Origin of the sequence: Micrococcoides hystricis, from assembly GCF_042434215.1 — a bacterium.
Classification (GTDB): Bacteria; Actinomycetota; Actinomycetes; order Actinomycetales; family Micrococcaceae; genus Micrococcoides; species Micrococcoides hystricis.
Window position 1 is genome coordinate 230,687 of record NZ_JBHLUB010000001.1, and the last position, 57,482, is coordinate 288,168.

The window sequence follows — 57,482 nt, forward strand, 5'->3', positions numbered from 1 at the left end:
CATGGGGGAGGACTACGCCCTCAAACTCAACCGGGATGCCCAGCTGGAAATGGCCAAGGCCGCCGCCGAAGTCATGTCGGACGGCGGACAACTGGTGTTCATCACCTCCCACCAAGCCCACTTCATCAACGAAGTGGACACCATGGACGCGTACGAGCCGGTCGCTCGCTCCAAACGCGCCGGGGAAGACGCACTGCGAGAATTCATCCCTGAACTGGATGCCAAGGGCATCAAACTCGTCGTGGTTTCCGGTGACATGATCGAAGGCACGATCACCGCGACTCTCTTGAACCGACTCGAGCCAGGTGCGATCGAAGCCCGCCGTGAAGAAGCCGGCAAACTCTACTCGGTAGAAGAATTCGCTGCGGAAATCGCTGCGCTAGTCGGCCGAACCGACCTAGAACAAGGCCACACCGAACTTGTCGGCGGGGCACAAGGCTTCATTAAGAACTAAACCTCTCAACAGAGACAAAAGCTGGCGGGTTCAGAACTAATATGTTCTGAACCCGCCAGCTTCTTTACGTGCTGAAAAGAGCTCTACAGCCCGGTCACCAACGCGGCTAAGTCGAGTCGACGGTCGCGCAGCACAACATCAGCTGCTTCCTTCAATGCTGGCTTGGCGCAAAATGCCACCCCAAGACCGGCTGCGGCCAGCATATCTAGATCGTTGGCCCCGTCGCCGATGGCCATCACATGTGTTGGAGAAATATTGAACTCTTCGGCCCACTGCTGCAACATCTTGGCTTTGGTAGCCCGGCCCACCACGTCGCCGATGACACGCCCGGTGAGCTGTTCACCGTTGCGATCACGTTCGGTCTCAAGCACGTTCGCTTCGTAGCGATCAAGTTCCAACGCCTCAGCGATGGGTTTGAGAACTTGCACAAAACCACCGGAGACCACACAGACCGGCCAGCCACGGTCCTGGTAAGAACGAACAAGTTCGGTAGCGCCCGGGGTGAGACTGACTCGGTTTTGCTGCACGTCTTCAATAACACCCAACGGCAACCCTGCCAAGGTCAGACAACGAGCGTGCAAGGATTCTTCGAAATCGAGTTCGCCGCGCATCGCAGCTTCAGTGACGGCTGCAACCTCTGCTTCTTTGCCCGCGTGGGCAGCCAACTGCTCGATGACTTCTTCGTTAATCAGGGTGGAGTCCACGTCCATGATGAGCATGCGCCGCTCAGCGGTAATGTGCTCGGAGGAAACCACGGCGATACGCAGGTTGGAGGCCTGTTGTCCGCTGAGGGCTGTCTCCAACAAGGTCAACAATTCCTTGGTGTTGACTTTCTCCGTGGTGCCCACCCAAAAACGGTGCGCGACCCAATGCTCGTGGGGAGCCGTGGGGTGCTCTTGCCAGTTGCAGCTGACGGCGGAGAGCGACTTCGTGACGATTTCGACCGCGGCGTCCAGCTGCTCCTGTGCGGCACGACGTTGCTTCTCATCGGACAAGACGTGGTAGATCGTAACCAACGTGGTCGCGGGGCAGGCTGCTGAGAACTCCTCCGGTAGCGACACCGGAGCGTGGAAGGACGATTCAGACATGGTTCAACCGTACCTAAATGCAGCAGGGCACCGAGAATTTGAGACTGCCGAGCCGGAGTGTTTTCCTGAGGTTCGCCTTTCGTGGCATAGTCTTAAGGCCATGAGTACTGTCTTGGAGTTTTCTGACGTTGATGTGCTGCGGGGACGAAAATATCTGCTGAAGAACATTAACTGGTCTGTGCAAGAGTCGGACCGCTGGGTTGTTGTTGGCCCAAACGGGGCGGGGAAGACCACCCTATTGCAGCTGGCCGCGGCACGGATGCACCCCACCAAAGGTCAGGTCGACATCCTTGACGAGACGATGGGCAAAGTCGACGTTTTCGAGTTACGCCCACGCATTGGACTCTCCTCGGCAGCGCTGAACACACTGATCCCAGAATTTGAAAAAGTCATCAACGTAGTGGTGACCGCATCCTACGGGGTGACCGGACGCTGGCGTGAAGAGTACGACAAGATGGATTTGCGTCGAGCCTACGAGCTGCTTGATGAGTGGGGCATGGGTGCTCTCATGAATCGCAAGTACGCCACCCTCTCTGAGGGTGAGCGCAAACGAGCGCAGATCGCTCGTGCGCTGATGACCGACCCGGAGCTGCTGCTGCTGGACGAACCGGGCGCCGGATTAGATCTTGCCGGCCGCGAAGACTTGGTGAAAAAACTCAGCGAGCTCGCCGCAGATGAATACGCACCCACCACCATTGTGGTGACGCACCACCTCGAAGAGATCCCGCCCGGATTCACCCACGCACTCTTGATCAAAGAAGCAGAAATCGTCGCCGCTGGACCGATCAAGGAAACCCTCACCGAGGACAACCTCAGCGAAACCTTCAGCCGCGATCTGAAAGTGACGGAAGCCTCCGGCCGGTACACCGCGATCGCGCGCTAAACAAGAGTGCGCTGAGTCCTGTGGACCTCCTTTCGATCGTTCTCATCGCGCTAGCCGGATTGTGGGCCGGAACCATCAACGCTGTGGTGGGATCCGGCACCTTGGTCACCTTCCCGGTGCTCGTCGCGTTGGGGTACCCGCCCGTCACCGCGACGATTTCCAACGCCATGGGGTTGATTGCCGGAAACATCTCCTCCTCGTGGGGATACCGGCGAGAAATCTTCCAGGTGCGGCACACTCTGGCCAAGTTGTTACCGGCCTCCCTGATCGGTGGTATTGCCGGGGCTAGCTTGCTTTTGCATCTACCGGAGACGGTGTTCTCCTATGTCGCCCCGGTACTGATTGTGGTGGCGCTGCTGTTAGTCGCCTTTCAGCCCAAGCTCGCCGAACTGGTTCGCTCCCGCAAGCCCGCCACTCCCAACACTCCGAAAGTCCCCGCGGTCTCGTTCGGGTTGCTGGCAGCGGTCTTCTTCACCGGGATCTATGGAGGCTATTTCGTAGCGGCCCAAGGTGTGCTGCTCATGGGCATTCTGGGTGTTTTGCTCAACGGTACCCTGCAGCAAGCTAACGCCCTGAAAAACATTCTGGTACTCGGCGTGAATGTCATCGCAGCCATTTCGTACCTGCTCTTCGCGTTCGACCGGATCGAATGGTTCGTGGTGGCTGTCATCGCCGTGTCTTCCTTCTTGGGCGGACATTTGGGGGCGCGGATCGGTCGGAAATTGTCACCGCTGGCCTTGCGCAGTGTGATCATCATCTTGGGCTTGGTGGCTCTCGGCGTCATGGTCGCACGGTTGGTCACGGGTTCGGCCTAAAAATTTCTGCGCGTCGATTTCCACTGCGGCCAAAACAGGCGTAAAGTTATTAGCTGGTTCAAAACCCACAATCTGTGATGTGGATGTGCGAACCACCGATAATCTTTTGCCTTGGTTGCTGGCAAAATCCAGTGGCCCATACAAGGAAGAAAACATGAAAGCTGAAATCCATCCAGAATACGGACCGGTCATTTTCCACGACCTGGCTTCCGGCGAAAAGTTCCTGACCCGTTCCACCGTGACCACTGCAGAAAAGACTGAACAGTGGGAAGACGGTAACACCTACCCGGTCATCGACGTTGAAATCTCTGCTGCTTCCCACCCGTTCTACACCGGCAAGCAGCGCATCCTCGACTCCGCTGGTCGCGTCGAGCGCTTCAACGCTCGCTTCAAGGGTTTCGGCGGCAAGAAGTAAACGCCACCCATCTTTAGCACTGAGGCTCCCCACCGAATCTGGTGGGGAGCCTCAGTCGTTAACGCAATTTCGTGCCGCAGTGCCGCAGTGGGCGGACCCTAGCGCATGTCCTGTTCAGATGGTTGGTCAGCAGGGTCTCGTCCGACCATCCATGGAGCCTGAATCATGAGGTCCTCATCGTCTTCATCGCGGTGCTGCTGAGCTGGCACTGCGGCGTAAGAAACTTTTCCGGCAGAGTCACGGAGGGCAAAGCCCACTGCCAGAGCGGCAAAGAAGAGTGAGCCGATGCCGAAAGGATTGGCGATGGCTGCGGCCATGCCCGCATACTCCGGCCCACCAAAGTGTTCCAACATGCTCTTGGCTTCCGGAGTGCCGAAATCTGGGCAGAGAAAACCGAATACGGTTGCCGCAAGCAGTGAAAGAAGGAAGAAAATCGCGGCCCGATTGCTCAACCCGTGGCCGTCCTTGGACCGTCGCACCCAGGGGACCCACACGATGAGCAAGTAGACAACGAGCAGTACCGGTAAAGCGGTAAAGCTGAAGATCATTGTCATGGTGCCGTCAATGCCGAACAGTTTTCGACCCGCTGTGGCCCAAAGGGGAACCACGATAGACAGAACCATGCCGACAGCTGTCATGGCTCGTGAGAATCCTGAAGAGTGCATACTAAATACCCTATAGGATTGGCTACGTGATGGATCATAAACATGGTGAGTACAAGGTTCCTGGCGGCAAACTGGTCATCGCTGATTTACAGATCAGCGACGGGAGAATCCATACCGCCAACCTCAATGGAGACTTCTTCCTCGAACCGGATGATGTGTTGCAGGACTTGAACTCCGCACTGCAGGGACTGTCAGTGGAGTGCTCTTCTAAGGCGATTGTCGAGTCCATCGATCGCGCCTTGAAGGCTCGTGACGACGAACCAGTGTTGTTCGGAGTCGACCCAGACTCTATTGCGATTGCGGTGCGTCGGGCACTAGGCAAAGCCAGCACCTGGGACAGCCACGAATGGGAAGTGATCCCAGCGACACCGCTGCCCATCACCACCCAAGTCGCACTGGATCAGGTATTGACCGAACGTGTCGGCGCCGGGCTGCGGAAACCTGCCATGCGGCTGTGGCAGTGGACTGAACCCGCAGTGGTGATCGGCTCCTTCCAGTCACTGCAAAACGAGGTGGATGCAGAGCAGGCCGAACGGCACGGGGTGAAAATCGTCCGCCGGATCTCCGGTGGGGGAGCGATGTTCATGGAAGCTGAAAACGCTGCCACCTATTCGCTCTACGCCCCGCAGTCGCTGGTAGACGGGTTGTCCTTCACAGACTCGTACCCATTCCTTGATCAATGGGTCATGGAAGCCTTAGCCGGCATCGGGGTGGAAGCCTTCTACAAGCCGCTGAACGACATTGCGACCCCTGAGGGCAAGATTGGTGGTGCGGCCCAAAAGCGTTTGGCCAACGGCGGGCTCCTGCATCACGTCACCATGAGCTATGACATCGACGCGGAGAAGATGACCCAAGTGTTGCGGATCGGTCGGGAGAAAATCTCCGATAAGGGCATTGCTTCGGCCAAGAAACGCGTCGACCCCTTGCGCCGCCAGACGGGTTTGAGCCGTGCAGAGATCTACGACAGTCTCATCGAGACTTTCGCCACCAAATATGGAGCTCAGCGAGGAGAGATCTCCGCTGAGGAACTTGCTGCAGCCGAGAAGCTCGCCGCAGAAAAGTTCAGCTCCCACGAGTGGACCGCCCGAGTCCCCTAAAACCACTCAGATTGAATAGGGTCCCGGGTATGGAGCAGCAACGCGCAACACCCGGAGCGTGCGTCGGGCCTGGTCCAGCTCCTCGGTAACGATGCGTCGCAAAGCTTGCGGCGCATCAGGGTGCTCTTCCAACCAGGCTTGGGTCTTGAGCACGACCGGATTGACGTGGTCATCTCCTAGGCGGGAGTCCAGCGTGCGTGGGAACAAACCTGCGACCATGCGGGTGGCGATCCCGATCGAGTGCTGTTCCCAGGCGGGGCCAATCCAGCTCAGGTACTGATCGTGATAGGCCTGCAGTAATTCTGGTTCGGCACACTGAAAACCGGTAATCGTTGCGCTCAAAAGTTCGTTCGATAACGTGCCCGAGAAAATCCGTTGCCACGCCGCTTCTTTGGCTTCGGGGGTTGGGATAGCCGCACATGCCATTGCGAAACCGACCTCAGTGGCCGTGTTTGGACGTTGTGCCCGAAAACTGGCCAACTCCTCTTCGGTTGCGGCTCCTTGCCGGGCAAAAGCGGTGAGGGCCGACCAGCGCAACCCATCGGTGCTGGTGACCGAACCGAGTTTCTCACCGACCGGGGTTTGTAGCAGTTCTTCAAGCCATTGGTCGGCAAGGTCAGTGCATTGGGCGGCAGCGACAATAGTCTTTGCTGCCGTCATTTGTTCTTCCTGGCTCAAAGCGGGCAGCATCTGGAGCAGGTTCTGGGCGACGGCACTGGAGGCATTCCCGCGATCACAGGGCACCACATAGCGTTCCAACGCCGTGATGATGTTGTTGTTGACGGCAGTGAAAAGGGTGATCGGTTGTAGCTGGGGCAGCAATTCCAAAGCGGTCTTGATGTAAGAGACCGCAGGCAGCTCGGCATCCCGGACCATGTTCCACAATCCCGCCCAGATGGTCGCATTAGCCAACTCGTCTTCTGTGACGCCGGTCAGTACGCTTGATAACTCCGTATCGGCAAAACTGATCTTGGCGTACGTTAGGTCTTCATCGTTCGGTAGCGTCAACACGGACGCGCGAGAGCTGAAACCAGGTATCGCTGTCTTGGCGGACTCCAGCGTCACCTCGTGAGTGCCCACGCGCAAATACGGGCTAGTGCCGGTATCGAATACGCCAACTTTGAGCGTGTGCGGACGAAGACTCTGAGCGCCGCTGCATGGATCCGTGCCGGATTGTTCAACATGCCCATCCCGAATGGCCAAAGATTGGACACCGCAGGTGGTGAGCCAATCTTGCGCCCACTGGCTCATGTTGCGACCGGAAGCCGAACTGAGCTCTGTCAAGAAATTACGCAAGGTTGTATTGCCCCAAGCGTGTTTCTTGAAGTACTGCCTGGAGGCCTCTTGGAACGCCGCAGGACCGACGTAGGCGACCAGTTGCTTCAGGACGGAGGCGCCCTTGGCATAGGTGATGCCGTCGAAGTTCTGTTTGGCCGCTTCAAGGTCGGGGATATCGGCAACGATGGGGTGCGTTGTGGGCAGCTGGTCCTGTTCGTACGCCCAAGCTTTGCGGCGCACAGCGAAAGATACCCAAGCACTGGCAAATTCAGGGACGGCCTCCACAACTGCCAAGGTGCCCATGTAGTCGGCGAAGGATTCTTTCAGCCACAAATCATCCCACCAACGCATTGTGACCAAGTCACCGAACCACATGTGGGACATTTCGTGCATCAAGACTGTTGCCAGCGATTCCCACTCGGTGTGGGTCGCGCCTGGTTCGAACACGAGCCGGTCGTTAAAGGTAACCAGACCCGGGTTTTCCATCGCCCCGAGGTTGTATTCAGGTACGAACGCCTGATCGTATTTACCCCACGGGTAGGGGTAGTCGAAGTACTCTTCAAAGAAATCCAGGCCCAGTTTGGTCCAGCGGAAGAGGCGTTCGTGATCGAAACGATCCCGCAGTGATTGGCGGCAGTACAGTGCCAATGGGATGGAGCCGTGGGAGTCGGTGAATTCGGCGTAAGGTCCAGCCAGCAACGTGGTGATGTAGCTGGACATGAGTGCAGTGGTGCCGAATTTTACTTCCACTGATCCGGCGGTTGATTGCGAGCGGCGCACCGGTTCCATATTGGAGGCGAGCACCCAATCATCAGGCCCGATCAGCGTGAAATCGAATTTAGCTTTCAGATCCGGTTGTTCGAAGCAGGCGATCACTCTGCGCGCATCGGCCGGTTCATACTGCGTGTACAGGTAGATCTGCTGATCAGCCGGGTCCTGATACCGGTGCATGCCTTCGCCACTGCTGGAGTAGCGTGCGTGGCCGGTGATGACCACGGTGTTATGGGCTTTTAACTCCGGCAACCGGATGCGGGCAGGCCCGACGTGCTCAGCCAGATCCAAGGCAGTGCCGTTTAACACAACTTCGTCGACGCCGGCGTTTATGAAATCTACGAAGGTTTCGGCGCCGGGCGTTGAGCAGGCAAAAGTGATGGTGGTTGTCACCGGGAAGGTGCTTGTCTGCAGGTCCTTGGCATCACGAAGATCGATCACAGCGGCAATCGTGATTGGCTCGGCTCCTGCAGGGCTGAGGAGGCCAGCGCGAACGCTGGCCTCCTCTCGAGTCAGATTTTCTCGCGCCAGAAAACTCGCCATTGAGTCACCGGCGCTACCAAGATATGAAACAGGACTTTCAGACATGTTTCATACTGTACTGCCTAACTTACTTACGGGGAACCTTTTGCCCCTTCGCCAAGACGGTTAGGCCTGATTCGGTCACGGTGAAACCGTTTGCCGCATCTTCTTCGCGATCAAAGCCAATGCGGGCTCCCGGTGGGATCACCACGTTCTTGTCAATGATCGCGCGCTGCACCACGGCGCCTTCTGCAATGACAGCACTATCCAGAATCACCGAGTCCTTGACCGTGGCGCCCTTTTCGACCCGAACATCGGTCGACAGAACCGACTCCATGACAGTGCCCCCGGTGATCACCACACCCTGGGAGAGCAAGGAATCGTAGGCCGAACCCGCGGTGCCATCAGCAGCGCGGACGATCTTCGCCGGTGGTGAGTGCTGTTGGCGCGTAAAGATAGGCCAGTCCTGGTTGTACAGGTTGAACTCCGGCAACGGTTTGATCAAGTCAATGTTCGCATCGTAGTAGGAGTCCAAGGTTCCGACATCACGCCAGTAGTGAGACGTCGGGCTATCAGAGAGTGGTTCACCTTGGATGGAGTTGGTGGTGAAGTCGTAGACACCGCATTCACCCTTGGAGACAAAGTAGGGGATGATGTCTCCACCCATGTCGTGGTCGGTGTCCTCTTGCTGGGCATCATGTTCCAGCGCAGAAATCAGGGCGTTGGTGTCAAACACATAGTTACCCATAGAAGCGAGGAACTGCGTGGGGTCATCTTCCAAGCCTTCAGTGATATCCGGTTTTTCCACGAACTGTTTTACCTTGCGTGGGTCCGCAGGATCGGTCTCGATGACGCCAAAGGACGAACACAGTTCCATGGGCTGGCGGACGGCGGCAACGGTGGCTGCCGCTCCGGACTCAATGTGGGACTGGACCATCTGAGAGAAGTCCATCCGGTACACGTGGTCGGCACCGATGACCACAACGATGTCGGGGCGAGCGTCATAAATGAGGTTCAACGACTGGTAGATCGCGTTTGCGGAACCGAGGAACCATTCTTTGCCACGACGCTGCTGGGCTGGAACCGAGGCCACATAGTTCTGCAGGTGGGTGGACAGTCGCCATGTTTCAGAAATGTGACGGTCCAAGGAATGGGACTTGTACTGGGTGAGCACCACGACCTTTAGGTACCCGGAATTAACCAGATTCGACAATGCGAAGTCGATTAATCGATAACTGCCGCCGAACGGTACCGCAGGCTTGGCGCGGTCTACCGTCAATGGCATCAGTCGCTTACCTTCCCCACCGGCTAGAACGACTGCTAATACACGTTTGCCGTGCATACGTACCCCAATTCTTGTTTAGTTGTATCGAATGTGGTCGTGACACCTTCCCTTTCACAGTAGTCGTTTTTGTCCGGCTTGGACTAGGTTAGAGGTGTGCGTGTAGACATTGTGACTAAAGAATTTCCGCCAAATATCTACGGAGGAGCCGGCGTTCACGTCGCTGAGCTATCCCGTTCGCTTGCGCGTCATCTGACGTTAAAAGTGCATGCATTTGGCACAAACGTTGAACCGAACTATCACGGCGCCGAGGTTTTCGGTTATGCCGACCCCACGGACCTGGCTGAGGCCAACGCCGCAGTACAAACATTGGGCACGGATCTGAAAATGCTTTCCGGACTCGCCGGAACCGACCTGATCCACACCCACACTTGGTACGCGAACATGGCCGGGCACCTAGGGGGACTGCTCCACGGCGTACCCCATGTCCTCTCAGCTCACTCACTCGAGCCGTTGCGCCCGTGGAAAGCTGAGCAACTCGGCGGTGGCTACCGTGTCTCCTCATGGGCAGAAAGCACCGCCTACCACTCAGCCGCCGGCGTGATCGCCGTGTCGGCGGGCATGCGCGAGGACATCCTGCGGTGCTACCCGGACATCGACCCGGACAAGGTCACCGTCATCCATAACGGCATCGACACCGAATTCTGGACACCAGACCACGGCACCGACGCGCTGAGCAAGTACGGCATTGATCCTGCACGACCGATCGTGTCTTTCGTCGGCCGGATCACTCGGCAAAAGGGCGTTCCCTACCTGCTTCGTGCCGCTGCAGAGCTGCCTGCCGAAGTCCAACTGGTGCTCTGCGTCGGCGCGCCGGACACCCCAGAACTAGCTGCTGAAGTTAACGGGTTGATTGACGAACTCAAAGCGACCCGTTCGGGCATCGTCGTGGTCGAAGGGATGATCCCGCGAAACGAAGTCATTCAAATTCTCACGGCCTCGACCGTCTTCGCCTGCCCGTCGATCTACGAACCGCTGGGCATCGTCAACCTGGAAGCCATGGCCTGTGAGACGGCGGTCGTCGCCTCCGCTGTAGGCGGCATTCCGGAGGTCGTGGCTCCTGGCGAAACCGGTGAACTGGTCCATGTCGAACAAGTCCAAGACGGCACCGGGACACCGGTGGATGAAGACAAGTTCGTGGCTGATTTCGCGGCAGCCCTCAATAAGGTTCTCGCCGATGAAAAACTGGCCGAAAACTATGGCAAGGCTGGCCGGCGCCGAGCCCAAGAACATTTCTCTTGGGATGCCATTGCCGAGCAGACCATTGAGTTCTACCAGCACGTGTTGAACAGAAGCTAGAACTTCGTTTTCTTAGCTACGACAAAGCCCCGAGATCTGCCATGCAAACCTCGGGGCTTTGCGTTGTTTAAGGACGGTCTACTTCTTCTTTAGTGACTTCTCCGCAACCGGGGCATCGGCGCTTGCTCGCAACTGCCGGTAGTATTCGGCAGCTTCTTGCTGACGGACTGATTCAGCGTTGGTGGCTACTGTGGAACGCAGGTGACGATCTTCCAGACCGAAGCTGTCAACCAGCTCCTGGGTGAAGGGCCGGATCCGGTGCAGCAATCGATTGATGTAGCTGCCCAAGGTCCGGGCACGGTTCACCGAGATGCGGCCATTCATCAAGTACCAGTCTAGATTCTCTTCAATGACGGTCAACGCGTATAGGTCCCGAACCCAGCGCAACACTTGGACGGTTTCCTCACCGGCGCTCTGTGGCAGCCTCTCGAGTGCCCGAGTGAACGCTTCCCACGTGATGAGATCGGCATGGGCCTTGGCCATTTCGATCAGTTCGACCTGATTCTGGTTGAAGGTGCGTGCCTGGGTGGCCGGATCCGCTTTGGCCACGGTCATGAGTTTGCTGCCGACAGCATTGACCATGGTTTCAACGCGGCTGGACAGCAACCCGTGTTGGACATCGTCATTCTTGAACCAGTTGGCGGATTTGCGTTCTGATCCGGTGTCCGCGACCGCCTGCATCCAGCGGGACAAACCACTGCGGTAGTAGACGGCTTCACGTGCGTGACCGGCCACGAACTTCGAGATGGTCCCGAAATTGAAGGTCTTGAACTCGTCGGCAAAGTCTCCCAGCAGACGTTTGGCGACCAGCTGCAAGAGCACGTTGTTATCGCCTTCGAAGGTCACGTAGATGTCAAGATCGGCCCGCAGGGAAGCAAACCGGTTCTCGGCCATGAACCCGGCACCGCCGCAGGCTTCGCGCGCTTCTTGCAGCGTATCTAGGGCATGCCAGGTCGACTGTGGCTTCAGCGCAGCCGCCATCGTCTCGAGGTCTTGGCGGTTCTCATCGGTGTCGTTTTCGCCAGAGAAGACTTCGTGGAACTTGGTGAGCAGCTCCTCGTGCGCAAAGCCCATGGCGATCGTTTTGGCCAGCCGCGGTAGCAACCGTTTCTGATGTAGCTGGTAATCCAGCAGCAGCTGCTCTTCGATGTCAGAGTCCGTGGTGAATTGGCGGCGCTGTTCCGCGTACCGCAGCGCGGCGGCCAATCCAATCTTTGCGGCGACCACAGAGGAACCGTCCAACGAAACGCGGCCTTGCACCAAGGTGCCCAGCATCGTGAAGAAACGGCGGCCCGGGGAGGCGATGTCAGAGGAGTAAGTGCCGTCTTCAGCGACGTCCGCATACCGGTTGAGCAGGTAGTCCCGGGGAATCCGGACCTGATCAAAAGCCAGTCGGCCATTATCAATGCCGTTCAGGCCGCCTTTGAGCCCGTCATCTTCACTGCGGACCCCGGGCAGCATATTGCCTTGGTCATCACGCAAATGCGCGTAGAAGCAGTGCACGCCGTGGTTGACACCTTGGGTGATGAGCTGGGCGAAGACCACGGCGTCTTTGCCGTGAAGGGCTGCGTTGCCCAAGTATTCCTTGGTCGCCGCACGGAATGGGGTGTGCAGAACGAATTCTTGTGTTTGTGGATCATAGGTGGCGGTGGTGCCAATAGCGGAGACATCCGAGCCGTGCCCGATTTCCGTCATGGCGAACGCGCCGGGCACGGACAGGTCCATGATCCCGGGCAGGAAACGCCGGTGGTGGCTTTCGGTGCCCAGGTGCAAGACTGCTGCGCCGAAGAGTCCCCATTGTACGCCGGCTTTAATCTGTAGGGACGGGTCTGCGATGACAAGCTCGGTGAAACCGGCAATGTTGCCGCCAGGATCATTGTTTCCGCCAAGCTCACTGGGGAAGGCCCGGTGCACGGCATTGGCATCAACGAGAATCTGCAATTGTTGCAGTACCCGCTCACGGTGTTCTGCCATGGGCAGGCCCTCAATCTTGATGAGCTCCTCTTGGGCGGCCAGCTCGCGGGCTTCCTGGCGGATCTCGGCCCAGCGCCCCAGTTGCCACTGTTTGAGTGCTTCCACATCAAGCTGCGCACTACTGAGTTCTACATCTTCTGCCGGTTCGGCTAGGAGGTGTTCGTCGTCCGGTTCAATGACGTCGGTGGGGTGGTGTGTCGTCATGGTTACTTCACTTCTTTCGGTGCGCGTTGCTGGCGGGATAGACCCAGCAGGAGCCATTCGGTGATGCGATCTGTCATCGCGGTGAGATCTGGTGTTTGATCGGTTTTCGGTTCAGCCAACCATGCCTCGCCCGTAGCCCGGACCAGACCAATGGCGGCTTTCGGCCACAGCCACGACAGTTCGTCCGGGGTGAAGTCGGGTGCTACGGCACTGAGGTGTCTGCGGTAGTGGATGGAAAATTGTTCTTCCAAGGTGGCGAAAAGACCGGCGAAGGAATCTGTGGAGTCGGTGACCCCGGAGATCCGCTCCGTGACGAAGAAATACACATTGGGTGAGGCAGCAGCCATCGCGAGATAGCTGTGCACCATGGAGCGCATTCCTTCGGCGGGGCTGGTGCCTACGGTTTCGTCAGTGGTGAACATCGGAACCATCTCGTCGCTGATGAGTTCAGCGAGCGCAGCCTGAAGTCCGGACTTGTCGCCGAAATACCGGTAGAAGACGCTCTTGGAGGTCCCTGCGGTTTCTGCGATGTCATCCATAGATACGTTCGGGCCACGACGGTGGACAGCCTTGCGTGCCTGATGCAGCAATTCGACCCGTCGGGCCTGCCGGTGAGATTCCCAGCGCGCAGTGCGTCCGTCGGGAGGATCTGCGCGAAAATTCGTCGCCTTGGTATTCACGATACTGAGAGTATCAGGTACTGTTGGAGTTGGTAAGACCTTTTCGTGGCACCGATCACATCGGAAACCTTCAAGGAGTTGTACGTGTCAGAAGCACAACCTACGCTGCACAATGTCGTTATTGTTGGCGGCAACCGTATCCCGTTTGCCCGCTCCAACACTGCTTACACCCACGTCACCGAACAGCAAATGATGACGGCTGCACTCGATGGCCTCATTGCCCGTTACGGTCTTCAAGGTGAACGGATCGGTACCGTCGCCGGTGGCGCGGTCATGAAACACCCCAAAGACTTCAACTTGATGCGCGAGTCGGTTCTCGGTTCTGCACTGGATCCGCAGACCCCGGCCGTTGACGTTCAGATGGCGTGCGCGACCGGTATGGAAGCTATTGGTTCGCTGGCCAACAAGATTCGTTTGGGCCAGATCGCCTCCGGGATCGGCGGCGGTGTGGATTCAGCCTCCGATGCTCCGATCGTGGTTTCCGAACAGTTGCGCACCGCGCTGCTGGAACTCAACCGCGCCAAGACATGGCAGCAGAAACTCAAAGCCGTCACCAAAATCAGCCCAGCCGCATTGCTCCCACAGGCACCGGGTATCGGTGAACCGCGGACCGGATTGTCCATGGGTGAGCACATGGCCCGCACCGCAGCGCACTGGAAGATCACCCGGCAAGAGCAGGACGAGATTGCGGTTGCCTCGCACCACAATCTGGCTGCCGCTTACGAACGTGGCTTCTTCGACGACCTGATGACCCCATTCCACGGTCTGACTGCGGACAACAATTTGCGCGCCGACACCTCCATGGAGAAACTGGCCAAACTTTCTCCGGTCTTCGGTAAATCCCTCCCGCAAGAGGCCACCATGACCGCTGGTAATTCAACCGCACTGACTGATGGCGCCTCCTCGGTCCTGTTGGGCTCAGAAGAGTGGGCCGCAAGTAAGAACCTGCCAATGCTGGCGAACTTCGTGGACTTCGAACTGGCTGCCGTGGACTTTGTTGACGGCGCCGAAGGCCTGCTGATGGCTCCAGCTCATGCGGTGGCACGGTTGCTGCAGCGCAACAACCTGACCTTTGCCGACTTTGACTTCTTTGAGATCCACGAAGCTTTCGCCGCAACAGTCGCGGCCCTGATGAAGGCGTGGGAGTCGGCCGAGTACTGCAAGCAGGAATTGGGTCTTGAAATGCCGCTGGGCTCCATTGACCGGAGTAAATTGAACGTCAATGGCTCATCCTTGGCGACCGGCCACCCGTTTGCCGCTACCGGTGGCCGCTTGATCGCCTCCACCGCCAAGCTGGTCGCCGAGCGTGGCGGACGTGCCTTGATCAGCGTCTGTGCAGCAGGCGGACAAGCCGTCGCCGCCATTGTTGAAAGCCGATAGGAACGTAAGGGTCTAACACCAGTGACAGATCGTTATTCTGATTTCATCAACACCCCCATCGGTAAGAAACTTGCCGGGGCGTTAGGGCTTCCGGCACCCGTGCCGCTGGAGCGCTACAACCCAGCCGAACCACAGGTGCCAGGCATGATCATGGCCATTGGGGAGTCGGCTGCCTTCGAACAGGTCGTCGCAGATCTTGTGGCCGAGCACGTGGATGTGCGGCGCAATCTCGCTCCACGGGACCGGCCCCATGCCGTCCTGATCGGGGTGGATCACGCCACCACGGTGGAGGAACTCGAACACGGACTCATGCAGGCGCAGGCTGCCGTGAAGTCCGTCGCCCGTAACGGCCGGGTCATCGTGATCAGCAAGCACCCAGAGCTCGCGACCGGTATCGAGGAACATGCCGTCGCAGTTGGGGTGACCGGGTTCGTGCGCTCGCTCGCCCACGAACTGCGCGCCGGCGCTACCGCTAACGGAGTCCAATTGACGGCGCAGCCCAGCAGCGGTGAGCTGACCGCGTTGACGCAGGCGGTGCGGTTCTTCCTATCGAAGCGGTCAGTGTTCGTCTCCGGACAGTTTTTGCCCGTGGACCCGAACCAGACTGGCGCCACTGTCGACCGGGTTCACCCTCTTGCCGGCAAGGTTGCCTTGGTCACGGGTGCCGCTCGCGGTATCGGTGCGGAAATCGCCCGCACGCTCTCCCGTGATGGAGCCACGGTCGTTGGGATCGACATTCCTGCCGCTGGCGATGCGCTGGCATCGGTGTGCAACGAAATTGGCGGGTTGGCCGTCCAAGTGGACATCACCGCCATGGATGCACCCGAGAAGATCTTCGCCGCCCTGAAGCAGCGCGGACTGAAAGCGGACATCGTGGTGCACAACGCCGGAATCACCCGGGACAAGTTGTTTGTCAACATGGACGCCATGCAATTCAACTCCGTGCTGGAAGTGAATTTGGCGGCCCAGCTGCGTTTCAACAAGGCTTTTCTCGGCTCCGATGTTCAGGGCGATGCACCCCGTATGGTCACCTTGTCCTCTACCTCCGGGATCGCCGGCAACCGGGGCCAAACCAACTACGCGGTCTCCAAGGCCGGGGTCATTGGCTTGGTGGAGTCCTCCGCGGCTGACTTTGCCGCTGCCGGTGGCAGTATCAACGCAGTCGCACCAGGTTTCATCGAAACCGAGATGACCTCGCGGATACCTTTTGCCACCCGAGAGGTGGCACGCCGATTGAACTCCCTGCAACAGGGCGGCAAGCCTGAGGACGTGGCCGAAGTGATTGCTTTCCTCGTCTCCGATGCAGCCGCCGGCGTCAACGGTCAAACGTTGCGGGTCTGTGGCCAGAATTTGGTAGGTGCATAAATGACAGTCCTCCAAACGATGCCGACGCTGGCCGCCTCGTACGGCCACGTGTTGGCCCAGTTTGCTAAGAAGAACTCGGCCAAAGCTATTGGTCGGGCACAGCAGCCCACGCTACAAGAGCTGCACTACGAAGTGCCGACTGTGGTGATCGAACCGGAAAAGCTAACAGATTATGCCAAAGTCTTCGGTACCGACCTCTCGGACCAAGTCCCCGCAGTGCTAGCGCACATCACCGGTTTTCCGCTCCAATTGCAGGCCATGGCTGATGATGCGTTTCCGCTGAACACATTGGGGATGATTCATCTCAGCCAAGACACCCGCTACCTGCGCCCGATCGCAGCAGGGGTGGCCTACCGATACCAGTGCACCGTCTCTGGTTACCGTCAGCACAAGCACGGCACCACGGTTGAGGTCACGCTGAACATCAGTGACGATCAGGGCGAGCTATACGCGGCAACTTCCGTCTACTTGGCCAAGGGCGCCCAGCTGGGAGCAGAGCCAGTTGAAGAGCGTGGCCAGACCCGCGACGTTTCGAGCCTGGTTCCACAGCAACAGTGGCGTCTGCTCGCGGACGCGGGCCGCCAATACGCTCGCCTCAGCGGTGACATGAACCCGATTCACCTGAACAAGCTGGCCGCCAAGGTCTTCGGGATGAAAGGTCAGCTCGCGCACGGCATGTACCTTGCCGGAAGAGCCCTGGTGGGTCGGGAACCAAAAGGTGCCGGTTTCCGCTACCAGATCGATTTCTTCTCCCCGGTCTTGCTGCCGAGTTCGGTCAGCGTCAACGTCCAACAAAACGGGGGCGTCCAAGAACTCATCGGTTTCGGCACCCGCAGTCAGAAGATTCACTTTGTGGCCGAACTAGAATCCCTGGCTACGGCCACGGACACTCAGGCGTTCTGAGACGAGCCCAAGTCCCGGTATAACTGCACTGACGTCGCGGCGGTCCGTTCCCAACTGAAAGCTTCAGCATGGGGGCGGGCCGCTTGCGCGTACTGGGCCACAAGGTTGGGGTGCAGCGCCCAGCGGTGCAGGGCTGCCGCCCAGGTGCGGGGATCGAGATTCGGCAACAATTCACCACTAATGCCATCTGCCACAGCAGCCGTGAGCCCGCCGACTCGGTGGGCGAGCACGGGGGTCCCGCACGCTTGGGCTTCAAGGGCAACCAGCCCGAAAGACTCACTGTGGGAAGGCATCACCACAACATCGGCGCCACGGTAGGCGGCTGCGAGCTCCTCGTGAACCAGCGGACCGATGAACTCTACAAGGTCCTCTAGACCGGCCGCACGGACTTGGGCCGGCAGGTCCATGCTGTGGTTGCCGGAGATGGCTCCGGTGATCAGCACTTTGACCGGCAACGGCGTGGCGCGTTTTTCTTGCCAACATTCCAAGGCGGAGACCAGAATGTCAGGCCCCTTCAATGGTTGCAGGCGGCCCGCGAACAGAATCTTCAACTCTTCTGCCTCCCCCCAGCGCCGCTTGGGCCCGGTGGGGGAGAAGCGTTCCAGATTGACCCCTGGCGCGATGACCTCGATGCGCTGCGGGTCGGCGTCATAGTAGTGGACGAGTTCGGCTGCTTCGGCCGCCGTGTTGACCACGAGGGCTTCGGCCTTGGCGCAAAGCTGCATCTCGGCCTCTTGGCGTGCCGGGTGCTCCAAGTTCTGAGCGTAAGAGCTGTTCTTGACCGCGGCGATCGTATGCATGGTGTGGACCAGCGGCAGGGTTTTGTCCGTCGTTGAGCTGAGCCGCTGCAGAGCCTCTAATCCGGCAATACCGGAAATCCAGTAGTGGGTGTGCACCGCATCGTAGTTACCGGCAGCGAATGCTTGCGCCAATTCTGCGGCAAACTCATCAACGAGATCGGCGATTTCATCTTTGCTGATGGGCTCAGCTGGGCCCACGCTGAGCTTGTGCAACGTGGGTTCCTGCGGGCTGTCCCAGCCGGCATCAACGCTGCCGTCATCACGGGTATACACGTCGACCTGATGCCCGGATGCCGCGATCTCTTCGGCCACCGAACGCACATACACATTCATGCCCCCGGCATCGCCTTGACCTGGTTGGGCGAGGGGAGAGGTATGCAGGCTCAGCAACGCGATGCGCATAGAAGCGATTCCTTCGGGGCGGATCAACAGTAGACGTATCATCAGCTTACCTGCATGCGGGACCCCTGACCGTCGGTGCACACCTGCGATAATGAGCCTCATGAGTGAAGCAACCTCCCTTGTTCCGACGTGGCCGAAGCTCGTGCTGCCAACCTTGAGAGCGCTCTCACAGGGGCGACGAATGCACCGCCGAGAAATCATTGATGCGGTCGCGAAAGAAGCCAATATCAGTGATGAGGCCCGCGCGGAGACGCTGAAGACCGGCGGTAGCCGATTCGAACAACGGGTGGGATGGGCCCTGAGTAACCTCGTCAAAGCTGCTTGGGTGGATCGACCGGAGAGAGGTTTCTACACCATCAACGAAGCTGGCAACGCGGCCCTGACAACATACCCCGAGGGGTTCACCAGGGAATTGGCGAAGGAAGTCTTTGCCCCGTTCTGGCCGACGCGCTCTCGACAGGTGACTGACTCAGACGTGGTCGAGTCGGCCAGTGACGAGGTTTCCGATCCGGTCGAAGAGATCGGAGACGCAGTCGAGAGGATCGAGAAGGAAGTTGGCGCCCAACTTTTGGCGCGGTTGCGTGAGGGGCACCCTGATTTCTTTGAACAGGCCGTCGTAGAGCTCTTACTGGGCATGGGGTATGGCGGTGCCGCCGGGCGAGGACGTCGAATCGGCGGTAGCCACGATGAGGGCATAGACGGGCTGATCGACCAAGATCCACTTGGCCTTGATCAGGTATACATCCAAGCCAAGCGTTACAAAGAAGGCAGTAACGTTGGGCGGGAGGCGATTCAGGCGTTCGTGGGTGCCTTGCACGGATTCGGTGCCTCCCGGGGAGTGTTCCTCACCACCAGTGCGTTTACCTCCGGCGCAATCGCCTACGCGAACAAAGTTCAATCCCGCATCATCCTCATTGACGGCGCCAAACTTGTGGAGCTGATGATTGCGTACCGCATTGGTGTTCAGGAGAAGCAAAGGTTCAGCATCGTAGGACTTGATGAAGATTACTTTCAGTGAGCCGGGCTGGCTCAAAACATGAAAATAGCCTCTGGTCCGATGATTACTCATGGTCCAGAGGCTATTTGCTCTGCGTGCGCGAAGGGGGACTTGAACCCCCACCCTCGATATGTGAGGACTAGCACCTCAAGCTAGCGCGTCTACCTATTCCGCCACTCGCGCAGAACGAATAAAACTCTAACACGGGAAAATAGCTTCTGACTAATCGACTCGCGGCAGTTACGGTTTCGCTGCCGTAGCGGAGTTTCTCAGCACTAGACTGGTGGAAGATCAGAAGCTAGCGCCTAGGAGAGGGCAACGCCGTTCATGGAGTTCGCAGAAGACGTCATCACGATCTGTCAGGATCTCATCCGGATTGATACCACTAACTTCGGCGATAACAAGGCCCGCGGTGAGCGCGAAGCCGCCGAATATTGTCAGGCGAAGCTGGCCGAAGTTGATGTTGAGTCCACGATCTACGAGTCCGAACCCGGCCGGGCCTCGCTGATTGCTCGCATTCCGGGTGCGGACCGGTCCTTGCCAGCCCTTATTCTGCACGGGCACCTAGACGTTGTGCCGGCCATCGCGGAAGACTGGTCAGTGGACCCGTTTGGTGGTGTCATCAAAGACGGCATGCTCTGGGGCCGGGGTGCGGTAGACATGAAGCACATGGATGCCATGATTCTGGCCGGCGTGCGCAGAATGATGCGCTCGGGTGTTCAGCCGAAGCGGGACTTGATCATCGCGTTCTTCGCTGACGAAGAGGCCGGCGGAACCTACGGGGCACAGTGGCTGGTATCCAACCATGCTGAGGTTTTTGAAGGCGCCGGTGAGGCGATCTCAGAGGTGGGAGGTTTCTCCACCTTCATCAACGGCAAACGTGTTTACTTGCTGCAAACCGCAGAAAAGGGGATGCAGTGGGTCGAGCTCAACGCCCGAGGTACTGCCGGCCATGGTTCCCAGATCAACACCGACAATCCGGTCACCACGCTGGCTTCGGCGATTAGCCGCATTGGCGAACACGAATGGCCGTACGAGTACACCAAAACTACGCGTGCGCTCCTAGAATCGGTGGCCGAGCTGACCGGACAAGAGTTCGATGAACAGCACCCGGAACCACTGCTGGAGGCACTGGGACATACCGCAAACTTCGTGACCGCGACACTGAAAAACACCTCAAATCCCACGGTGCTGGATGCCGGCTACAAGATGAACGTGATCCCGACGGCCGCTAAGGCGCTCGTTGACATCCGGGTGTTGCCGGATAACGAAGACCATGTCAACGAGATCCTGGCCGATCTGGCGGGGGAACAGGTTGCCATCAAGCATTTGCACACCGGTCCTGCACTGGAAGTGCCGTTTTCCGGGGACTTGGTGGAAGCGATGATCCACCATCTGCAGCAACACGATCCAGAGGCCGTGGTGTTCCCGTACATGCTCTCCGGAGGCACCGACAACAAGGCGCTCGCACGACTTGGTATTACCGGCTACGGTTTCACCCCGTTGCAGCTACCGGAAGGCTTTGATTTCACGGCGATGTTCCACGGGGTGGACGAACGCATTCCGTTGGATTCCCTCGTCTTTGGTGCTGAGGTCTTGTACGACCTCGCGATCAGCTACTAGTGCTGGAATACCAGCGCTGAATCTTCTAGTTGAAAGGAACTATGTTTACGATTTCTCCTGCACTTTCTGCTGCAGCCAAAGAACCAGTACATCAGCTACTCACCGATGAGCTTTTGGAGCGGATTCGGCAGCGTGCCTTGAGCGTTGATGAAACCAATGCTTTCCCGCACGAAGACTTCGATGAGTTGAAGGCCGCCGGTTACCTGAAAGTTTTGGCTCCGACCGACCTGGGTGGGCACGGCTGGGACTTCCAGCAGGTTGTGTACGCGCAGCGGCTGTTGGCCGGTGCCGCACCAGCGACAGCGTTGGCTATCAATATGCACTTGGTGTGGAACGGTGTGGCACGCCTGATGGCTCGGGCCGGAGTTACCGAATTCGAACGAGTGTTCACTGATTCCGTGGCCGGTAAGATTTACGCCTTTGGGATCTCCGAGCCTGGCAATGACGCGGTCCTGCTGGATTCCATGACCACGGCCACCCCGGACGGTGAAGGCAACTACACACTGGAGGGACTGAAGATTTTCACGTCTATGTCCCCGGTGTTTGACCGACTCGGTGTGTTCGGAAAAGACGAGTCCGCGGCTGATGCCGAAAAGCTTGTGTACGGCTTCATTGACCGTGACCAAGACGGTTGGTCCGCCGTTGAGAACTGGGACATGTTGGGTATGCGCGGCACCCAGTCTAAGGCGACCAAACTCGAAGGCATCAAGCTGCTGGCAGAAAACATCGTGCGGAAGATCCCCGTGGGCCCGTCACCGGATCCGCTCATCTTCTCGATCTTCGCCTCGTTCCTAACCCTTATCGCCGCCGTCTACACCGGGATCGGTGACCGTGCGGTCCAGCTGGCGGCTGAGGGACTGCAGCAGCGCAGTACCCGCGTCGGGGCCCAACTGCACGGCTACGAGAGCCAAGCGGAGGATCCTGTCATGCGTGACCGCATCGGTGCCCTGGGCATGGAGGCCGTCACACAAGATGCTTTAATGCAGCAGCTGGCGCAGACTTTGGATAACGCTGAAGCCGATCTTGGCCCTGCCTGGTTCCCGTTGTTTGTGACAGCTCGAACCAAAGCCACCGCTTATGCGCTGCACGCGGCTACTTCAGGGTTGGAGCTGGTCGGTGGAGCCAGCTTCCACCGCACCCACGAGCTGTCCCGAATTTATCGGGATGCCACCGCCGGGATTTACCATCCCTCCAGCAAGAAAGCTGCCCGGGCCACAGTCTCAGACTGGCTGCTGGGTTAGAGGCCCTTGGCCGCACCTGCGTTAGCGGGTTGCGACCACCTCAATGGCGCGCCGGCGCATCCAATACTTGCGCCGGCCGCCATAGAAAATCACGGTTCGTTGCAGTTCCCACTGGCCTAGCTCTGCGTGCTCGAGGAGTCGGGCACGGGCCTTAGGCAAAGAGTCGTGTGGGGCTACCGAGATCACCAAATATTCCCAACCCGAATCGAGTCGGTGTTCGGCCAATTCCGAGTCCTGCGGACCGGATAATGAAGATCTCACAAATTCACGCACATTTGTCCTTCCAACTGTGCACTTTTATATCATTCGCGGCTAGAGTCTATGTGTATGAGCTTAGATCCACACCGCGCACTTGAAGCGCTCGTCACGGCCCTTGAAGAACATCTTGCCGCGTCGCTCAACAAACGCGGTGATGAAGACAGCGCCCTCGATGTGACCTTCGAACGTGTCTCCACGGCCTTCGAAGAATACGAGGATGCACTCTACTCAGCGACCGGGGAAGTCACCCCACTGGATCTGTTCGATGATTCTGATGAGCTCTACGACGAGCTGACCGAGAACCTCGATGATGCAGATTCGGTGCCGACGCGCTACCTGCCCGATGACGACGATTATGATGAGGACGACCTCGACGAGGACGAGTCCACCGACCGTTGACCAAAATCCATCCCGGCATGATTTAGGCTGGGATGGTGAATTGGTTCGAAGTCATCATTTTAGGTCTGGTCCAGGGCCTCACTGAGTTTTTGCCGATCTCTTCCTCCGCCCACCTGCGGGTCGTGGGAGAACTGCTTCCGGGCGCCGCCGACCCAGGTGCGGCCTTCACCGCCATCACCCAGTTGGGCACCGAAACCGCGGTGTTGGTCTTCTTCTGGCGCGACATCGCCCGGATCACGGTGGCCTGGTTTGGCCAGTTCACGGGCAGAACCACCCGGAAACACCCGGATGTGAAAATGGGTTGGTTCATCATCTTAGGTTCCATCCCGATCGTGGTGTTGGGGCTCCTGCTAGAAACCTATATTGACTCCACCTTCCGGTCACTGTGGTTGGTGGCCACCATGCTGATTGTCTTCGGCATGCTGCTGGCGATCGCGGATGCCAACGCCAAACAGGTCCGCACCTTGCGCGAGCTCAACATCAAACATGGCCTGCTATACGGTTTCGCTCAAGCGTTGGCCCTCATCCCGGGTGTTTCACGCTCCGGAGGGACCATCACCGCAGGTCTGCTGATGGGGTACACCCGTGCCGCTGCCGCCCGCTACTCGTTCTTGCTGGCCATCCCTGCCGTGTTCGGATCCGGATTCTACAAGCTGGCCAAATCCTTCGGTGAACCAGCTGGCCCCTACGGGTTGGCCGAAACCTTCGTCGCCACTGCTGTGGGCTTCGTGGTGGCCTACCTGATCATCGGTTGGTTCCTGAAATACGTTTCCACCCGCAGCTACCGCCCATTCGTCTGGTACCGCATCGGCTTGGGTGTGACCATTTTCATCCTGTTGGGCACCGGAGTCATCAACGCCTAAACTAGGCGTGAGCGTTTCAAAGGAGCAACAACATCATGCAATCGTGGACTGTGCCGGAACCACCGAAGGTTCCCGCGGAGAAGCTACCGGTGCGCCTGTTCGACACCCAAACCGGAAAGCTTGAGAACGTCCAACTGGCAGAACATGCCTCGATGTACGTCTGTGGCATCACCCCGTACGATTCAACACACTTAGGTCACGCCAACACGTATGTGGCTTTCGACCTGTTGAACCGGCTGTGGCGTTCCATGGGGTTGAAGATCCGGTACACCCAAAACGTCACCGATATCGATGACCCGCTCTTGGAACGCGCCAACGCGACCGGTGTGGACTGGCAAGAGCTGGCCCAAAGCCAGATCGATCTATTCCACTCGGACATGGTCAATCTGAACGTGCTGGCCCCAGACCACTACCTAGGAGCGGTAGAGACCATCCCGTGGGTCGTTGAGGTGGTCACCGACCTGCTGAACATGGGTCTTGCCTACCGGGTCGAGGGAACCGACGGCGAACCTGATGGGGACATCTACTTCGACATTGCAGCCACCGAGAAAACCGGTGCATGGACGCTCGGGGAAATCAGCCAGCTCAGCCGCGATGAGATGGCAGAGATCTTCCCGCAACGTGGCGGCGATCCTCAGCGGCCGGGCAAGAAAGACCCACTGGATCCGCTCCTGTGGCGCGTGGCCAGAGACGGCGAACCGCAGTGGGAGGGCGGCGAACTGGGTGCTGGCCGGCCAGGCTGGCACATCGAATGCTCAGCCATTTCCCGGCAGACCCTGCCGGCACCGTTCACCGTACAAGGTGGTGGCTCCGACCTAGCGTTCCCGCACCACGAATTCTCCGCGGCCCACGCCATGGGCCAAACCAACACAGCGCTGGCGGATCATTTTGTCCACGCCGGGATGGTGGGGCTGGACGGAGAGAAGATGTCCAAGTCTCTGGGCAACTTGATCTTCGTTTCCAAACTCACCGAAGCCGGCCACGAGCCGGCAGCGATTCGCACCCTGTTACTGGATCAGCACTACCGAAACGACTGGTCCTACACGGATGAGCTGCTCACGGCAGCCGAGCAACGACTGGCTCGGTGGCGCCAAGCCCTGCCGGGGGAGAAGAACGGGGACGGGGCGGTCTTGTTGCACCAATTGCGGACCGCACTAGCCGATGATCTGAACGCCCCGGCAGCACTGCGGGCTATCGATCAGTGGGCCGACGTCGCCGCAGAGCGCGACCCAGCAAACATCGAAGAAATCACTGACGGGGTCCGGGTTGCCGATGCGGTCAACGCGCTGACCGGCATCGTCCTGAGCTAAGACTGATCGGAATCGGTGCCGCTGCCGCCTTGGCGGCGGCGCAGATACCGTTCGAACTCTTGGGCGATAATGTCCCCGCTGCTTTCGGCAACCGTGTCCGTGTCCGCAGCGTGTTCGAGCTCAGCCACGTAGGCGGCGAGATCTTCGTCCTCTTCCATTAGCTTGGCCACCCCACGCATCCACGCATTCGAATCCTCTTCAACCTCGTGGGTGTCAAAGTGCAGACCCAGTTGCTGTTCAAGCCTGCGCAATAGCGACAACGTGGCTTTCGGGACCGGTGGTTGCGAGACATAAGCGGGCACCTGCGCCCACATCGACAGCGTCGGTAGACCGGCTTGGCTGGCGGTGTACGCCAAAATGCCGGTGATTCCGGTGGGGCCTTCGTAGTCAGACTCGGTGGCCCCCACACCAGCGCGCAACTGCGCGTCCTCACTGGTGATGGTCGCCGGGGTCGCCCGGGTATGCGGGACTTCGGCCAGTGCGGCCCCCAGAACGATGAGTCCTTTCACGTTGTGATCGGCCGCAACCGTGAGGACGTCGGCACAGAACTCACGCCAGCGGAAGTTAGGTTCCTGACCGGTGGCCAACAGCAGCTGCCAGTCTTGTCCGTCGGCCGCCGTGAATTTTGCTAAATAAAAGTCTGTTTGCGGCCAAACATGCACGAGCCGACCGTTGCGGCGCATCGCCACCGGCCGCACGAACTGGTAGTCGTAATAGTCCTTGTCCTTAATCCGGGTGCGCAAAGTAGCTTCCATGGCGAACACCAGCCCATTCAGGGCGGAGGTAGCCGCCTCGCCGGCGTCATTCCAGCCTTCGAAGGCCGCCACCATAATGGTCGGGAGTTTCTGTTCGTCCTCACCTTCAGGTTGGACCTGATTCACGTACTCCAAAAAGCTCTTCAGCGGCTGCTGCTCTGCCATATGTGTCCCCTTTCCAACGGACAAGGCCGTGGTTCCTCACTCTACCCACTACACTGAGGGCCATGGCAAGCAGCTTACGATTTGAACTTCCGCACGCCGTTTTCTGGGACATGGATGGCACCCTGATTGACACCGAACCTTATTGGTTCGCTGCCGAAAAACGACTCGTTGCGGCCCATGGTGGCACCTGGAGTGACGAAGACTGTCTAGCCCTTGTCGGTCTCCATTTACCGGCCGGTGCTAAGAAGTTGCAGGCGGCAGGGGTCAAGCTCAGCATCGAAGAAACCGTGAACGCTTTGGTGACAGACGTGGCTGAACAGACCATGGAGAATCTCATCGTCCGTGCTGGTGCGCTGGAACTACTGCAGGCCTGCGCGGCAGCCAACATCCCGCAAGCGTTGGTAACCATGAGCGAAGATCCGCTGGTCAGCTCCGTGGTGCAGGCCCTCGAGCACCGCGCTGGCACAAAACTCTTCGATGTCATCGTGACCGGAGATCTCGTCACAGCAGGTAAACCGGACCCGGAAGCCTATGAACTTGCCCACCGCCGACTCCAAGACGAAACCGGGCGCACCTTAGATCCTAGAAGTTGCCTCGTTATCGAAGACTCCCCGATCGGCGTTGGCGCTGGGGAAAACTCCGGGATGGTCACCATCGCGGTGCCGCACACCTTGCCGATCGCTCCCACCGGCCGTCACATCCGCTGGGAGAGCTTGGCCGGGCGGAGCCTTGAAGACCTAGCCGGGGCGATCCGCCAAGCCAACACGTCGCTGACCCACCCACACTGACTGGGCCGGGGCTCAAGCTAAACTAGTAAGCATATGAGAAGCGCAGCACCTGCAGCCGGCTCCCGCAATCGAATCCAAGTTGGACGATTCGGGCCCGTGCCCATTTACCTCAACATGTCTTGGTTCCTCTTCGGGGCCGTCATCGTCATGTTGTTTAGTCCCGACCTGAACCTGTTGTTCCCGGAACTAACCATGATCGGTGCCTACGTGTTTGCGTTGATCGCGGCACTGTTTTTCGCACTGTCAGTGCTCGTCCACGAACTGGGCCACGTAGCCGCTGCGCGTGCTTTCAAGACTCCCGTCGTAGAAGTCGAACTTAACCTCTTGGGTGGCTTTACTCGCTACCCACGCGGGGTGTTATCTGCCGGCCAAGAAGCAGCCATGGCCGCAGCCGGACCCTTGGCCAGTGCCGCAACCTCAGCCATCTTCTTTGCCCTTGCCGGCCTCGGCCACGGACCCATCTTTTACATCTTCCTCATGTTGGGCCGAGTTAACCTGTTGCTGACCATCTTTAACCTACTTCCAGCCTCGTCGCTGGATGGGGGCAAGATCGTTGAATCGCTGCTGTTCAAACTCACCGGCAAACAACGCCCAGGACTGATCGTCACCACGATTGCAAGCGCCGCGCTGATCGCGGTGGGCCTCGCCCTCCTCTTCCTGACGGAGGCAGGACAGGCCGTGCTGAACCAGCCGCTGATCGTGCTGATGTACGCGGCCGTGGGCGGGTTCCTCATCATGAACTTGATCCGCAGCTGGCGCAGGTTGACCTTCCTGGAAAAGCTGGCGCCACTGGCCGTCGACCAACTCAGTGAACCAGCCCCTCGCCAAGTCCTCGATGTTCCGGTGGGCACGTACCCGGCCGTCCCGTTCAACGCCGAACCGGACGAAGTGCTCAGCACCGCGATCCGAACCCGCTCGCCTTACCTGACCGTAATCGACAGCCACAATGACGTTGTAGCCGTGATCCGCTACGAAACCATCGTCAGCGCAATCGAGAACAACCCAGACCTGCTGCATTTGCTACGAAAGGACCGTACCTGACGGTGACCGACTCCTCAGACCTGACATCCCCGACCGGAGCGGCACACCGACGCGGTCCCTTGCGAGCTGGCCAACGTGTCCAGCTGACCGACGAGCGTGGCCGCATGGCGACCATCACCTTGGTTGAAGGCGGCGAATACCACTCTCACCAGGGCGTACTGTTCCACGACGAGATCATCGGCCAACCGGATGCGGTCGTCGTCCACAACTCGGCCGGGCACCCCTACCAAATCCTGCGGCCGCTGCTGAAGGATTTCGTCCTCTCCATGCCGCGCGGCGCCACCGTGGTCTACCCCAAGGACGCCGGCCAAATCATCACCATGGCCGATATCTTCCCCGGGGCAAGCGTGGTCGAAGCAGGTGTCGGCTCCGGTGCGCTGAGCATTTCACTGCTGCGTGCAATCGGGGACCATGGTTACCTGGCCTCCTACGAACGCAGGGAAGACTTCGCCACTATTGCACAAGCCAACGTGGAGACCTTTTTCGGTAAAGAGCACCCGGCCTGGAGCGTGCACATCGGTGACTTCCAAGACACTGTCACCTCGGTCGAGGCTCCCGGCAGTGTCGACCGAGTGGTCCTTGACATGTTGGCGCCGTGGGAATGCATCGACGCGGTGGCCACCGTGATGGCTCCCGGCGGGGTCTGGATCAACTACGTCACCACGGTCCCGCAGCTGTCCAAGCTCGTTGAGGCGGTCCGTGCAGATGGCCGATTCACCGAGCCAGAATCCTTTGAATCGATGGTGCGCGGTTGGCATGTACAAGGTTTGGCGGTACGTCCGGACCACCGTATGGTGGCACACACCGGTTTCTTGATGACATGCCGGCGCCTAGCAGATGCCCAGCAACCACTAGAACTCAAACGACGTAACAAAGAAGCGGAGTTCTCCGCCGAAGACATTGAAGCGTGGACCCCGGCAAAGGATGAAGACTGGAGCGAACAGGCCCAGAACATCCCACCGGTTTCGGAGAGAAAAGTCCGCCGCTCCACCAGAGATTCCGCAGCGGCCCGCAAGGCGGCCGCTCATGCCCAAGACAGCATCGAACGGGGCGAATCTGGTAAACCTGAGACTGAACAGAAAAGCTAAGCCCAAGGTGATTGAACGTGACTGACACAAACGCAGAGTTGCTCGCACTGCAGAACCAAACAAAGAATCTGCGCGAATCCAACCGTCAACTCAACCACCAGCTGCAGGTTGCAGGTCGTAACAACAAGCGTCTGGCTGAGCTGCTGGAAACCACTCGTGAGCAGATCGTGACCTTCCGCCAAGCTCTAGAACGAGACGGGGATCTGCCTTTCAACTACGCCACCGTGCTTGAGTACATTCCCGCACAGGAACAGACCGACTCGGACACCATGATTGCCGCGGCACGTGCCGAAAGCGTCGAGGTGCTGTACAACGGCCGCAAGATGCGGGTCTCGATCTCGCCCCTGCTGGACCCAAGCAAACTGCAAACAGGCCAAGAAGTCCTGCTCAACGAAGCCCTCGTGATCGTCGGAATGCTGGACTTTGAGTCCTCCGGCGAAGTCGTGCGCATCACCGAAGTGCTCAACGATTCTCGGGTGCTGATCAGCACCCTGGCCGGCGAAGAACGGATCGTCAACCTATCCCAGCCGCTGCGCAAGGCCCGGCTGCGTGTCGGGGACGCCATCCGGTTGGACCCGCGTTCCGGCTACGGCGTCGAACAAGTCGCGTTGACCGAAGTGCAAGACGTCGTGCTGGAAGAAGTCCCCGACATCTCCTACGAAGACATCGGCGGTCTGGCCGACCAGATCGAACACATCCGCGATGCAGTGGAACTGCCTTTCCACCACCCGCAGCTATACCGCGAACACGGCCTTAAAGCCCCCAAGGGCATCCTGCTATACGGTCCTCCTGGAAACGGTAAGACCCTCATCGCTAAGGCAGTCGCCCGCTCCCTGGCCGATCGCGCCGCAGCAGACCAAGGCCGCAGCTTCTTCCTCAACATCAAGGGCCCGGAGTTGCTGAACAAGTACGTTGGCGAAACCGAACGTCACATTCGGGTGATCTTCGCCCGGGCCCGGGAGAAAGCCTCTGAGGGCTACCCGGTTGTCGTGTTCTTCGATGAAATGGATTCACTCTTCCGCACCCGCGGCACCGGCGTGTCCTCAGACGTGGAAAACACCATCGTGCCCCAGCTGTTGGCTGAAATTGACGGGGTGGAGAAGCTCGAAAACGTGATCGTTATCGGCGCCTCCAACCGTGAAGACATGATCGACCCGGCAATCCTGCGTCCTGGCCGACTCGATGTGAAGATTCGTGTGCAACGCCCAGATGCCGATGCGGCGCGTGACATTTTCGCCAAGCACCTCACCGTGGACCTGCCACTGAACGGGGCAGAGCTGGCCGAGCACGATGCCGACCGGGAAAAGATGGTCTCCGCCATGATCGATGCCGCTGTCAAACGCATGTATCAGCGCAATCGGGAGACCGAGTTCGTCGAACTGCTCTACGCCGATGGGACCCGGGGCAAACTCTACTACGCTGATTTCGTCTCCGGAGCTGTCATCGCCAATATCGTGGACCGGGCCAAGAAATTTGCCATCAAGGATTTCTTGGCGGGGGACCAGCAGTTGGCGCACCGGGGCATCACGACGGCTCACTTGCTCCAAGCGGTAAACGAAGAGTTCCGGGAGCAAGAAGACTTGCCGAACACCTCGAATCCGGATGAGTGGGCTCGACTTTCTGGGCACGCCACCAAACAGGTCGTCGGTCTGAACATGCTCGATCACAGCCGCTGGGAGTAATGATCGTAATGACGTCTTTTGATCCGAACTCTGTCGAGTTTCAGGCACTGTCAGTCGCCGAGCAATTGCGTATCCGACCTTTGATCGGGTTGGAAACCGAGTACGGTGTCCACGCGCCGGCCAATCCCACGGCGAACCACTCGGTACTTTCCATGGACCTCGTCAACGCCTACGCCGCCCGGATGCTGGCGGAAGGGTCGGCTGTCGCCGGCACCGAGTGGGACTATGGCGAGGAGTCCCCGCTGGTTGATGCCCGGGGCTGGACGATGCCCCGCTCCGCCGCGCACCCCTCACAGCTGACAGATGAGCCACTGGGCCCGGAACAGGTCGCGGCCGAAGCGATTGCTGCCGAACGGGCGGCCGGCCGCTGGGAAGATGTGCCCACGCACCAGTTGATGAACTTGGTGCTTACCAACGGTGCTCGTTTCTACGTGGATCACGCGCACCCGGAATACTCTTCACCAGAAACCAGCACGTACCGCGCTGCGGTGCTTTACGACCAAGCCGGTGAGATTGTGTTGCGCCGCGCCACCGAGTACCTTGCACGGGAACAAGGCGCCCAGATCCGGTTGTACAAAAACAACACGGACAACAAAGGCGTTTCCTACGGCGCCCACGAGAACTACTTGGTCAGTCGAGAAGTGGACTTCGATGCGCTGGCAGCAGCACTGCTGCCGTTCTTCACCTCACGGCAGGTCATCTGTGGTGCCGGCCGGGCCGGGGTCGGTATCGGCACGGTGGAGCCACGATTCCAAATCTCCCAGCGCGCCGACTTCTTTGAAGAACAAGTCGGGCTGGAAACAACCATTCGCCGGCCCATCGTTAACACCCGGGATGAACCGCACGCATGGGGCGAGAAGTACCGTCGCCTCCACGTCATTATTGGTGATGCGAACCTCTCCCAATACAGCACCTGGTTGCGGGTCGGGATCACGGATCTGGTGCTGGGGATGATCAGCTCCGGGTGGCAACCATCCTTCGCGCTGCTGAATCCGGTCTCCGCATTGCAAATCATCAGCCATGACCCCACCTTGGAAGCCACCGTTCATTGCACGGACCGCGTGGCGCGAACCGGTCTGCAAATTCTGGAGTACTACCTGCAACAGGCGCAGGCGTTCTGGCAGGAACAAACACTGCCGGATCACCGCCGGGCCGAAGTGGATGAAATGCTCCAAGCGTGGCAGGAGATTCTCACCGACCTGAGCACGGATATCTTCTCCACCGCTGACCGTCTGGACTGGGTCGCGAAATACCAGCTAATCCGTCAGGTCGCCCAACGCCACAACGTCGGTCTGGATGACCCCAAGATCGCCATGCTGGACCTGCAATACACGGACATCGATCCGACCCGTGGCTTGTACTACAAACTGGTGGCCGCCGGACGCATGCGCACCCTTGTCGACGCCGCAGAAATTGAAGCGGCCGCCGATCAGCCACCGCAGGACACACGCGCCTACCTGCGTGGCCAAGCCATTAAACACTTCTCCCACCTGGTGGCGGGAGTCAGCTGGGAAACACTGCTGCTGCGCAGCAATACGGACCAGCGAATCCACCGAATCCTCTTGTCCGAACCGTTCGCAGGCTCCGCGACTGAAGCGGCGGAGCTCTTTAGCGGTAACGTGGAAGATGATGAGTTTATCCGGCGCGCCCTCAACTTTGGCGCCGGTCGCAGGAAAGGGGCCGATCGATGAGCCAACAACCACAGGTCAACCCACAACGTTCCACCTCCGCGCCAACGGAGCAGGAGCAGACACAGCACTCGAGCGCACCGGTGACCGACACCGCCGGCGTCGACGATCTGTTAGATGAAATCGACTCGGTACTTGAAACCAACGCGGAAGAATTCGTCAAAGGCTTCGTCCAAAAGGGCGGGCAGTAAGTGGATCTGAACATCCACACCACGCTGAACTCGTTCAGCGAATACCTCCGCGCCGAGCACCCACAGCTGCTACCGGTACCGCCGGAGACTACCAGCCCGGAACTGGCCGCAGTGCCGCACGCCACCACCATCGTGGGGCTGCGTTACGACGGCGGCGTTCTCATGGCTGGGGACCGCCGCGCCACCGCCGGACACCACATTGCCTCCCGGCACATTGAGAAAGTCTTCCCCGCTGATGCTTACTCCACGATCGGGATCGCCGGGGCCGCCGGACTCGCGGTGGATATGGCTCGCCTGTTCCAAATCGAGTTGGAACACTACGAGAAAATCGAAGGGACCACCCTTTCACTCAACGGCAAAGCCAACCGACTCGCCGGGTTGATCCGCTCAAATCTGCCGCTGGCGCTCCAAGGCCTGGCCGTCGTGCCACTCTTTGCAGGGTTCGAACCGCACGTGGGCACCGGGCGCATCTTCTCCTTTGACGTCACCGGTGGACGCTACGAGGAACAAGAACATCACAGCATCGGTTCCGGGGCAGCCTACGCCCGCGGTGCCTTGAAGAAGCTCTGGGAACCGACCCTGGACCGGACCGAAGCCATCACCGTGGCGCTCGAAGCCCTATTCGACGCCGCCGACGATGACGCCGCCACCGGGGGACTGGACGCTGTGCGCCAGCTGTGGCCGGTCGTGTACACCATCGGAGCATCCGGTGCCGCACGGGTTGAAGAAGACGAGCTGACCGGTCTAGCCCAAGACGTATTGACCCGACGCTCAGCACGAGCCCGAGAAGCCTGAGAGGAGCGGACACTTCTATGACAATGCCCTTCTACGTCTCTCCAGAACAACTGATCAAGGACCGGGCCGACTTTGCGCGTAAAGGTATCAGCCGTGGACGAGCCGTTATCGTTCTCAGCTGCGCCGAAGGCATCGCGTTCGTCGCCGACAATCCCTCCGATTCGCTCCGCAAAATCGGGGAGATCCACGACCGCATTGGTTTTGCCGCAGTCGGCAAATACAACGAGTTCGAAGCGCTGCGCCAAGCCGGCGTCCGCTGGGCCGATGTGCGCGCGTACGCCTACGACCGCACAGACGTGACGGGCCGTGGACTTGCCAGCATCTACGCCTCCTTGATGGCCTCCGGATTCACCGCGGAAGCCAAACCCTTCGAGGTCGAGCTTGCGGTGGCCGAAGTTGGACCGAACGCAGCAGAAGACCGGATTTTCCGGCTCGGCTTCGACGGTTCCATCATGGACGAAGAAACCATGGTGGTCATGGGCGGGAACCAGGAGAACATCCACGCCGCCCTCGCCGAGCAGTCGACCCCGCAGAGCTTTTCCGACGCCATCCGGGCCGCCCATCACGCTCTGGGACAACCTGCCTCGATCGAGGTGGCCGTGCTGAAACGCCCCGCCGGTGAACAAGCCCGGCATGTCGGCTACCACCGCTGCTTTACCCGCTACACGGCTGAACAGATCAGCACCATTGTGAAGGACCGTTCATGAAGCGTCGCGTCTATGGCGTCGAAACCGAATTCGGGATCAACTACCACAACCCGGATGCCAAGCCACTGACCCCGGAAGAGGTCGCCCGCTACCTGTTCAAACCGGTGGTGCGCTGGGGACGCAGCTCAAATGTGTTCATCCCGAACGGCGCCCGACTGTATCTCGACGTGGGCTCCCACCCGGAGTACGCCACCGCCGAGTGCGACAACTTGCTGGACCTGATCGCCCAAGACAAGGCAGGGGAGTGGATCTTCTCCAAACTTGTCGCGCAGGCTCAACAGGCCATGGCCGAAGACGGTTTCCACGGACGCGTCTTCTTGCTCAAAAACAACACGGACTCCAAGGGCAACTCGTTTGGTTCCCACGAGAACTACCTCATTCCTCGCAAGACCGAGTATCGTCGACTGACCGAGATCCTGATCCCGTTTCTGGTGACCCGCCAATTCTTGGCCGGAGCTGGACGCGTTGTTCCCGCCACCGAGGAACAGCCTGCCCACTTCAGCTTCTCGCAGCGGGCGGACTTCGTCTTGGACGCCGTTTCTTCGGCCACCACCCGCTCCCGACCCATCATCAACACCCGTGACGAACCTCATGCTGATGCGTCATTGCACCGCAGACTGCACGTCATCGTCGGGGACTCGAACATGTCCGAAACCACGCAATTGCTGCGCTTCGGTTCAACCGAGATCATCTTGAGGATGATCGAAGAAGGGGTCATTTTCGGGGACAAACGCATCGCCAACCCCATCCGCGCGATTCAAGAACTCTCCCATGACATGACCGGGCAGACGCTGATCCAACTGGCAACCGGTGAGACCATCAGCGGGTTGGACTTGCAGGAGTTCTTTCTGGAAAAAGCCAAGAGCTTCATCGCCAAGGAAGGGCCACACCACGAACACGTCGAACCGGTATTGGAGCTGTGGGAAAAGGTCCTCACCGCCGTGCGGAGTGAAGACTACAGTTCCATTGAGACTGACATCGATTGGGCGATCAAGCACAAACTCTTGGTGGCCTATCAGGAAAAACACGGTTTAGACTGGGCGGACCCTCGGATTCGTCAGCTAGATTTTACCTACCATGACATCGATCCTGCCCGCGGCCTGTTCAATGTGCTGCAAGCCCGCGGCCAAGCCACCAGGGTGTTGACCGACTCGGACATCGGGCACGCCATGGAGCACGCACCGGCAACCACCCGGGCCGCACTGCGTGGTCGGTTCGTCAATGAAACCCACGCCCGCGGCGAAGACATCAACGTTGACTGGGTTCACATGCGTGCCAACAACAAACCCATCGAACTGGTGCTGGTCAAAGATCCGTTCCAAACGGAAAGCGAAAAGATGGATCGATTGATTGAGCTACTAGGTGAACCAGACCCGGATTACCAGCATCCGGACTGGCTCCGAGCATAATAAGAAGAATTCTGTACCCAATCCAAGGAGTATGTGAGCCACGGTGCCACAACCAGCAAAACGACGCCCCACCGCCCTGATCACCAGTGCTGTCCTCGCGGCAAGCCTGCTGCTGGCCGGTTGTGGCGCGGACGCTAACGAACATGCCACCAACCCGGACCAGCTAGAAGCCGTCTCCGTTCATGAAGAAGAAAACAAGATGACGGTCGAGCTGGATCAAGAAATCGATTCCGGGGATACGGCCACCCGTGTCATCGAGGCCGGTGACGGTGAAGATGTGAACGACGGTGACCTGCTGGTCGTCAAGACCGTGGTGGCTGACGCCAAGACAGGCGAGATGCTCGCCGGAGACGTCCCCAGCTCACAGCTGATGAAGGTCACCAAGGATGATGCCCAGGGTCTGACCGAAGAGATCTACAACTTGGTGGAAAACTCCAAGCTGGGCAGCACCTTAGCCGTCCATGTGCCCTCCCAACAGACGGGCGGACAGGGAGGACAGCTGCTGATCGTGAAACTGGAGAAGAAGACCCCAACCAAGATTGAGGGCGAGGTCAAACCGATGCCGGAAGGCCTGCCGGAGATCACCGAAAAGGACAACGGTGAACCGGAAATCGCCAAGCCGACTGGAGACGCTCCGAAAGAAACCGTTGCTGAGATCCGCAAAGAAGGCGACGGCCGCGAAATCGCCAAGGACGACGCCGTGTTGGTTAATTACAAGGGCATCAAGTGGTCCGACGGTGAAGTGTTCGACTCCTCGTGGGAACGCGGTGCCCCCGTTCCGTTTGGGCTAAGCCAAGTCGTCAAGGGCTGGAGTGAGGGCCTCACCGGAGTCAAGGAAGGCTCCCAGGTTGTTCTCGTGGTCCCACCTAAGGACGGTTACGGTGACAGCAAGGGACACGAACTTGAAAAAGAAACTCTCGTCTTTGTTGTCGATATCCTGCATTCAGAACCACTGCAGCAGCCTCAACAGCCACCGCAGCCGGAACCAGAACAGTAAACAACAGCCCGGAACATAAGGAGATCAGCACTATGTCATTCGGACAACGAAACTTTGACCGTGAACGCCCAGAAATCGAGTTCCCTGGCGAAACACCTCCAGAAGAACTCGTCATCGAGGACATCATTGAAGGAACCGGACGCGAAGTCCAGGCTGGCGACACCATCTCCTGCCACTACGTGGGCGTGTCTTGGTCCACCGGTGAAGAATTTGATGCTTCCTGGAACCGTGGCCAACCACTGGACTTCACCGCTGGCATCGGCCAGGTCATTCAGGGCTGGGATCAGGGTCTGCTCGGCATGAAGGTCGGCGGCCGTCGCAAACTCATCATCCCGCCGCAGATGGGCTACGGTGCCGCTGGCGCAGGCGCTGCCATCGGACCGAACGAGACACTGATCTTCGTGGTCGACCTGCTGGCTGTCCGCTAAAACACTAGGCGATCGACGTGGCCAAGATCCCCACAACCGAACGACTCATTTCGTTGGTGGTCCTGCTGGTCGAAACCCGCAAGGGTCTGACCAAGGCACAGATCTTCGAGAAGATCGAAACCTACCGGGACGCCAACAGCCCTGATGCGCGCGAAAAAATGTTTGACCGTGACAAGGCGGTCCTGCGCAGCGTCGGCATTCCTTTGCAGTTGCAAGAGAATGAAGCGTTCGGTGGGGGAGTCGAGTCCCGCTACGTCATCGACCAAGCCAGTTTCACACTGGAGGAGCTCTCCTTCACCCAAGAAGAAGCAGCAGCCCTAGCTGCCGTCCGCGACTTCTGGGGTGGGGGAGACTTCTCGGATGCTGCCAAGCGCGCCTTGGGCCGCCTCGACACGGCAGCCTCCCAACAGGTCCTCACGGATCAAGTCGCTGGCACTACGTTTCAATTCACGGACGCGCTGACCGACGAGGCGTCGTTTGCCGAAATCACCGAAGCAATCAGCCAGCGCCGCAGCATCAGCTTCAACTATCGCGCAGCCGACGGCTCAGCAGCAGAACGAACCATCGCACCGTGGGCGCTCATCCAGCGTTCCGGAGCCTGGTACGTCACCGGACACGACCATGACCGCGGCGAACGTCGAAACTTCAAACTCACCCGGATCCTGCGCAATGCAGACCACGAAACCTCCGTGCGCGAAGTCGACCGGGAGTATGTCGGCACCGAGATTCCTCTGGCCGAGCTAGCAGCCGGGGTAGCCCCCGTGCAACGCTACCCGGACATCACGTTGTTCACCCCGGCGGCAGAACAAGACCATGTCCTTGGCCGGCTGTTCGGGGAAGACGTCGAGCCACAGGGCGGCAAAATTGTGATCCACAATCCGGACGAAGCCGTGTTGTGGAATCTGCTCACCGACCACGATCTGCAGATCCGGTTCGCGCCGGCTGATCATCCGGTCCTAGACGCGTTCACCGAGCGACTACAACGACTCTTGACCGCCCAGGAAGACGCGGTCGCAAAGTACACCCCACACGTCGATGAACTAACCCCGCTGAAAGCCCAGCGTCAACGCCTCTCCGCCGCCGATGAGATGCGGTTGATCTTTGACATCATTGCCTACACCGTGGCCAACGACGGGGCCACTCACGCGGAGCTGCAACAACGCTTCGGGCTCACTCCGAAGGCGCTGCGCACCCGACTCGAGAAACTACCGTTATACGGGTTGCCACAAGGTGGACCGGATGAACTTTTTGAACTCAATGATGACGGTCAAGCCATTTCGGTCTCGCAAGTGGACGCTGTCGCCAAACCGCTGTCGCTGGCACCAGTGGAGGCCATCTCGACGCTGCTGGGCCTACAAAGCCTTGCCAAACTCCGCCGTGACATCGCACCCGCAGCGATGGGCGCCTACGAGAAGATTCGGCAGGCCTTGGCCGCTCGTTCGCTTGATCGTCTCGCCGAGTTCATCTGGTGGGATCACTCTGGGGTGAGTGCCGCGGCAAGTCAACTTGAAGCGATCAACCAAGCGATAGACACCGGCAGGAAAATCCGGCTGAACTACCGAACCGACACCGCCGGGCGGGAAGTCACACCGGTACAGGTCAGACAGTTCCTCGCTGATGTCTACCTGCTGGGCTGGTGCCACCGGGCGGACGCCCCACGAGTGTTCAAACTCTCGCGCTGTCACCGCCTAGAGCTGTCCGACCACGGCACCCTCACGGACCACCAGCACCAAGCCGTCGTGGAGCAGGACATTTTCGCAGCACCGGCCGGAAGCGAGCAGCTCACGCTGTTCGCCGACTACCAAATCGCCGACCACATGCCTGCCATGAACCCAACCCACGAGTTGGCACTTGGGGAAGGGGATCAGCTCCTACGCGTGCCCCGCGTCAGCGACGACTTCCTGACCCAATCGGTACTGGCAAACGCGCCAAAAATGCTGATCATCGAACCAGCTGACTTGGTCGCCAAGGTCAAACAGCAGATCAACGATCGGCTAGAATTGATCACAGACGAAAGGGCATAACGAACTCATGGGCTTGCAAGGCTACCAGTGGATCATCATCCTCGTAATCATCCTGCTCCTCTTCGGAGCACCGAAGCTGCCAGCATTGGCACGCAGCTTGGGCCAATCCATGCGCATCTTCAAATCTGAAGTGAAACAGATGGGCAAAGACGAGGACAAAAAAGATCCCAACGCCAAGGATGACAACAACCAGAACAAGGTTGTCGAGGGCCGGGTCCTAGACGCTGATGACACCACGTCAACGCGTAAAAACGACCCCACCGTTTCCTAACCAAAACCTTCTGACCGAAAGCCGCTAATACCCACTGACAATGGCCCGAGCCAAGAAACCGCGTAGACGGGACAACCCCGAAGCCCAGATGCGCCTTGGCGCGCACCTGAGGGAACTACGCAACCGTTTTTTCATCGCCCTGATCTTCATCGTGCTCGGCGCCGTCGGTGGGTTCTTCCTCTACCAACCCCTCACCTCGTTGCTCTTCGAGCCGGTCTTGTCGGTAGGGGAGATCTCCCCGGATAAACGTGTCGAAATTGTCTACGACAGCGTCGGCATGCCCTTAGAGATGATGATCCGGGTTTCGCTGTTCTTCGGCCTGGTGATCTCGGCACCATTCTGGCTCTACCAAGTCTGGGCCTTCGTGGTGCCCGCCTTACGCAAGAAGGAAAAGCGTTACACGCTCGGGTTCCTAGCTGCCGCCGTGCCGTTGTTTCTTGGTGGCATCGCTCTGGGCTACTGGATCCTGCCGCAAGCGGTCCGCATGTTCCTGACGTTCAACCCACCGGATACCTCGAACCTCATCAACGCGAACTTCTATATGACGTTCGTGTTGAACCTGCTGCTGGCCTTCGGCATCGCGATGATCCTACCGGTGGTGCTTGTGGGGTTGAACATGATGGGGATTCTCAGCGCCAAACAGATCATCAAACACTGGCGGATCACGGTGTTTTTGATCGCGCTCATCTCCGCGCTGGCCGCACCCGGTAGTGACATCTTCACCATGTTCTACTTGGCGATCCCACTGGTTCTCCTGTTTGCTATTGCCACCGGACTCGCCGCGTTGAACGATCGACGCCGCGCCAAACGACTCGCCGCCATGGTCGGGCAGGAGGACGATCTGGAACAGGCTACCCCGTTAGAGGAATTACCCTAGCCAGCCTCGTCTCATCGTTTAGGGTAGAGATATGAGCTCGCCCGCTGAACGGTACGCCGCCGCAAAAGAACGAAGCCGCCTCGCTAACACCGAATTTGGCCGCTTCCGGGCACAACTTACCTTCGATCTGGACCCCTTCCAAGAAGAAGCTTGCCAGGAACTGGAAGCCGGCAACGGTGTGCTTGTGGCAGCCCCGACCGGTGCCGGGAAAACTATTGTGGGTGAGTTCGCCATACATTTGGCGCAAGCCCGCGGGACCAAAGCTTTCTACACCACGCCTATCAAGGCCCTGTCCAACCAGAAGTACACCGACCTGGTCCACCGCTACGGTGAAGAAAAAGTAGGCCTGCTCACCGGGGACACCTCCATCAACTCGGAGGCGGACATTGTTGTCATGACCACCGAGGTCCTGCGCAACATGCTGTACGCGCATTCATCCACGCTGACCAACCTCGGATTCGTCGTGATGGATGAGGTGCACTACCTCGCCGACCGGTTCCGTGGTGCCGTCTGGGAAGAAGTGATCATCCACCTTCCCGAATCGGTCCAACTCGTCTCGCTCTCAGCCACCGTTTCTAACGCCGAAGAATTTGGTGCCTGGCTCGACACCGTCCGCGGCGCAACCTCTGTCATCGTCTCTGAACACCGGCCGGTTCCCCTCTGGCAGTACATGATGGTCGGCAATCGATTGCTGGACCTGTTCGTCAGCGACGAGAAGCACAACACCAAAATCAACCCGGAACTCTTGCGGCTCGTTGAGGTAGCCGATCGGCGCGAACAGCGTGCCGACTGGGGCAAAACCCGTTCCGCACACGCCCGCTACCGCAACTCCGGCACCCACCAGGGCCGGCGACGGGACCGGCACCGTGGTCGCGGAGGACGGCGTGGCCGCGGTGGACGCCAAGACTCGTTTGAGCTCGACACGGAGCAAAACCAACAACGCCGCCCACGGCCGCAACGATTGTCCCGACCTTCCGTGATTCGCTCACTGACCCGGGCGAATCTGCTCCCCGCCATCTTCTTCATTTTCTCTCGGGCCGCCTGTGACGATGCGGTCTACCAGTGTGTCCAAGCCGGAATCTCGCTCACCGACAAGACGGAACAAGCCGTCATTGCGGCACGCGTGGACCAACTGGCGGACATGCTGCCTCCCGAAGACCTAGACGTGTTGGGTTTCTGGAATTTTCGCAAAGCTGCCATCGCCGGCATCTGCGCCCACCACGCCGGATTGCTCCCCATCTTCAAAGAGGCCATAGAGGAACTTTTTGCCGCCGGCATGCTCAAACTGGTTTTCGCCACTGAGACCCTAGCCCTGGGGATTAATATGCCCGCCCGGACCGTGGTCTTGGAGAAACTCCAGAAGTTCAACGGGATCACCCACGTGAATCTGACGGCAGGGGAGTACACCCAGCTGACTGGTCGTGCCGGTCGCCGCGGCATCGATGTTGAAGGACACGCCGTGGTCATTCACCGGCCCGGTGTGAACCCGAAAGACGTCGCCGGGTTGGCTTCAAAGCGGACCTACCCGCTGAACTCGTCCTTCGCGCCGACCTACAACATGTCCATCAACCTGTTGGCCCAGTATGGTCGCGAGCGTGCCCGGGGCATCCTCGAGTCCTCCTTTGCCCAGTTCCAAGCCGACCGCTCCGTGGTCGGGCTGGCACAAAAGGTCCGACAACAGCAGAAGTCATTGGCTGGATACGAGAAAGCGTTCACCTGCCACTTGGGCGATTTCCGCGAGTATGCGCGTCTGCGCCGAGAGCTCTCGACGGCAGAGAAAAACTATTCGCGGAGCCGGTCCAAGGACCGTTTCCACTCCATCACCACCTCGCTGCACGATCTTCAGGTCGGAGACATCTTCACCGTAGCCGGGAAGAAGCGACTCGGCACGGTGGTGGTTCTGAGCCGTGCCCACTCACTCACGGACCCACGTGTTGCCGTGCTGAATGAGCAAGCTCAGCTTCGCACCATTTCGGCACATGATTTGAAGGAACCGGTCGAGCTGCGCAGCCGGGTGAAAGTCCACCGTGAATTCAACGCCAACGCCCCCAAGCAGCGCCGCCTCCTTGCCAATGAAGTACGTCACGCCATGGAGACCGGGGTGGAACCGCGTCCCCAGAACCGGCCAGAGAACTTTACCTACTCCGAAGACCCGCTTGCCCAGCAGATCCAAAACCTGAAACAGCAACTGGAAGAACACCCCTGTCACCAGTGTCCGGACCGGGAAGACCACGCCAGATGGGCGGCTCGCTGGTCCAAACTCGATGAACAGGCAGAAGAGCTCCGGAAACAGATTTCCGGCCGTACCGGCACCATCGCTAAACGCTTTGACCAGTACTGCGCCCTGCTGACCGATTATGGTTACGTGTTGGCCGAAACCGATACGACAACCTCATCGAGGACCGATCTGGTCACAGAACGAGGCCAACTACTGCGGAAAATCTACGGTGAGAAAGACATGCTCACCACCGAGTTGATCCACCACGGCAGCCTCAACCACCTCAACCCACGGGAGCTAGCCGCCTTCGTATCGGCGCTGGTCTACGAGGCCAAACGTGAAGAACCGGACTATCACTACTCCATGCCGTCGGAAGCCATCCAAGAATCGGTGCTGGACGCCCAGCAGATCTGGGACCAGCTCCGCCGAGCCGAACGGCAGCACGGACTACCCACCACAACAGAACCGGATATCGGGTTGATCTGGCCGGTCTACAAATGGTCCGGAGGAAAATCACTCAAAGAGTGCCTGCGCGGAACCGAACTATCCGCCGGCGACTTTGTGCGCTGGATCCGCCAATGCATTGACGTTTTGGAACAGATTGCCAAAGCCACACAGCAGACCGAGATCCGGGATCACTGCCACGCAGCCATTGACTCTATCCGCCACGGAGTAGTCGACTACATCGGAGCGGACATCGTAGAAAACCACGAAGACACAGAAGAAGAAATCACCGAGGATGCATCAACAAGACCAGATAGCCCTCTACCGTAACGGGATCATCCACTCGACAGCGGACCCATACGCGTCCGCCATGCTCGTGGAAAATGGGCACGTCGCGTGGGTTGGTGGCGAAGAGGCCGCCAGCTCATTAGCGGATTCTCAGATGAGGGTCATCGACCTAGAAGGCGGCTTCATCGCGCCCAGCTTCGTCGACTCGCACGTCCATCTAACCGAAACGGGACTGGGCGTCGAACAAGTCGACCTATCGACCGCAGCCAGCGCCCAAGACATGCTGGCCAAAGTCGCCGCCTGGGCTGACGCGCGACCGGACGCGGAACTGATTTTGGGCCGCAGCTGGGATCACAGCTGGTGGCAAGACATCACCTTGCCCACGGCTCAAGAGCTCTCCAATGCCGCCGGCGGACGTGTGGTCGTGCTCGACCGTGTTGACCTCCACTCCGGCCTATTTAGTTCGGCTGCCCTACAGGCTGCCGGCATCGACAGTGACGAAGCCTGGCATGCCGAAGACGATTACACCGCAATCCGGGCGGCTGTGCTGAACTTCGACGCCAAAAAACGGGAGTACTTCCAGCGCCAAGCCATCCGCCAGTTCCACGCCAATGGTTACACGGCAGCTGCACAAATGGGCACGGACTTTGGCGGAGGGGACACGGATTACACGGCTTTTGCTGCGTTGGTCAACGACTCCGAACTTGGCTTCGACCTCTACGGTTACAAAGGGCATCTGATCACGGAGGAAGACCAGATCAGCTCGTTGCAGCAGCAGTGGGGTAGTGCCCTGACCGGGATCGGTGGGGACCTGTGCATCGACGGTTCCATTGGATCTGGAACGGCGTTGCTGCGGGACCCGTACGCCGTCTCAGATCAAGGACCGCAGAACCGCGGTGAGCAATTGCTCACCGAAACTGAGCTGGAGACCCATCTGCGGTTGTGCACCAGTGCCGGGGTCCAAACAGCGTTCCACGTCATCGGCGATGGGGCACTTGAAGTGCTGTTGAACACGCTCGAGAAGGTGGAGAAGGCGACGGGCTTACCCGCAATCCAACGCTGCGCACACCGGATTGAGCATCTGGAGATGGCCACCGGCGAAGACATCAAACGGATCGCACGTTTTGGCTTGGTCGCTTCCATGCAACCACTGTTCGATCACTACTGGGCCGCAGACATGTACGAGTTGCGCCTCGGCGCAGAACGGGCCAGCCTGATGAACCCGGTAGGGCAGCTGTTGGCAGAAGGCGTTCTAGTGGCCTTCGGCTCGGACACACCAGTGACCCATATCAATGGATGGGATTCGATTGCCGCAGCCATGAATCTGCGCAACACAAATGCGCAGATTTCTGCCCGCGCCGGTTTCAAGGCCCACACCATGTCCGGATACCGGGCTGTAGGGGAGAGCAGGCCCATGGCCGGGATGCTCGTTCCCGGTGCCCGCGCCGACTTCGCGATTTGGGATGCCGACGAACTCACGGTCCAGTCCAGTGCATCCCGGGCCGCGGCGTGGAGTACCGATGTGCGCTCCCGCACCCCGTTATTGCCGGTCTTGGAAAAAGAAGGCACTCGGCCCAAATTGCGTGAAACATTTCATGCTGGCCGCCGTGTCTATCAAGCCTGACAAGCTCTGGCCGGTGCATAAGGTACGCTAGCTACCTGAATGTCTTATCGAAAGGTTTCCCACCGTGCGCATTTTGACGATCATTCCTACCTATAACGAGCTGGAATCACTGCCGATCACAGTGGACCGGCTGCGTTCATCGGTGCCGGAATCTGACGTGCTGATTGTCGATGACCAGTCTCCGGACGGCACCGGCCAACTCGCCGACGAGATGGCTCAGGTTGATCAGCAAATCCACGTCATGCACCGCAAGGGTAAAGGGGGACTTGGCGGCGCCTACATCGCTGGCTTCAAGTGGGGGCTGGACCGCGGGTACGACGTTCTGATTGAGCTGGATGCTGACGGCTCGCACCAGCCGGAGCAGCTACCCACGCTGATTAGCCAGATTGACCGTGCCGACCTCGTGATTGGTTCCCGGTGGGTCCCAGGTGGCAAGGTCGTTAACTGGCCGGTCCACCGCCAACTGATTTCGCGTTTCGGTTCTTTCTACTCCCGCACTTTGCTGGGGCTGAAGGTTCGGGACATCACCGCAGGGTACCGAGTCTTCCGTGCCACAACCTTGCGCAAGATCGATCTGGATGCGATCGAATCGGTCGGTTACGGCTTCCAGGTCGATATGACTTTCCGTGTGGCCCGGCTTGGCCTCACCATCGTCGAGGTTCCGATTGCCTTCATTGAACGCGAGCTAGGGGACTCCAAGATGAGTACCGGGATCGCGATCGAGGCGATGATCAACGTCGCAAAATGGGGCCTGAAGGAGCGCGCTAAGACGCTCGCCGCCAAGGGGAAAGCGCTGACCAGCTAGGAATACCCACGCATCAAAGAGGGGCCGTTGCTTCATGCAACGGCCCCTCTTGATGAGATGGTGTATCTGTCAGGCGTCGGTCTTCTCGCCGCGCTTCTCACGCAGCTTCTTCAACCGTTCCTGCAAGATTTCTTCTAGCTCATCGAAGTTACGACGCTCCAACAGCATGTCCCAGTGGGTGCGGACTGGCTTGCCCTTTTCTTCTTCAGGTTTCTGGCCGTCAACAAGAATGGCTTCCTTACCCGTCTTGGTGGTCCATACCGGTGGGATCTCAGCCTCAATCGCGAAGGTCACGATCACGGACTCGGTACCATCCTCGGTGCGGTACTCCACCCGCTGACGTGGTGCCGGCTCAACGCCAGCCTCCGACTCCATTGATTGCGATCCAAGACGCATGCCTCGTAGGCTGCGGTCGCTCATACGCTAGTTCTCCCTTCAGTCACCGTGCACAACCATGAGGGGCGTGAAAATATTCCCTATGCGCGGTGATCTCCTCGACTATGGCTGCCGTGGAGTGTGTGGTGTTGATTCTGACTCTTCGGACTCGGGCTCTACTTTACCAAGCGCATTCCCGATCCCGCGCAAGGCTTCGCCAACCTCAGATGGAATAATCCAGAGTTTGTTGCTTTCACCGTCAGCCAGCTTCGGCAGAGTCTGCAGGTACTGGTAGGCCAGCAGCTTCTGATCCGGGCGGCCGGCGTGGATCGCGTCGAACACACGCTGAATAGCTTCCGCCTCACCATCGGCCTTCAGCACGGTGGCCTTTGCCTCACCTTCAGCCTTCAGAATCGCGGCCTGGCGCTGACCTTCAGCAGTCAAAATGTCAGATTGCTTGGTACCTTCAGCGGTCAGAATTGCTGCGCGACGGTCACGCTCGGCGCGCATTTGCTTCTCCATGGAATCCTGAATCGAGAGAGGAGGCTCAATCGCCTTGACCTCCACGCGGGAGACGCGGATGCCCCATTTGCCGGTGGCCTCATCGAGAACGCCACGAAGCTGACCGTTAATCTGGTCACGAGAGGTAAGGGCCTCTTCAAGGTTCAACCCACCCACGACGTTACGCATCGTGGTGGTGGTCAGCTGCTCAACAGCCTGGATGTAGTTGGCGATCTCGTAGGTGGCGTCCTTCGGGTTCATCACCTGGAAGTACACCACGGTGTCAATGCTGACAACGAGGTTGTCTTCGGTAATGACCGGCTGGGGTGGGAACGACACCACCTGTTCACGTAGGTCCATTAGGGGCAGAAGCCGGTCCACGAAGGGGACCAGCATGGTTAGCCCGGCGTAGCGGGTTGCCTGATATTTTCCGAGCCGTTCGACGATGCCAGCAAAGCCCTGCGGGACGATGCGAATCGAGCGGATTAGCACGATGGCAACGAAGACAATGAAAATGACCAATAAGATCATGCCAAAGTCGATATACATAAGTTCCTCTTCTTAGGATTGTGCGGGTGGAGGAGTAGATACGAGTAGGGCAGTCGCTCCACGGATTTCCTTGACATAACATGTGCTGCCGGGTGCGAGAACCTGTCCGGTCTCGGCGGCTCGGGCAGTCCACGTTTCGCCCTCAATTTTGGCCAGACCGGCCAAGTTTGAGGTCTGTTCGAGGATGAGCGCAGGGGTACCGTAAAGGCGGACAACATTGGTGCGAGATTCGGGGTTACCACGCCGCAGGTGCTTGAGAGCTACCGGTCGTAATAACGCCAACAACAAGAGAGCTGCAACGCCGAAGACCAGCGCTTGAATCAAGAAGTTCGCTCCGAGCGCCGCAGGAATGGCGGCAAGCGCAGCTGCCACGCCAAGCAGGATGGCATTCATGTCCAGCAGGAACATCTCGAGGATAACTAATAGGATGGCGAGCGTCAGCCAGATGGCCCAAGCGTTAGCTCCATACCATTGGAAGATTTGCTCCATAGATGGATGACCCTTTCTCAGTGCGAGCGCTGCTTCCAGTCTAGAGTGCCAACGTCCGATTAGCCGCTTTGTTCCACGGATATGGCGAGACAGGTCATGGTTTACTGCCCATGCGCATAAAGCCGATAATATACATTATGTAAAGTAAGGTCTTTTCTGTGGACTGAGTTCCTTCTTCCTGAGGTCTCGGCGCCGACCCGCAACTCCCCGCCCGCAGCGAGCTACTACGAAAGATCCTGGACCGGGCTACGACGAAAGGTGTCGCTCCTCAGACAGGTTCACATCGCGTTCCCAGCGAATCTCGCCGTCGACGACCTGTTCAGTTGGAACCAAGCCCAGCTTTCGCGCGATGGCCTGAGATGCCGCGTGGTCTGGATGGATGTGCGCCACGATTTGCTGGACGCCTTGTTCCATCAGAAGCTCTACCAATTGCTGCGCGGCACGCGAGGCGTAACCTTGTCTTTGCCATGCCCGCCCGATCACCCACGAGATCTCGGCTATGGACGTTGCTTTCTCTACGGTGGCTTGTACGTACCCGATTGGGTCGTCTCCAGGTTCGCGGAGCACCACAAGGTTGATCCATTGTTCAGCTCCGTCAGGTGATTGACCACGAGTTTGGAACTTATATTGGTCTTCTAGTTCCGAAAGGCTTGGTGGCTCCCCGCCGGTGTACTCATAGAGTGACGGGTCCGCAAGGACGGTTGTCATTACGGTTGCATCGCTGACGGCTAGCGGCCGCAAAACAAGAGACTCTGTCATGGTGGTCAGTCAACCACTAGTCCCCTGACACCGCAATAGCTTCACCGCACGTGGTTGCTCGGAGTGCAGTACGGGGAAATCAATTCGTCTACTCGCCGCACGCTTGCTGTCACAACTGGAGGGTTTGGGTGGAGAATACAGTCAGACTGCAAACACGAATAGCGTGCCGGGCAGAATCTGGATCAGGAAGGTTCCACTCACATGACCGACAAGATACGTTCCCATCCGGCGGATGCACACGATCGAATTCAGGTCATCGGTGCCCGAGAGAATAATCTAAAGGACATTTCGCTGCGGTTGCCCAAACGACGGCTGACTGTTTTCACGGGGGTATCTGGATCGGGCAAATCCTCTTTGGTGTTCGGAACCATCGCTGCAGAGTCTCAACGCATGATCAACGAGACCTACTCCAGCTTCGTGCAGGGATTCATGCCAAACCTCCCCCGTCCGGACGTGGACGATCTGCAAGGACTGACGACGGCCATCATCGTGGATCAAGAGCGACTCGGGGCGAACGTGCGCTCCACCCTCGGCACAGTCACAGACATCCATGCCCTACTCAGAAACCTCTTCAGCCGAGCAGGCACTCCCCGACTGAATTCCCCACAGGCGTTCTCCTTTAACACGGCAACAGTGAGTGGCAAGGGAGCCATCACCCTCGACACAGCTGACGGTAAGAAAACAGAGGCCCGCTCATTCAGTATCCAAGGCGGGATGTGCCCCACCTGCGAGGGCACCGGGACGGTATCTGACTTCGACCTAGACGCTTTATTTGACAAAACAAAGTCCCTCAATGAGGGCGCCATCACGGTTCCCGGCTACTCCATGGACGGCTGGTACGGTCGAATTTTCCGCGGCAGCGGATTCTTCGACGCAGACAAGAAGCTCGGCAAGTTCAACAAGAACGAATTGCACGATCTGCTCTACAAGGAACCGATCAAAATCAAAGTCGATGGCATCAACGTCACCTACGAGGGCATCATCCCGAAGATCCAGAAGTCGTTTCTGACCAAGGACCCGGAAGCGATGCAGGCGCATATTCGCTCGTTCGTCTCTCGGGCTGTCGTCCAGCACACCTGTCCGGACTGCGGCGGGAGCCGGCTCAACGAGACAGCTCGATCAGTGAAAGTCGCGGGAAAGAACCTGGCCGAAGTCTGCGAGCTCGAACTCATCGACGTTGCCGCATGGTTAGAAACCATTCCTTCTGAAGGAATCGCTCCCCTGCTCGACCGGCTCAGACAAACCCTAGCCGCGTTCATCGATATCGGACTGGGCTACCTGAGCCTCAACCGGTCTGCAGGCACCCTTTCCGGCGGTGAAGCGCAACGAACCAAATTGGTCAGACACTTAAACTCCGCCCTGACCGATGTCACGTACGTTTTCGATGAACCCACGATTGGCCTGCACCCACATGACATCCAACGATTGAACACGTTGCTGCTGCAATTACGGGATAAGGGCAATACTGTGTTGGTGGTCGAACACAAACCGGAAACGATCGCCATTGCCGACCACGTGGTAGACCTCGGCCCAGGGGCCGGTAACGAAGGCGGCCGGATCACCTTTGAAGGTGACGTGGCAGGGTTACGCGCCAGTGCGACCCTAACCGGACGCCACCTCGACGATCGTGCCAGCCTCAAGGAGGATTTCCGCTCCCCGACAGAGCAACTACAGGTTCGCGGCTGTACCGCCAACAATGTTCGAAACCTCGACGTGGACATTCCCCTCGGCGTGCTGACCGTCATCACCGGGGTCGCAGGCTCCGGAAAGTCCACCCTCATCGACACGGCTGTCCTGCCCCATCCAGACACAGCAGAAAAGATCGCTTACCTCGACCAATCCCCTATTCGAGGCTCTCGCCGGTCCAACCCCGCCACCTACACGGGCTTGCTGGATCCGATCCGCAAGGCCTTTGCCAAAGCCAACGGTGTCAAACCCGGAATGTTCAGCGCTAACTCAGAGGGAGCCTGCCCTGCCTGCAAAGGCAACGGCGTGATCTACACCGACCTTGGTTTCATGGCGGGGTTTGAAACGACCTGCGAAGAATGTGCGGGACAAGGTTTCCAAGAGGCCGTGTTGGCCTACCATTTCGGCGACAAAAATATAGCTCAGGTCATGGCCATGTCAGCGACGGAAGCCGCCCAATACTTTGCGGCACCCGAAACAAAAATCCCAGCCGCGACCAAGATCCTGCAACGCATCGTCGATGTTGGTTTGGGCTACATGACTCTCGGGCAAGCACTCTCCACCCTCTCCGGCGGTGAACGGCAACGACTCAAACTGGCGGCCCAGCTGGCCGACAAGGCAGAAATCTATGTACTGGATGAGCCCACCACCGGCCTGCACATGGCCGATGTCCAACATTTGCTGGCGCTCCTCGACCAGCTCGTCGATGCAGGCAAGTCTGTGATCGTGATCGAACATCACCAAGCAGTCATGGCCCACGCCGACTGGATCATTGACATGGGTCCCGGTGCAGGCGCAGACGGTGGACGCGTGGTCTTCACCGGAACCCCTGCGGATCTGATCAACAAAAACGACACCCTCACCGCGAAGCATTTGGCCGAATACGTCAGCGCCAGCAACTAAGCCTCTCCCCTGCCTCCCCCTCCCGTCACCAGCGGACCATCTTGCGGACCACTGTGCGGCACAAGGGTTGGGCGGGATCCACACGTGGATTTAGTCTCAGGTACGAGCACCTAACGTGTGCTCAAGATCACTGGTAGCACGTAACTGGAGAGGGAAACCTAATGAGCATCTGGCATGGCGAATGGACACCTGAGGAACTCAACAAACGCGGTGATGCATGCCTGAATGAGAACCTCGGGATTGAGATTCTTGAACTGACGGAGAACTCGATCCGGGGACGGATGCCGGTCGATGCTCGAACAATTCAACCCGCTGGAGTGCTCCACGGTGGGGCTTCCGTGGTGCTGGCTGAGACGCTGGCCTCTTGGGGCGGCTTCCTGTCCGTGGATCAGAGTAAGTATCACGCGGTCGGATTAGAGATCAACGCCAATCACATGCGTCCGGTTCCTGCCGGCGAGTGGGTCTACGGTGAGGCGACGCCGGCGCATCGAGGCCGCTCCACACAAATCTGGGAAATCCGCATCACCAATGAGGCAGGCAAGCTGGTCTGTTTGAGCCGCTGCACGATAGCCATCATCGAGGTCCCCGCCCAATATCAGAGTGCTGACCAGCGTGCCTAAGTGCATAAGATACATGTATGGCTAATTTTGATGAACCTGTAGAAGAGGCAGCGAGTGAGGCGACTGAAGGGCTGGTGCGGCAGTCACCGGCATGGAAGCTGATGCTGGTCATCGACGTAGTCTTAGTCTTGGTCTTCGCCTATTTGGGGATGATCTCCCACCATGAGTCCGCAGACGCACTGACCTACATCCGGATCGCTAGCCCGTTCCTGTTGGCCTACGCTGGCGCTGCGATCTTCACCGGGATCTGGAGAACAGCTCACGTGTTCTGGCCGCAGGGCGTCACGCTCTGGTTCATCACGGCCTTCGGCGGCATCCTGTTGCGCTACCTCTTCGGCGACGGAGTTGCATTGGCTTTCCAGCTCGTCGCTGCTGGTACCTTGGCGTTATTCCTATTGGGTCGACGCATGCTGTCGAATTTCATCGTGACCCGCCCCGCAAAGCGCGCCTAGAGCACGTATTGTTGGAGAGAAGGAGGAAGAATGTTTACAGCTTTTGTCATGGTGCGTACCGATTCGAATCGGATTCCGGAGTGCGCGGAAGAACTCGTCGCCCTTGATGGTGTGGCCGAGGTTTATTCGGTTGCCGGAGACTGGGACCTCATCGTGGTGGTTCGAGTCAGAGAACATGACGACCTAGCCGAAACGATCGCCAACCGCATCTCAAAGATCGAGGGTATTGAGCACACGCAAACCCACATGGCTTTCCGCGCCTACTCGAAACATGATCTTGAGGCGACGTTCGCCATCGGTTTCGATTAAGCACACCAGCAGCTTCGAAGCTCTCTCACGAATGTGGGCCGGTTGAACTCAGCGACGAGTCCGACCGGCCCACATTTTTGTCTATGTTTATGGCGCAGTGCGGCTAGCTGTCTTGCGAGACGGCAACCCAACGATTGAGGACGTCTTGGGCGGCACCAGAATCAATGGACTCTGCCGCGCGTACCATTGCCGCAGCCAAACGCTCCTGGACCGTTCCGTTAGCTTCGGTGTCGAACGCGACCAATCCCGCTGCGGCGTTCAGCAGCACAGCATCACGGACCGGCCCCTTCTCCCCCGCCAGCAAGGCACGCACGATCCCGGCGTTATATTCGCCGTCTTTGCCGGCCAAGGCTTCAACCGGGACGATCTCGATCCCGAAGTCTTCTGGATGAATGCTGTGGTGGGTGACGTTACCGTCCCGCACCTCCCACAGATCAGAGGGCCCCGACGTGGTGATCTTGTCCCGGCCATCACTGCCGCGGAAAACCAAGGCGCGGATGCCGCGCTCAGCCAAGACACCAGCCATCAGCGGGGCGACCTCTAGCGACGCGCAACCCAGCGCCTGAGCTTTCACCCGTGCAGGGTTGGTCAGCGGTCCCAAGTAGTTAAAGGCGGTCGGCACCCCAAGCTCTTTGCGGGTGGGGGCAGCATATTTCATGGAAGGGTGGAACCCTTGGGCAAAGAGAAATGTGATTCCCGCCTCAGCTGCCGAGCGTTGGAGTTTCTCCAACGGCATGTCGAGTCGAACCCCCAGCGCTTCAATGACGTCGGCAGCCCCGGCCGTCGAGGAGGCACCCCGGTTGCCGTGCTTGACGATCTTGGCGCCGGCACCGGCAGCAACTAGGGACGACATAGTCGACAGGTTCACGGTGCCGAGCTTGTCACCACCGGTCCCAACAATGTCCAGGGTCTCGCCCTCAATCTGGATGGGCCGAGCATTGGCCAGCATGACCTTGGTGAGCCCCAACAACTCATCTACGGTCTCGCCCTTGGTGCGCAACGCCACCAAGAAACCAGAGATCTGCGCGTCGGTGGCCATCCCATCCATAATGGTGGCCATGGCCCACGCAGCCTCCTCCGTGGACAGGTCCTGTCCGGCGATCAACGTGGACAAAATTTGCGGCCATGTATAGGCCGAAGGCTGCGGCAGCGAGAAATCTGTTGAAGAGGTCACGCTCTCAAGATTAGTCACCATCGCAGCCGCTGAGAAATTTAAGAAATCACTTGCACGCAGAGGTTTCTGCGCAAATTCAAGGGAAATTCGTAGATTGTAGAAGAACCCGAACCGCATCGGCGCGCCGAAACTCGTTACGTATTGGAATTGCAAGGGGTTTTCACGACATAATGGGCTACGTGACGACTGCAACTGTACCTATTTCGACGCCGGCCAGAAAGCTGCCGAGCCGTCCGAACGTGACCTCCGTGGGCACGATCGTGTGGCTTTCGAGCGAGCTGATGTTCTTCGCCGGCCTCTTCGCTATGTATTTCACCCTGCGTGCAAGCTCGGGTGATCTGTGGGCTCAAGAGACCCAGGCGCTTAACGTTCCCCTCGCGTTCGTTAACACCGCCATCCTTGTCGCTAGTTCCATCACCGTCCAGTTCGGTGTATTCGCGGCCGAAAACCACCACAAGCCACTCCGCAGCGGTAGCATCTTCCAGATCACCAAGTGGGGCATGGTCGAGTGGTACGTATTGACCTTCATTATGGGCACCATCTTCGTAGCTGTTCAGACCTACGAATACGCTGTCCTGATCTCGCACGGCATCACTATCCCTGCCAATGCGTATGGTTCCGCGTTCTACATCACCACCGGGTTCCACGCACTGCACGTGGCCGGCGGTCTGGTTGCCTTCCTGTTCATCATTGGCCGTGCTCTGCTGGCCAAGAACTTCGGCCACCACGAGATCACTGGCGCGATCGTGACCTCCTACTACTGGCACTTCGTTGACGTAGTTTGGATCGTCCTGTTCGCAATCGTCTACTTCCTCAAGTAGCGCAACTAGTTTTCTCATCAATCGCACCCAAGATCAGGTCTAAGTAAGGAACAGCACGTGAAGGCACTTACCCGGAACCGTAGACACCCGCTAGCAGGTCTCGTACTGCTAGTTCTGGGTTTGCTACTCACCGGCGCGCTCTACGCTGGCGCCAGTAGTTTTAACAACGCACAGGCTGCGAACAACACCTACTCAGAAAACGATGTTTCTGAGGGACGGAAGTTGTACGTAACCAACTGTGCAACCTGCCATGGCATGGACGCCACTGGCTCCCCCGCTGCACCATCGCTGATTGGTGTCGGCGCTGCCTCGGTTGATTTCCAGGTTGGCTCCGGCCGTATGCCGATGCAGATGCAGGGCCCACAGGCGTGGGTCAAACCACCTCAGTTCAACGATGAGCAGACCAAACAGCTTTCTGCTTACGTCGCTTCCCTCGGTGCCGGCCCAGCCGTCCCAGAGGAGCAGTACCTCGACACGAGCAAGGGTAACTCCGCCAACGGTGGCGAAGTATTCCGCGTTAACTGCGCCATGTGTCACTCCGCCTCAGCCGGCGGTGGTGCACTGACCCGCGGTAAGTTCGCTCCAACCTTGCATGGTGTCTCTGAAAAGCACATCTATGAAGCAATGGTGACTGGTCCGCAGAACATGCCAGTGTTCTCCGACACCAACATCTCCCCAGAAGACAAGCGTGACGTCATCACCTTCCTGAAGGAAATTGAAGCTCAGGGCTCCCCAGGTGGCGCCAAGCTTGGTTCCTTGGGCCCGGTGGCTGAAGGTCTGTTCATCTGGACCGCGGGACTGGCCGTGTGCATCGGCTTCATGGTTTGGCTGACCTCCCGACCCAGCTAGGTCGCTTGACTCCCACGGGAGCCAAGCTTTCGCACAAGACATCATCAAGCATCACTCACGTAAGGATTAGAACACTATGAGCGAGCAAAACTACGGAAACCCGGACTCGGGTGCCGTCGCTCGGTCTGGTCAGCCTGAGGGGCAGTTCGCAATTGAGAACCCGGGGCTTCCTCCGCATCGGCCACGGCTGACCGATACAGACCCGAAAGCAGCCAAGCGTGCCGAACGCCAGGTTTCTGCTCTCTTCTTGGTCTCCATCATTGGCACCATCGTCTTCTTCTTGGGTTACTTTGCCACCAGCAATGAAACCATTGGCGAACTACGCGTCCAGAACCTCTTCATCGGCTTGGGCACCGCTTTCGCCATGCTCGGCATCGGTACCGGTATCGTCCAGTGGGCGCGTACCCTCATGCCGGATCACGAGATGATCGAGGAACGCCACGATATTCGCACTGAAGAAGACCGCGTCATCGCTGAAGAGATCATCGAAGACGTCATCGAAGAATCTGGCATCAAGCGCCGTCCGCTGCTGCGCAACACCCTGATCGGTGCCCTCGCAGTAGCCCCGCTGCCAGCCATCTTCATCCTGCGCGACTTGGACAACTCCGAAGACTACGGTGTGGAGCGTCTGCGCCACACCATGTGGGACACCGGTGTTCGTCTGGTCCGCGACCCAGTCGGTACTCCGATCAAGGCCTCCGATATCACCATCGGTTCCGCTGTTCACGTCATCCCTGAAGGGCTGAACGAGCTGGAGCACGGCAAACTCAACGAGAAGGCCAAGGCCGTTGTTCTCGTGATGCGCCTGAACCCAGATCAGCTGAACATCTCCCCTGGTCGCGAAGACTGGCACTACAACGGCATCGTTGCCTACTCGAAGATTTGTACTCACGTCGGTTGCCCGGTCGCACTGTACGAGCAGCACACGCACCACCTGCTGTGCCCATGCCACCAGTCGACCTTCGACCTGAAGGACGAGTGCAAGGTCGTATTCGGTCCTGCGGGCCACGCGCTGCCGCAGCTGCCAATCACCGTCGACTCGGAAGGCTACCTGGTTGCCCAGTCTGACTTCCACGAGCCGGTTGGCCCGAGCTACTGGGAGCGTGGCTAAGACATGACTACACAACAGCAAGAATTCATTCCCGCAACCACGACTGGTCGCATCGCCAACTACGTTGACACCCGCACGGGCGCCTCGAAGATGGTCCGCGAATTCGGTCGCAAGATCTTCCCCGATCACTGGACCTTCATGTTCGGTGAAGTAGCACTGTACACGTTCGTGATCCTGCTGCTCTCGGGTACTTTCTTGACCCTGTTCTTCGACCCATCGATGGCGCACACCACCTACCTCGGCTCCTACAAGCCGCTGTACGGCATCGAAATGTCCGTCGCATACGCATCCACCCTAGATATCTCCTTCGATATCCGCGGTGGCCTGTTCATGCGTCAGGTCCACCACTGGGCCGCGATCCTGTTCGTCGCCGCCATGAGCGTCCACATGCTCCGCGTGTTCTTCACCGGTGCATTCCGTCGCCCACGCGAACTGAACTGGGTTGTCGGTTCCATCCTGTTGGTCATGGGCATGGCCGCTGGTTTCACCGGCTACTCCCTGCCAGATGACCTGCTCTCCGGTAACGGTCTGCGCATTATCGACGGTGTTATCAAGGCCATCCCGGTCATTGGTACCTACATCTCGTTCTTCTTCTTCGGGGGCGAATTCCCTGGCGAAGCAGTCATTGGCCGCCTGTACATGCTGCACATCATGGTCATCCCAGCAGTGATCCTGCTGCTGATCGCAGTGCACCTGTTCATGGTTGTCACCCACAAGCACACCCAGTACCCTGGCCCAGGCCGTACCCAGCGCAACGTCGTTGGCTACCCGGTTGGCCCGGTCTACGCAGCCAAAGCCGGTGGCTTCTTCTTCATCGTCTTCGGCGTCGTCGCACTGTTGGCCGCGTTCTTCACGATCAACGCCGTGTGGAACTACGGACCATATGACCCATCCCCGGTCTCCGCTGGTACCCAGCCGGACTGGTACATCGGTTGGGTTGATGGTGCGCTGCGTCTGATGCCAGGCTTCTTGGGCGCCTTCCCATTCGAATGGCAGATTCCATTCCCATGGGGCGGCGACCACATCGATCCGATGCACACCGCAGCAACCGGTGCATGGAACCTGTTCCCAGGTGGTACCAACACCATCGTCTGGAACGTCCTGCTCCCAATGCTGCCAGCAGCCATCCTCATCGGTGGCATGATGTTCTGGCCATGGATCGAACGCTGGGTCACCAAGGACAACCGCGAACACCACCTGCTGGATCGCCCACGTAACGCCCCATGGCGTACCGGTGTCGGCGTTGCCGGTGTGGTCTGGTACGCGGTCATGTGGGCGGCAGCGTCCTCTGACTTGGTCGCAACCCACTTCCACGTTGCGCTGAACGACGTCACCTACTGGTTGCGCGTGCTGTTCATCGTTGGTCCATTCGTCGGCTTCATCGTCGCTCGCCGCATCGCCTTGGCGCTGCAGCGTAAGGACCGCGAGATCGTCCTGCACGGTCGCGAAGCAGGCATCATCGAGTTCTCCCCTGCCGGTGGTTTCTCCGAGCGTCACGAACAGCTCGATGACTACCGCCTGTGGAAGCTCGTCGCCTTCGAATCACCTGAGTACGTGCCGGCACAGCCAAA

Annotated in this window: 54 protein-coding genes and 1 tRNA gene (2 of these 55 running past the window's edge); 40 read left to right on the top strand and 15 right to left on the bottom strand. The window is 58.8% G+C overall.

Features of this window, described 5'->3' with window-relative positions; all coding sequences use genetic code 11:
- On the top strand, positions 1 to 454 hold the 3' portion of the coding sequence (locus ACFFFR_RS01045; protein WP_377457436.1) for an SDR family oxidoreductase. 305 nt of this gene lie to the left of the window's left edge; only the last 454 of its 759 coding nucleotides appear in the window; the start codon falls outside the window, past its left edge; the stop codon is at positions 452 to 454.
- Positions 455 to 537: 83 nt separating this feature from the next.
- On the opposite strand, the gene serB is transcribed toward ACFFFR_RS01045, so the two are convergent.
- Entirely contained in the window at positions 538 to 1,542 is a 1,005-nt protein-coding gene (gene serB / locus ACFFFR_RS01050) for a phosphoserine phosphatase SerB (protein ID WP_377457438.1), read from the bottom strand.
- Positions 1,543 to 1,642: 100 nt separating this feature from the next.
- On the opposite strand from serB, the gene ACFFFR_RS01055 reads away from it, so the two are divergent.
- The 3 genes from ACFFFR_RS01055 (at position 1,643) to ACFFFR_RS01065 (ending at position 3,655) form a co-directional block, all read left to right on the top strand.
- Complete coding sequence (locus tag ACFFFR_RS01055; protein WP_377457440.1) at positions 1,643 to 2,425, top strand: ABC transporter ATP-binding protein; 783 nt, start codon at positions 1,643 to 1,645, stop codon at positions 2,423 to 2,425.
- Between the two features lie 20 nt (positions 2,426 to 2,445).
- Positions 2,446 to 3,240, top strand: coding sequence for a sulfite exporter TauE/SafE family protein (locus ACFFFR_RS01060; protein WP_377457442.1), 795 nt, complete (start codon positions 2,446 to 2,448; stop codon positions 3,238 to 3,240).
- A 154-nt stretch (positions 3,241 to 3,394) separates the two neighbouring features.
- On the top strand, positions 3,395 to 3,655 hold the full coding sequence (locus tag ACFFFR_RS01065; RefSeq protein WP_377457444.1) for a type B 50S ribosomal protein L31: 261 nt from the start codon (positions 3,395 to 3,397) through the stop codon (positions 3,653 to 3,655).
- Positions 3,656 to 3,753: 98 nt separating this feature from the next.
- Here ACFFFR_RS01065 and ACFFFR_RS01070 read toward each other — a convergent pair whose 3' ends face one another.
- Positions 3,754 to 4,293 (bottom strand): hypothetical protein, encoded by a 540-nt coding sequence (locus tag ACFFFR_RS01070; RefSeq protein ID WP_377457445.1) that lies wholly within the window; start codon positions 4,291 to 4,293, stop codon positions 3,754 to 3,756.
- A 56-nt stretch (positions 4,294 to 4,349) separates the two neighbouring features.
- On the opposite strand from ACFFFR_RS01070, the gene lplAB reads away from it, so the two are divergent.
- Positions 4,350 to 5,417 carry a lipoate-protein ligase LplAB gene (gene lplAB, locus ACFFFR_RS01075; RefSeq protein WP_377457447.1) on the top strand — a complete coding sequence of 356 codons (1,068 nt, stop codon included), beginning with the start codon at positions 4,350 to 4,352 and terminating at the stop codon, positions 5,415 to 5,417.
- A 6-nt stretch (positions 5,418 to 5,423) separates the two neighbouring features.
- Here lplAB and pepN read toward each other — a convergent pair whose 3' ends face one another.
- Both pepN and glgC read right to left on the bottom strand, forming a co-directional pair.
- Positions 5,424 to 8,009: an aminopeptidase N gene (gene pepN / locus ACFFFR_RS01080; RefSeq protein ID WP_377457449.1), complete on the bottom strand. Its 2,586-nt coding sequence runs from the start codon at positions 8,007 to 8,009 to the stop codon at positions 5,424 to 5,426.
- Between the two features lie 67 nt (positions 8,010 to 8,076).
- On the bottom strand, positions 8,077 to 9,330 hold the full coding sequence (glgC, locus tag ACFFFR_RS01085; RefSeq protein ID WP_377457451.1) for a glucose-1-phosphate adenylyltransferase: 1,254 nt from the start codon (positions 9,328 to 9,330) through the stop codon (positions 8,077 to 8,079).
- A 96-nt stretch (positions 9,331 to 9,426) separates the two neighbouring features.
- Between glgC and glgA the strand changes: the two genes are divergently transcribed.
- Positions 9,427 to 10,629, top strand: a complete 1,203-nt coding sequence (gene glgA, locus ACFFFR_RS01090; protein ID WP_377457453.1) for a glycogen synthase — start codon at positions 9,427 to 9,429, stop codon at positions 10,627 to 10,629.
- Between the two features lie 78 nt (positions 10,630 to 10,707).
- Here glgA and ACFFFR_RS01095 read toward each other — a convergent pair whose 3' ends face one another.
- The gene (locus tag ACFFFR_RS01095; RefSeq protein WP_377457454.1) at positions 10,708 to 12,807 is read right to left on the bottom strand and encodes an acyl-CoA dehydrogenase family protein; all 2,100 of its coding nucleotides are present in this window, start codon (positions 12,805 to 12,807) and stop codon (positions 10,708 to 10,710) included.
- A gap of 2 nt (positions 12,808 to 12,809) precedes the next feature.
- On the bottom strand, positions 12,810 to 13,487 hold the full coding sequence (locus tag ACFFFR_RS01100) for a TetR/AcrR family transcriptional regulator (protein ID WP_377457456.1): 678 nt from the start codon (positions 13,485 to 13,487) through the stop codon (positions 12,810 to 12,812).
- Positions 13,488 to 13,571: 84 nt separating this feature from the next.
- Between ACFFFR_RS01100 and ACFFFR_RS01105 the strand changes: the two genes are divergently transcribed.
- From ACFFFR_RS01105 to ACFFFR_RS01115, 3 genes are read left to right on the top strand one after another with little or no spacing between them, the layout of a single operon-like run.
- A complete protein-coding gene (locus tag ACFFFR_RS01105) occupies positions 13,572 to 14,867 on the top strand; it encodes an acetyl-CoA C-acetyltransferase (RefSeq protein WP_377457458.1) in 1,296 nt (431 codons plus the stop codon).
- A 21-nt stretch (positions 14,868 to 14,888) separates the two neighbouring features.
- Complete coding sequence (locus ACFFFR_RS01110) at positions 14,889 to 16,232, top strand: 3-oxoacyl-ACP reductase (RefSeq protein ID WP_377457460.1); 1,344 nt, start codon at positions 14,889 to 14,891, stop codon at positions 16,230 to 16,232.
- Positions 16,233 to 17,135 (top strand): MaoC/PaaZ C-terminal domain-containing protein, encoded by a 903-nt coding sequence (locus ACFFFR_RS01115; protein ID WP_377457461.1) that lies wholly within the window; start codon positions 16,233 to 16,235, stop codon positions 17,133 to 17,135.
- Here the strand turns inward: ACFFFR_RS01115 and ACFFFR_RS01120 are convergent.
- Complete coding sequence (locus ACFFFR_RS01120; RefSeq protein ID WP_377457463.1) at positions 17,123 to 18,337, bottom strand: glycosyltransferase; 1,215 nt, start codon at positions 18,335 to 18,337, stop codon at positions 17,123 to 17,125. The two genes, ACFFFR_RS01115 and ACFFFR_RS01120, sit on opposite strands and share 13 nt — an antisense overlap.
- Positions 18,338 to 18,437: 100 nt before the next feature.
- Here ACFFFR_RS01120 and ACFFFR_RS01125 point away from each other — a divergent pair, with 100 nt between their 5' ends.
- Positions 18,438 to 19,355, top strand: a complete 918-nt coding sequence (locus ACFFFR_RS01125) for a restriction endonuclease (protein WP_377457465.1) — start codon at positions 18,438 to 18,440, stop codon at positions 19,353 to 19,355.
- 75 nt (positions 19,356 to 19,430) lie between these two features.
- Here the strand turns inward: ACFFFR_RS01125 and ACFFFR_RS01130 are convergent.
- Positions 19,431 to 19,517 (bottom strand) — tRNA-Leu (locus tag ACFFFR_RS01130).
- Positions 19,518 to 19,661: 144 nt separating this feature from the next.
- Here ACFFFR_RS01130 and ACFFFR_RS01135 point away from each other — a divergent pair.
- Positions 19,662 to 20,957, top strand: coding sequence for a M20/M25/M40 family metallo-hydrolase (locus ACFFFR_RS01135; RefSeq protein ID WP_377457467.1), 1,296 nt, complete (start codon positions 19,662 to 19,664; stop codon positions 20,955 to 20,957).
- A gap of 41 nt (positions 20,958 to 20,998) precedes the next feature.
- A complete protein-coding gene (locus ACFFFR_RS01140; protein WP_377457469.1) occupies positions 20,999 to 22,198 on the top strand; it encodes an acyl-CoA dehydrogenase family protein in 1,200 nt (399 codons plus the stop codon).
- A 21-nt stretch (positions 22,199 to 22,219) separates the two neighbouring features.
- On the opposite strand, the gene ACFFFR_RS01145 is transcribed toward ACFFFR_RS01140, so the two are convergent.
- A complete protein-coding gene (locus tag ACFFFR_RS01145; RefSeq protein ID WP_377457471.1) occupies positions 22,220 to 22,459 on the bottom strand; it encodes a DUF5703 family protein in 240 nt (79 codons plus the stop codon).
- 66 nt (positions 22,460 to 22,525) lie between these two features.
- On the opposite strand from ACFFFR_RS01145, the gene ACFFFR_RS01150 reads away from it, so the two are divergent.
- From ACFFFR_RS01150 to mshC, 3 genes are read left to right on the top strand one after another with little or no spacing between them, the layout of a single operon-like run.
- Positions 22,526 to 22,855, top strand: a complete 330-nt coding sequence (locus ACFFFR_RS01150; protein ID WP_377457472.1) for a hypothetical protein — start codon at positions 22,526 to 22,528, stop codon at positions 22,853 to 22,855.
- Positions 22,856 to 22,890: 35 nt separating this feature from the next.
- Complete coding sequence (locus ACFFFR_RS01155; protein WP_377457865.1) at positions 22,891 to 23,718, top strand: undecaprenyl-diphosphate phosphatase; 828 nt, start codon at positions 22,891 to 22,893, stop codon at positions 23,716 to 23,718.
- A gap of 35 nt (positions 23,719 to 23,753) precedes the next feature.
- Positions 23,754 to 25,028, top strand: a complete 1,275-nt coding sequence (mshC, locus tag ACFFFR_RS01160) for a cysteine--1-D-myo-inosityl 2-amino-2-deoxy-alpha-D-glucopyranoside ligase (RefSeq protein ID WP_377457474.1) — start codon at positions 23,754 to 23,756, stop codon at positions 25,026 to 25,028.
- Here the strand turns inward: mshC and ACFFFR_RS01165 are convergent.
- On the bottom strand, positions 25,025 to 25,948 hold the full coding sequence (locus tag ACFFFR_RS01165; RefSeq protein WP_377457475.1) for a PAC2 family protein: 924 nt from the start codon (positions 25,946 to 25,948) through the stop codon (positions 25,025 to 25,027). The genes mshC and ACFFFR_RS01165 overlap by 4 nt on opposite strands.
- A gap of 62 nt (positions 25,949 to 26,010) precedes the next feature.
- Between ACFFFR_RS01165 and ACFFFR_RS01170 the strand changes: the two genes are divergently transcribed.
- From ACFFFR_RS01170 to ACFFFR_RS01250, 17 genes are all read left to right on the top strand, one after another.
- On the top strand, positions 26,011 to 26,736 hold the full coding sequence (locus ACFFFR_RS01170) for an HAD family hydrolase (RefSeq protein ID WP_377457477.1): 726 nt from the start codon (positions 26,011 to 26,013) through the stop codon (positions 26,734 to 26,736).
- A 33-nt stretch (positions 26,737 to 26,769) separates the two neighbouring features.
- A complete protein-coding gene (locus ACFFFR_RS01175) occupies positions 26,770 to 27,777 on the top strand; it encodes a site-2 protease family protein (RefSeq protein ID WP_377457479.1) in 1,008 nt (335 codons plus the stop codon).
- Between the two features lie 2 nt (positions 27,778 to 27,779).
- The gene (locus tag ACFFFR_RS01180; RefSeq protein ID WP_377457480.1) at positions 27,780 to 28,865 is read left to right on the top strand and encodes a tRNA (adenine-N1)-methyltransferase; all 1,086 of its coding nucleotides are present in this window, start codon (positions 27,780 to 27,782) and stop codon (positions 28,863 to 28,865) included.
- A gap of 68 nt (positions 28,866 to 28,933) precedes the next feature.
- Positions 28,934 to 30,547, top strand: coding sequence for a proteasome ATPase (arc, locus tag ACFFFR_RS01185; RefSeq protein WP_446686089.1), 1,614 nt, complete (start codon positions 28,934 to 28,936; stop codon positions 30,545 to 30,547).
- Between the two features lie 8 nt (positions 30,548 to 30,555).
- On the top strand, positions 30,556 to 32,238 hold the full coding sequence (gene dop / locus ACFFFR_RS01190; protein ID WP_377457484.1) for a depupylase/deamidase Dop: 1,683 nt from the start codon (positions 30,556 to 30,558) through the stop codon (positions 32,236 to 32,238).
- Entirely contained in the window at positions 32,235 to 32,426 is a 192-nt protein-coding gene (locus tag ACFFFR_RS01195) for a ubiquitin-like protein Pup (RefSeq protein WP_377457486.1), read from the top strand. The genes dop and ACFFFR_RS01195 overlap by 4 nt, the downstream gene beginning before the upstream one ends.
- Positions 32,427 to 33,221, top strand: a complete 795-nt coding sequence (gene prcB / locus ACFFFR_RS01200) for a proteasome subunit beta (RefSeq protein ID WP_377457488.1) — start codon at positions 32,427 to 32,429, stop codon at positions 33,219 to 33,221. It begins immediately after the preceding gene.
- Between the two features lie 17 nt (positions 33,222 to 33,238).
- Complete coding sequence (gene prcA, locus ACFFFR_RS01205; RefSeq protein ID WP_377457490.1) at positions 33,239 to 33,928, top strand: proteasome subunit alpha; 690 nt, start codon at positions 33,239 to 33,241, stop codon at positions 33,926 to 33,928.
- Positions 33,925 to 35,337, top strand: coding sequence for a Pup--protein ligase (gene pafA, locus ACFFFR_RS01210; protein WP_377457492.1), 1,413 nt, complete (start codon positions 33,925 to 33,927; stop codon positions 35,335 to 35,337). Before prcA ends, pafA begins: the two co-directional genes overlap by 4 nt.
- 43 nt (positions 35,338 to 35,380) lie before the next feature.
- Complete coding sequence (locus ACFFFR_RS01215) at positions 35,381 to 36,334, top strand: FKBP-type peptidyl-prolyl cis-trans isomerase (RefSeq protein WP_377457493.1); 954 nt, start codon at positions 35,381 to 35,383, stop codon at positions 36,332 to 36,334.
- A gap of 32 nt (positions 36,335 to 36,366) precedes the next feature.
- Positions 36,367 to 36,762: an FKBP-type peptidyl-prolyl cis-trans isomerase gene (locus ACFFFR_RS01220; protein WP_377457495.1), complete on the top strand. Its 396-nt coding sequence runs from the start codon at positions 36,367 to 36,369 to the stop codon at positions 36,760 to 36,762.
- Between the two features lie 17 nt (positions 36,763 to 36,779).
- Entirely contained in the window at positions 36,780 to 38,786 is a 2,007-nt protein-coding gene (locus ACFFFR_RS01225) for a helix-turn-helix transcriptional regulator (protein WP_377457497.1), read from the top strand.
- 7 nt (positions 38,787 to 38,793) lie between these two features.
- Positions 38,794 to 39,057, top strand: a complete 264-nt coding sequence (tatA, locus tag ACFFFR_RS01230; RefSeq protein WP_377457499.1) for a Sec-independent protein translocase subunit TatA — start codon at positions 38,794 to 38,796, stop codon at positions 39,055 to 39,057.
- 40 nt (positions 39,058 to 39,097) lie between these two features.
- On the top strand, positions 39,098 to 39,934 hold the full coding sequence (gene tatC / locus ACFFFR_RS01235) for a twin-arginine translocase subunit TatC (RefSeq protein WP_377457501.1): 837 nt from the start codon (positions 39,098 to 39,100) through the stop codon (positions 39,932 to 39,934).
- Between the two features lie 31 nt (positions 39,935 to 39,965).
- The gene (locus tag ACFFFR_RS01240) at positions 39,966 to 42,926 is read left to right on the top strand and encodes a DEAD/DEAH box helicase (RefSeq protein ID WP_377457503.1); all 2,961 of its coding nucleotides are present in this window, start codon (positions 39,966 to 39,968) and stop codon (positions 42,924 to 42,926) included.
- Positions 42,892 to 44,508, top strand: coding sequence for an amidohydrolase (locus ACFFFR_RS01245; protein WP_377457505.1), 1,617 nt, complete (start codon positions 42,892 to 42,894; stop codon positions 44,506 to 44,508). The genes ACFFFR_RS01240 and ACFFFR_RS01245 overlap by 35 nt, the downstream gene beginning before the upstream one ends.
- A 64-nt stretch (positions 44,509 to 44,572) precedes the next feature.
- The gene (locus ACFFFR_RS01250) at positions 44,573 to 45,313 is read left to right on the top strand and encodes a polyprenol monophosphomannose synthase (protein WP_377457507.1); all 741 of its coding nucleotides are present in this window, start codon (positions 44,573 to 44,575) and stop codon (positions 45,311 to 45,313) included.
- A gap of 69 nt (positions 45,314 to 45,382) precedes the next feature.
- Here the strand turns inward: ACFFFR_RS01250 and ACFFFR_RS01255 are convergent, their stop codons facing one another.
- The 4 genes from ACFFFR_RS01255 to ACFFFR_RS01270 all read right to left on the bottom strand — a co-directional run bounded on the left by ACFFFR_RS01255 (position 45,383) and on the right by ACFFFR_RS01270 (position 47,986).
- Positions 45,383 to 45,733, bottom strand: a complete 351-nt coding sequence (locus ACFFFR_RS01255; RefSeq protein WP_377457509.1) for an RNA polymerase-binding protein RbpA — start codon at positions 45,731 to 45,733, stop codon at positions 45,383 to 45,385.
- A 78-nt stretch (positions 45,734 to 45,811) separates the two neighbouring features.
- Positions 45,812 to 46,738 carry an SPFH domain-containing protein gene (locus ACFFFR_RS01260; RefSeq protein WP_377457511.1) on the bottom strand — a complete coding sequence of 309 codons (927 nt, stop codon included), beginning with the start codon at positions 46,736 to 46,738 and terminating at the stop codon, positions 45,812 to 45,814.
- A 12-nt stretch (positions 46,739 to 46,750) separates the two neighbouring features.
- Positions 46,751 to 47,227: an NfeD family protein gene (locus ACFFFR_RS01265; protein ID WP_377457513.1), complete on the bottom strand. Its 477-nt coding sequence runs from the start codon at positions 47,225 to 47,227 to the stop codon at positions 46,751 to 46,753.
- A gap of 246 nt (positions 47,228 to 47,473) precedes the next feature.
- Positions 47,474 to 47,986, bottom strand: coding sequence for a GNAT family N-acetyltransferase (locus tag ACFFFR_RS01270; protein WP_377457515.1), 513 nt, complete (start codon positions 47,984 to 47,986; stop codon positions 47,474 to 47,476).
- Positions 47,987 to 48,187: 201 nt separating this feature from the next.
- Between ACFFFR_RS01270 and ACFFFR_RS01275 the strand changes: the two genes are divergently transcribed.
- The 4 genes from ACFFFR_RS01275 (at position 48,188) to ACFFFR_RS01290 (ending at position 51,956) form a co-directional block, all read left to right on the top strand.
- Positions 48,188 to 50,575, top strand: a complete 2,388-nt coding sequence (locus tag ACFFFR_RS01275) for an ATP-binding cassette domain-containing protein (RefSeq protein WP_377457517.1) — start codon at positions 48,188 to 48,190, stop codon at positions 50,573 to 50,575.
- Positions 50,576 to 50,736: 161 nt separating this feature from the next.
- Positions 50,737 to 51,195 carry a PaaI family thioesterase gene (locus ACFFFR_RS01280; protein WP_377457519.1) on the top strand — a complete coding sequence of 153 codons (459 nt, stop codon included), beginning with the start codon at positions 50,737 to 50,739 and terminating at the stop codon, positions 51,193 to 51,195.
- A 17-nt stretch (positions 51,196 to 51,212) separates the two neighbouring features.
- Positions 51,213 to 51,647: a DUF3054 domain-containing protein gene (locus tag ACFFFR_RS01285; protein ID WP_377457521.1), complete on the top strand. Its 435-nt coding sequence runs from the start codon at positions 51,213 to 51,215 to the stop codon at positions 51,645 to 51,647.
- 30 nt (positions 51,648 to 51,677) lie between these two features.
- Positions 51,678 to 51,956, top strand: coding sequence for an Lrp/AsnC family transcriptional regulator (locus tag ACFFFR_RS01290; protein ID WP_377457523.1), 279 nt, complete (start codon positions 51,678 to 51,680; stop codon positions 51,954 to 51,956).
- A 103-nt stretch (positions 51,957 to 52,059) separates the two neighbouring features.
- Here ACFFFR_RS01290 and trpD read toward each other — a convergent pair whose 3' ends face one another.
- Positions 52,060 to 53,130 (bottom strand): anthranilate phosphoribosyltransferase, encoded by a 1,071-nt coding sequence (gene trpD, locus ACFFFR_RS01295; protein WP_377457525.1) that lies wholly within the window; start codon positions 53,128 to 53,130, stop codon positions 52,060 to 52,062.
- Between the two features lie 179 nt (positions 53,131 to 53,309).
- Here trpD and ctaE point away from each other — a divergent pair, with 179 nt between their 5' ends.
- From ctaE to qcrB, 4 genes are all read left to right on the top strand, one after another.
- On the top strand, positions 53,310 to 53,951 hold the full coding sequence (gene ctaE / locus ACFFFR_RS01300; RefSeq protein ID WP_377457527.1) for an aa3-type cytochrome oxidase subunit III: 642 nt from the start codon (positions 53,310 to 53,312) through the stop codon (positions 53,949 to 53,951).
- A gap of 57 nt (positions 53,952 to 54,008) precedes the next feature.
- Positions 54,009 to 54,800 (top strand): cytochrome bc1 complex diheme cytochrome c subunit, encoded by a 792-nt coding sequence (gene qcrC / locus ACFFFR_RS01305; protein WP_377457529.1) that lies wholly within the window; start codon positions 54,009 to 54,011, stop codon positions 54,798 to 54,800.
- 76 nt (positions 54,801 to 54,876) lie between these two features.
- Positions 54,877 to 55,911 (top strand): cytochrome bc1 complex Rieske iron-sulfur subunit, encoded by a 1,035-nt coding sequence (qcrA, locus tag ACFFFR_RS01310; protein ID WP_377457531.1) that lies wholly within the window; start codon positions 54,877 to 54,879, stop codon positions 55,909 to 55,911.
- 3 nt (positions 55,912 to 55,914) lie between these two features.
- Positions 55,915 to 57,482, top strand: the 5' portion of a protein-coding gene (qcrB, locus tag ACFFFR_RS01315) for a cytochrome bc1 complex cytochrome b subunit (protein WP_377457533.1). The gene runs 169 nt beyond the window's last position; only the first 1,568 of its 1,737 coding nucleotides appear in the window; the start codon lies at positions 55,915 to 55,917; its stop codon lies off the right edge, out of view.

Bases quoted from the DNA above. Each gene is read 5' to 3' on its own strand.
- serB (WP_377457438.1), bottom strand. From the start codon at position 1,542: ATGTCTGAATCGTCCTTCCACGCTCCGGTGTCGCTACCGGAGGAGTTC.
- ACFFFR_RS01055 (WP_377457440.1), top strand. From the start codon at position 1,643: ATGAGTACTGTCTTGGAGTTTTCTGACGTTGATGTGCTGCGGGGACGA.
- ACFFFR_RS01065 (WP_377457444.1), top strand. From the start codon at position 3,395: ATGAAAGCTGAAATCCATCCAGAATACGGACCGGTCATTTTCCACGAC.
- ACFFFR_RS01070 (WP_377457445.1), bottom strand. From the start codon at position 4,293: ATGACAGCTGTCGGCATGGTTCTGTCTATCGTGGTTCCCCTTTGGGCC.
- lplAB (WP_377457447.1), top strand. From the start codon at position 4,350: ATGGATCATAAACATGGTGAGTACAAGGTTCCTGGCGGCAAACTGGTC.
- pepN (WP_377457449.1), bottom strand. From the start codon at position 8,009: ATGGCGAGTTTTCTGGCGCGAGAAAATCTGACTCGAGAGGAGGCCAGC.
- glgC (WP_377457451.1), bottom strand. From the start codon at position 9,330: ATGCACGGCAAACGTGTATTAGCAGTCGTTCTAGCCGGTGGGGAAGGT.
- ACFFFR_RS01095 (WP_377457454.1), bottom strand. From the start codon at position 12,807: ATGACGACACACCACCCCACCGACGTCATTGAACCGGACGACGAACAC.
- ACFFFR_RS01115 (WP_377457461.1), top strand. From the start codon at position 16,233: ATGACAGTCCTCCAAACGATGCCGACGCTGGCCGCCTCGTACGGCCAC.
- ACFFFR_RS01120 (WP_377457463.1), bottom strand. From the start codon at position 18,337: ATGCGCATCGCGTTGCTGAGCCTGCATACCTCTCCCCTCGCCCAACCA.
- ACFFFR_RS01125 (WP_377457465.1), top strand. From the start codon at position 18,438: ATGAGTGAAGCAACCTCCCTTGTTCCGACGTGGCCGAAGCTCGTGCTG.
- ACFFFR_RS01135 (WP_377457467.1), top strand. From the start codon at position 19,662: ATGGAGTTCGCAGAAGACGTCATCACGATCTGTCAGGATCTCATCCGG.
- ACFFFR_RS01140 (WP_377457469.1), top strand. From the start codon at position 20,999: ATGTTTACGATTTCTCCTGCACTTTCTGCTGCAGCCAAAGAACCAGTA.
- ACFFFR_RS01150 (WP_377457472.1), top strand. From the start codon at position 22,526: ATGAGCTTAGATCCACACCGCGCACTTGAAGCGCTCGTCACGGCCCTT.
- mshC (WP_377457474.1), top strand. From the start codon at position 23,754: ATGCAATCGTGGACTGTGCCGGAACCACCGAAGGTTCCCGCGGAGAAG.
- ACFFFR_RS01165 (WP_377457475.1), bottom strand. From the start codon at position 25,948: ATGGCAGAGCAGCAGCCGCTGAAGAGCTTTTTGGAGTACGTGAATCAG.
- ACFFFR_RS01170 (WP_377457477.1), top strand. From the start codon at position 26,011: ATGGCAAGCAGCTTACGATTTGAACTTCCGCACGCCGTTTTCTGGGAC.
- ACFFFR_RS01175 (WP_377457479.1), top strand. From the start codon at position 26,770: ATGAGAAGCGCAGCACCTGCAGCCGGCTCCCGCAATCGAATCCAAGTT.
- dop (WP_377457484.1), top strand. From the start codon at position 30,556: ATGACGTCTTTTGATCCGAACTCTGTCGAGTTTCAGGCACTGTCAGTC.
- ACFFFR_RS01195 (WP_377457486.1), top strand. From the start codon at position 32,235: ATGAGCCAACAACCACAGGTCAACCCACAACGTTCCACCTCCGCGCCA.
- prcA (WP_377457490.1), top strand. From the start codon at position 33,239: ATGACAATGCCCTTCTACGTCTCTCCAGAACAACTGATCAAGGACCGG.
- pafA (WP_377457492.1), top strand. From the start codon at position 33,925: ATGAAGCGTCGCGTCTATGGCGTCGAAACCGAATTCGGGATCAACTAC.
- ACFFFR_RS01220 (WP_377457495.1), top strand. From the start codon at position 36,367: ATGTCATTCGGACAACGAAACTTTGACCGTGAACGCCCAGAAATCGAG.
- tatA (WP_377457499.1), top strand. From the start codon at position 38,794: ATGGGCTTGCAAGGCTACCAGTGGATCATCATCCTCGTAATCATCCTG.
- tatC (WP_377457501.1), top strand. From the start codon at position 39,098: ATGGCCCGAGCCAAGAAACCGCGTAGACGGGACAACCCCGAAGCCCAG.
- ACFFFR_RS01240 (WP_377457503.1), top strand. From the start codon at position 39,966: ATGAGCTCGCCCGCTGAACGGTACGCCGCCGCAAAAGAACGAAGCCGC.
- ACFFFR_RS01245 (WP_377457505.1), top strand. From the start codon at position 42,892: ATGCATCAACAAGACCAGATAGCCCTCTACCGTAACGGGATCATCCAC.
- ACFFFR_RS01255 (WP_377457509.1), bottom strand. From the start codon at position 45,733: ATGAGCGACCGCAGCCTACGAGGCATGCGTCTTGGATCGCAATCAATG.
- ACFFFR_RS01260 (WP_377457511.1), bottom strand. From the start codon at position 46,738: ATGTATATCGACTTTGGCATGATCTTATTGGTCATTTTCATTGTCTTC.
- ACFFFR_RS01265 (WP_377457513.1), bottom strand. From the start codon at position 47,227: ATGGAGCAAATCTTCCAATGGTATGGAGCTAACGCTTGGGCCATCTGG.
- ACFFFR_RS01270 (WP_377457515.1), bottom strand. From the start codon at position 47,986: ATGACAGAGTCTCTTGTTTTGCGGCCGCTAGCCGTCAGCGATGCAACC.
- ACFFFR_RS01275 (WP_377457517.1), top strand. From the start codon at position 48,188: ATGACCGACAAGATACGTTCCCATCCGGCGGATGCACACGATCGAATT.
- ACFFFR_RS01280 (WP_377457519.1), top strand. From the start codon at position 50,737: ATGAGCATCTGGCATGGCGAATGGACACCTGAGGAACTCAACAAACGC.
- ACFFFR_RS01285 (WP_377457521.1), top strand. From the start codon at position 51,213: ATGGCTAATTTTGATGAACCTGTAGAAGAGGCAGCGAGTGAGGCGACT.
- ACFFFR_RS01290 (WP_377457523.1), top strand. From the start codon at position 51,678: ATGTTTACAGCTTTTGTCATGGTGCGTACCGATTCGAATCGGATTCCG.
- qcrA (WP_377457531.1), top strand. From the start codon at position 54,877: ATGAGCGAGCAAAACTACGGAAACCCGGACTCGGGTGCCGTCGCTCGG.